32 protein-coding genes (1 of these 32 running past the window's edge) are annotated in these 42,651 nt (G+C 59.8%); 19 read left to right on the top strand and 13 right to left on the bottom strand.

Annotation, left to right across the window (positions count from 1 at the left end):
- The 3 genes from B5F89_RS06485 to B5F89_RS06495 form a co-directional block, all read right to left on the bottom strand.
- On the bottom strand, positions 1-541 hold the 5' portion of the coding sequence (locus B5F89_RS06485) for an elongation factor G (RefSeq protein ID WP_087430972.1). The gene continues 1,529 nt to the left of window position 1, outside the view; the window shows 541 of its 2,070 coding nt (coding positions 1-541); it begins with the start codon at positions 539-541; its stop codon lies off the left edge, out of view.
- A gap of 1,417 nt (positions 542-1,958) precedes the next feature.
- A complete protein-coding gene (locus B5F89_RS06490) occupies positions 1,959-3,563 on the bottom strand; it encodes a PTS transporter subunit EIIC (protein ID WP_087430973.1) in 1,605 nt (534 codons plus the stop codon).
- Between the two features lie 33 nt (positions 3,564-3,596).
- Positions 3,597-4,934 carry a 6-phospho-alpha-glucosidase gene (locus B5F89_RS06495; RefSeq protein ID WP_087430974.1) on the bottom strand — a complete coding sequence of 446 codons (1,338 nt, stop codon included), beginning with the start codon at positions 4,932-4,934 and terminating at the stop codon, positions 3,597-3,599.
- Between the two features lie 377 nt (positions 4,935-5,311).
- Between B5F89_RS06495 and B5F89_RS06500 the strand changes: the two genes are divergently transcribed.
- Both B5F89_RS06500 and B5F89_RS06505 read left to right on the top strand, forming a co-directional pair.
- Positions 5,312-6,100 (top strand): MurR/RpiR family transcriptional regulator, encoded by a 789-nt coding sequence (locus B5F89_RS06500; RefSeq protein ID WP_087430975.1) that lies wholly within the window; start codon positions 5,312-5,314, stop codon positions 6,098-6,100.
- A 630-nt stretch (positions 6,101-6,730) separates the two neighbouring features.
- The gene (locus B5F89_RS06505) at positions 6,731-8,629 is read left to right on the top strand and encodes a DUF4012 domain-containing protein (RefSeq protein WP_158098436.1); all 1,899 of its coding nucleotides are present in this window, start codon (positions 6,731-6,733) and stop codon (positions 8,627-8,629) included.
- Positions 8,630-8,759: 130 nt separating this feature from the next.
- Here B5F89_RS06505 and B5F89_RS06510 read toward each other — a convergent pair whose 3' ends face one another.
- Together B5F89_RS06510 and B5F89_RS06515 are read right to left on the bottom strand one after the other, a co-directional pair.
- A complete protein-coding gene (locus B5F89_RS06510; protein WP_087430977.1) occupies positions 8,760-9,479 on the bottom strand; it encodes a glycosyltransferase family 2 protein in 720 nt (239 codons plus the stop codon).
- Positions 9,480-9,487: 8 nt separating this feature from the next.
- The gene (locus B5F89_RS06515) at positions 9,488-11,236 is read right to left on the bottom strand and encodes a hypothetical protein (protein ID WP_087430978.1); all 1,749 of its coding nucleotides are present in this window, start codon (positions 11,234-11,236) and stop codon (positions 9,488-9,490) included.
- A 269-nt stretch (positions 11,237-11,505) separates the two neighbouring features.
- Here B5F89_RS06515 and B5F89_RS06520 point away from each other — a divergent pair, with 269 nt between their 5' ends.
- Positions 11,506-12,021 (top strand): bifunctional nuclease family protein, encoded by a 516-nt coding sequence (locus B5F89_RS06520; RefSeq protein ID WP_087430979.1) that lies wholly within the window; start codon positions 11,506-11,508, stop codon positions 12,019-12,021.
- A 390-nt stretch (positions 12,022-12,411) separates the two neighbouring features.
- On the opposite strand, the gene gyrA is transcribed toward B5F89_RS06520, so the two are convergent.
- The 7 genes from gyrA to B5F89_RS06555 form a co-directional block, all read right to left on the bottom strand.
- The gene (gyrA, locus tag B5F89_RS06525; RefSeq protein WP_087431007.1) at positions 12,412-15,159 is read right to left on the bottom strand and encodes a DNA gyrase subunit A; all 2,748 of its coding nucleotides are present in this window, start codon (positions 15,157-15,159) and stop codon (positions 12,412-12,414) included.
- 21 nt (positions 15,160-15,180) lie between these two features.
- On the bottom strand, positions 15,181-17,211 hold the full coding sequence (gene gyrB / locus B5F89_RS06530) for a DNA topoisomerase (ATP-hydrolyzing) subunit B (RefSeq protein WP_087430980.1): 2,031 nt from the start codon (positions 17,209-17,211) through the stop codon (positions 15,181-15,183).
- Positions 17,212-17,341: 130 nt separating this feature from the next.
- Complete coding sequence (locus tag B5F89_RS06535; protein WP_087430981.1) at positions 17,342-17,959, bottom strand: DciA family protein; 618 nt, start codon at positions 17,957-17,959, stop codon at positions 17,342-17,344.
- A 320-nt stretch (positions 17,960-18,279) separates the two neighbouring features.
- Positions 18,280-19,491, bottom strand: coding sequence for a DNA replication and repair protein RecF (recF, locus tag B5F89_RS06540; protein ID WP_087430982.1), 1,212 nt, complete (start codon positions 19,489-19,491; stop codon positions 18,280-18,282).
- Between the two features lie 24 nt (positions 19,492-19,515).
- The gene (dnaN, locus tag B5F89_RS06545) at positions 19,516-20,619 is read right to left on the bottom strand and encodes a DNA polymerase III subunit beta (RefSeq protein WP_087430983.1); all 1,104 of its coding nucleotides are present in this window, start codon (positions 20,617-20,619) and stop codon (positions 19,516-19,518) included.
- Between the two features lie 264 nt (positions 20,620-20,883).
- A complete protein-coding gene (locus B5F89_RS06550) occupies positions 20,884-22,644 on the bottom strand; it encodes a DnaA/Hda family protein (RefSeq protein WP_087430984.1) in 1,761 nt (586 codons plus the stop codon).
- Between the two features lie 19 nt (positions 22,645-22,663).
- On the bottom strand, positions 22,664-23,908 hold the full coding sequence (locus B5F89_RS06555; RefSeq protein ID WP_087430985.1) for an ATP-binding protein: 1,245 nt from the start codon (positions 23,906-23,908) through the stop codon (positions 22,664-22,666).
- Positions 23,909-24,263: 355 nt separating this feature from the next.
- Between B5F89_RS06555 and rpmH the strand changes: the two genes are divergently transcribed.
- The 8 genes from rpmH (at position 24,264) to B5F89_RS06595 (ending at position 29,183) form a co-directional block, all read left to right on the top strand.
- Positions 24,264-24,398 (top strand): 50S ribosomal protein L34, encoded by a 135-nt coding sequence (rpmH, locus tag B5F89_RS06560; RefSeq protein ID WP_019127408.1) that lies wholly within the window; start codon positions 24,264-24,266, stop codon positions 24,396-24,398.
- Positions 24,399-24,416: 18 nt separating this feature from the next.
- Positions 24,417-24,752 (top strand): ribonuclease P protein component, encoded by a 336-nt coding sequence (rnpA, locus tag B5F89_RS06565; protein WP_087430986.1) that lies wholly within the window; start codon positions 24,417-24,419, stop codon positions 24,750-24,752.
- Entirely contained in the window at positions 24,745-24,972 is a 228-nt protein-coding gene (yidD, locus tag B5F89_RS06570; protein ID WP_087430987.1) for a membrane protein insertion efficiency factor YidD, read from the top strand. The genes rnpA and yidD overlap by 8 nt, the downstream gene beginning before the upstream one ends.
- Before the next feature lie 27 nt (positions 24,973-24,999).
- Positions 25,000-25,770 carry a YidC/Oxa1 family membrane protein insertase gene (locus tag B5F89_RS06575; protein ID WP_087430988.1) on the top strand — a complete coding sequence of 257 codons (771 nt, stop codon included), beginning with the start codon at positions 25,000-25,002 and terminating at the stop codon, positions 25,768-25,770.
- A gap of 88 nt (positions 25,771-25,858) precedes the next feature.
- Positions 25,859-26,458, top strand: coding sequence for a R3H domain-containing nucleic acid-binding protein (locus B5F89_RS06580; protein WP_239286701.1), 600 nt, complete (start codon positions 25,859-25,861; stop codon positions 26,456-26,458).
- Between the two features lie 98 nt (positions 26,459-26,556).
- On the top strand, positions 26,557-27,330 hold the full coding sequence (rsmG, locus tag B5F89_RS06585; protein ID WP_087430989.1) for a 16S rRNA (guanine(527)-N(7))-methyltransferase RsmG: 774 nt from the start codon (positions 26,557-26,559) through the stop codon (positions 27,328-27,330).
- A 187-nt stretch (positions 27,331-27,517) separates the two neighbouring features.
- Positions 27,518-28,318, top strand: a complete 801-nt coding sequence (locus B5F89_RS06590; RefSeq protein WP_343206323.1) for an AAA family ATPase — start codon at positions 27,518-27,520, stop codon at positions 28,316-28,318.
- Positions 28,311-29,183, top strand: a complete 873-nt coding sequence (locus B5F89_RS06595) for a ParB/RepB/Spo0J family partition protein (RefSeq protein WP_204230614.1) — start codon at positions 28,311-28,313, stop codon at positions 29,181-29,183. The genes B5F89_RS06590 and B5F89_RS06595 overlap by 8 nt, the downstream gene beginning before the upstream one ends.
- 447 nt (positions 29,184-29,630) lie before the next feature.
- On the opposite strand, the gene rlmN is transcribed toward B5F89_RS06595, so the two are convergent.
- Positions 29,631-30,677, bottom strand: a complete 1,047-nt coding sequence (gene rlmN / locus B5F89_RS06605; RefSeq protein ID WP_087430992.1) for a 23S rRNA (adenine(2503)-C(2))-methyltransferase RlmN — start codon at positions 30,675-30,677, stop codon at positions 29,631-29,633.
- A gap of 153 nt (positions 30,678-30,830) precedes the next feature.
- Between rlmN and B5F89_RS06610 the strand changes: the two genes are divergently transcribed.
- The 8 genes from B5F89_RS06610 to purD all read left to right on the top strand — a co-directional run bounded on the left by B5F89_RS06610 (position 30,831) and on the right by purD (position 42,336).
- Positions 30,831-31,862 carry a D-alanine--D-alanine ligase gene (locus tag B5F89_RS06610; protein WP_239286702.1) on the top strand — a complete coding sequence of 344 codons (1,032 nt, stop codon included), beginning with the start codon at positions 30,831-30,833 and terminating at the stop codon, positions 31,860-31,862.
- Complete coding sequence (locus tag B5F89_RS06615; protein ID WP_087430993.1) at positions 31,859-34,771, top strand: helicase C-terminal domain-containing protein; 2,913 nt, start codon at positions 31,859-31,861, stop codon at positions 34,769-34,771. The genes B5F89_RS06610 and B5F89_RS06615 overlap by 4 nt, the downstream gene beginning before the upstream one ends.
- A 125-nt stretch (positions 34,772-34,896) precedes the next feature.
- Positions 34,897-35,700, top strand: coding sequence for a hypothetical protein (locus B5F89_RS06620; protein ID WP_087430994.1), 804 nt, complete (start codon positions 34,897-34,899; stop codon positions 35,698-35,700).
- On the top strand, positions 35,687-36,307 hold the full coding sequence (locus tag B5F89_RS10130) for a helix-turn-helix transcriptional regulator (protein WP_204230616.1): 621 nt from the start codon (positions 35,687-35,689) through the stop codon (positions 36,305-36,307). Before B5F89_RS06620 ends, B5F89_RS10130 begins: the two co-directional genes overlap by 14 nt.
- A 533-nt stretch (positions 36,308-36,840) precedes the next feature.
- Positions 36,841-38,238, top strand: coding sequence for a replicative DNA helicase (gene dnaB, locus B5F89_RS06630; RefSeq protein ID WP_087430995.1), 1,398 nt, complete (start codon positions 36,841-36,843; stop codon positions 38,236-38,238).
- Between the two features lie 226 nt (positions 38,239-38,464).
- On the top strand, positions 38,465-39,757 hold the full coding sequence (locus tag B5F89_RS06635; RefSeq protein WP_087430996.1) for an adenylosuccinate synthase: 1,293 nt from the start codon (positions 38,465-38,467) through the stop codon (positions 39,755-39,757).
- 227 nt (positions 39,758-39,984) lie between these two features.
- Entirely contained in the window at positions 39,985-40,896 is a 912-nt protein-coding gene (locus B5F89_RS06640; protein WP_087430997.1) for a DegV family protein, read from the top strand.
- A gap of 144 nt (positions 40,897-41,040) precedes the next feature.
- Complete coding sequence (gene purD, locus B5F89_RS06645; protein ID WP_204230618.1) at positions 41,041-42,336, top strand: phosphoribosylamine--glycine ligase; 1,296 nt, start codon at positions 41,041-41,043, stop codon at positions 42,334-42,336.
- Positions 42,337-42,651 lie beyond the last annotated feature (315 nt).

Raw genomic sequence — 42,651 nt, forward strand, 5'->3', positions numbered from 1 at the left:
TCATGCGGACAATGTCGATAACGCCCTCAAAGTCCTCGCCCGTACCCCACGGCAGCGTAACGGCGCCCAGGCGCATGCCAAAGCGCTCGCGCAGAGTCGCCATGGTGGCGTCGTAGTCAGCGTTCTCTTTGTCAATGCGGTTGATAAAGACGGCGCGGGCCAGACGCAGGTCCTCGGCCGCATACCAAAGCTTGACCGTTGTGGGCTGCGGGCCCTCGGCGGCGTCGACCACAAAGAGCGCCGTCTCAGAAACGGCCATGGCCGCATACGCGTCGCCAATGAAATCGGGATAGCAGGGGGCGTCGAGGACGTTTAAGCGCGCGCCCTTCCAATCGATGGGGGCGATGGAGGTCGAGATGGAAACCCCGCGCTTAACCTCCTCGGAATCATAATCGAGCGTGGGCTTGGTGCCCGCGTGGCCGCCCAAGCGGGCGGTTTTGCCTGAAAGGTGCAGCATCGCTTCTGCCAGGGAGGTCTTTCCTACTCCTCCCTGGCCAACCAAGACGACGTTCCTCACTTTGGCGGTCTCGGGCGCACCCATGGCAACCTCCTTAGGTTGGGCGCACGGCGCGATTGCCAAAGGTGGGAGCGCTTCTGGGATGCGGTCCGGTTATCGGGTCCGCGCGCCGTGCGCGCACGAACACATACGTTACCGTTGACCCTACCCCGCACAGGCGCCCCTCATGCCCGCGTTTCGCCGAGCGCGGCAGGTGCACCCGGTGAGCGGGGCGGCTCACACCCCTCCCGCCTTGCATGGCCTTCATTTGTGGCAAAGAGACGATTATCGCTAGAATGCACAACAACAGAGGCGGGGGTAGCCACCGCAAGGTCGACGTAAAGCCCCCGTCCGCCTTCCCAGCCCCTACTCCCATCAACAACTTCATCAGCATAGAGAACGAGCAATAGACCGATGCTGGCTGCGTCATATTCAATGCAAGTCACACTTCCAGTCTATTCTGCGCTCACATCACCAAGGAAGGCCCGCTCTTTGGGGTCACAATCTGTGACCCCAAAGACATCGCCAGCAAAGCCACAGAGAGAAGCTGGCTGCAAGATCAACTCCAAGCGCCCCAATCTAGTTTAAGCACGCCGTTGCAATGCCAAAATCAAGAGGACTGGTCATTGAAGCGCTTAGAATAATGATTTACGCGCTGAAAATGAGCCGCTTAGCGCCCGCTCAGCGCTGACAGCGCCGCTCAGCCAATCTTTTCCTGCGGAAATGCCGGTGACCGTGAGCTCGCGACCGCCAAACATCCCCACTTCTAGGGGGTCGTTTATTATTCTACCGGGGTCTTTGACCACACGGCGTCAACTGACTCACAGACATGTGCGCCCATCAAATCAATCAACACTGCGCATCCAGCACGCAAGAGAATAGGGGCGCTTACGCCAGAAACTAGCTTCGATACCGCATTCCCTAGACGCTAGGCCCGATATGAGGGGATCAACCAAAGCCCAAGCTAGGTAGGGAGACATTCCGCTGGAAACAGATTCGACGCCCAATCTCTATCGCAGGTAAAACCCCAAATTGCATATTTTCCCCGCGAAAAAGACTACCTTGTTGCAACTTTTCCCCGCGAATCTAATGGCCCTGTTGCAACTTTTTCCCATGAACACGAGGCACGGCGTGCTTCTTACCCCCAAAGATATCTTGGGGATAAGGTGGGATATCTTTCTGAAGAACTGCCCTACCCTTTCGATCGCTAATCAGAGTGTCGCCTACGTCAAATCATAAAACGCACGACCCGCGAATTTCCGCTTCCGGCCAACCAAAGAAAAGAACGAGTTTTTGAGATGCCAGGATTAAACCTCAAGGAATGGCGAGGTGCCTCCCCGGCGTATGCAGGGGAGGCACCTCGCGATGGCCCGCTAGCCAATTGGGAGGCAAGGGGAGATGCGGGCCGTACCGACCAGGTCAATCCAAGGCGCGGGATCGACCCAACCGCGTTCAACAAGAGCTACTTTGCAGTAGCAGCGACTGCAAGGTCGGCGGCGCGGACGGCGTCCTTCAGGGCGTGGGCGGCGTTCTCTACCTGCGTGCCGTACACCACCTGAACGTTCTCCTCGTTGATTTTGATGACGCCAAGTGAGCCTGTCTCTTTAAGCGCGGCTTCGTCGACCACGGCCGTATCCTTAAGCACGAGGCGCAGGCGGCTAATGCAGTTGTCGATATCGACGATGTTGTCGCGGCCACCCACGGCCTCCATGATGGCAAGGCCCATCTCGCTCACGTCGACCGAACCCGTCTCATAACTCGCGTCTGTATCGCGACCAGGGGTCTTGAGGTTCTGCTTGGTGATCACGAACTTGAAGACGTTGTAGTACACGATGGCGTAAACAATACCCACGGCAACGTTGAGATACCAGCGAGTCTCGGGACCACGCAGAATGCCAAAGAGCGTAAGATCGATGAGGCCGCCACCGGCGTTACCAATGCAGACGCCAAGCAGCGTGTTGATAAGGAACGACAGACCAGCCATGCAGGCGTGGAAGAGCCAAAGCACCGGCGAGATGAAGATGAACGAGAACTCGATGGGTTCGGTGATGCCTGTCACAAAGCTGGTGAGGCCGGCGGCGAGCAGAATGCCCTTAACCTTTGCCTTGTTCTCGGGCAGAGCGCAGCGATACATGGCGTAGCAAGCAGCGGGCAGACCGAAGACCATGAACGGATGCGTGCCCTGCGTGAGGAAGCGCGTTGCCATACGCATGATGTCCATATTGGGGTCGGTCTGCATGAGAAGCGCGTTGAAGATATTGAGCGCGCCGGAGACCTGCTCCCCATCAACCATTGCGGTGCCGCCGATGGGCGTGAAGCGGATGAGCTGATTCAGGATGTGATGCAGGCCCGTGGGGATAAGCAGACGCTCGAGGAACCCGTAGATGAAGGTACCAAACGCACCAGCAGCCTGGATGAGGTCACCGAACGCGTTGATGAGCATGCTGAAGATGGGCCAGACAAAGTACATCACGATGGCGACAAACGGAATGGTCACCGTAATCATGATGGGCACAAACCGCGTACCGCTGAAGAAGCTGAACGCCGCCGGTAGCTGTGTGCGGTGGAAGCGGTTGTGGATGAATGCCGTCCACAGGCCGCAGACGATACCGCCAAAGATGCTCATGCGATAGGTAAAGATGCCAAAGACGGTATCGTAGGCAGCGTTTTGCTGCGTTGCCTCGGTGAGGCTCAGACCCGTCTTTTGCAGAGCCTCGATCGACGTGGTCTCCGCCGTAATGCCGTTCAGCCCCAGGAAGAAGTTGATCGTGGTGTGGAACAGCACGAACGCGATGACCGAGGCAAAAGTGGCGATTTCCTTGTCCTCGCGCGTCATACCCATGGCAAGCGACATGCAGAACAGCACCGGCAGCAAGCTAAAGAGCGCACTTGCCAGCGCATTCACGCAGCGCACGAGCGCGTCGATAAACGGCACGCCCGCAAGCGCGTCGCCAAAGATCATCTGATTGGTGAGCAGCGACGCCAGGCCGAGCATCAGGCCCGCGGCAACGATTATCGACAACGGGGCCATTAATGACTTACCGAGCTTCTGAATAAATGTTCGCATGAAAACTCCCCCTCTACAGAGTTACCGCGCGCGTTAGTTCAGTTCGGGCCAATAATCCTTGTTCGCCTCAATGAGGTCGTCGAGCACAGCCTTGGCAACATCGGCGTCCTTCATGGTTTTTGACAGGATGAACGCCTGCCAGAGCTTCTGGTAGGAGCGCTCAAAGAACGCCTCGACCACGAGCTTCTCCACGGCGAGCTGCTGCTCGATGAGACCCTTCTGGAACCACGGAATCGGGCCAATACGCAGGGGCTCGGGTCCGTTGGAACCAACGATGCAGGGAATCTCAACCATCGCGGTTTCGGGCAGGTTGGGGATAGAGCCCTGGTTCTCCACGATGAGCAGCATGCGCTCGTGCGTATTGAAGGCAATGGCGCAGGCGAGGTCAACAATGAACGAGGCATGAACGCCGATCTTGAGCGTGGTACCCTCGGATGTACCACACGCGGCGATGCGCTCGCACTCAGAGAAGACCTCTTTCTCGCGAATGTCCTTCACCATGTCCACGCGCGTATAGGTGGGATCGGTATCTGCAACCACATGGTCGGGATACAGGTAGTACTTGAAGTACGTGGTGGGAAGAACACTCGGATCCGTGGCGTAGAGCTCGCGCGCAAAGCGATAGGTGTGACGCCAGTCCTCATCGTTCATGCGAGGTTCGCAACCGAGCGGCTCGAGGTTGTAGCCGTTTTCTGCCACGTACGCCTTGAGCTTGGGCATGAGGTCGCTGCCGTCCTGGTCGCGCACATCGCTCCACCAGCCAAAGTGGTTGAGGCCGTAATAACGCACAACTAGGTCCTTGCGCGAGTCAAAGCCGCAGATTTTTGCCATGCGCTCCATGATGTCGATGGGCATGTCGCAGATGTTGAGCACCTTGGAGTGCGGGCGCGCCGCACGCACGGCCTCCGCTACGATTGCCGCCGGGTTCGAGTAGTTGAGCATCCAGCAGTTGGGCGACCACTTCTCCATATAGTCGATAAGCTGGATAACATCGGGGATCGAGCGCAGACCGTAGGCGATGCCACCGACGCCGCAGGTCTCCTGACCGACTAGGCCGTACTTGAGCGGAATCTTCTCGTCACGATCGCGCATCTCGTACTTACCGCTGCGGATGTGAGCCATGCAGAAATCCACATCGGTAAACGCCGTCTCGGGGTCGGTCGTGGCCAAGAACGCAATATGCGGCGCATGCTCGCGCACGATGATCTCGCAGGCATCTGCCACAATCTTCTGACGATCAGGGTCGTTGTCGTAAAGCTTTATCTGACGGATGGGAAAACGGTGCAGGTTATCGAGCAGCATAAGGATAATCTCAGGCGTATACGTGCTGCCGCCACCTGCAATCACAATGGACGACTCATGAAGGTCCATGCTATTCCTCCTCTCACGCTCCTAGAGCGCAACCGAGCTTCCAGATATGCAGGAACGCGCGGCGCGCCGCCATATCTGGCTCAACTGAGGGATGTGGGCCCAACCCTTATCTCGATAATACGAATCGGCATTACAGGGGCGGTACTGCAAAGGAATACCAGTAATGATATGAGCAAGCGGTGAATCTATTTCAGATGCTGAAATTCTTTTCTCACAATCATGCCACTCCAGCGCCGCCGCAACCTTCCCGGCGCATAATGAGTATTCACACCGGAAGCGTGGTTAAACGTTCCGCGCGTTGTTTGTGCGCATGGCAACAAACAACGCTGTGGGCAGCAGATCTTGTAATGCAGGCTGGACGATAGGAGGCTAGGCGCATGGGAAGTTCATTCGACCGCATCGTCAACCAGAGCTATCGCAACCTCACGGATATCGATATCCAGATCCTGCAGCAGATATCTGACGAGATGGACCTCGTCCCCAACATGTCCATCGGCGAGCTGGCAGACCGCTGCAACGTTTCCACCGCAACCATCGTGCGCATGACGCGGCACCTGGGTTTCGACGGATACAGCGACTTCAAGTATTTCCTGCGCCATGAAAGCGAGCGCGGCCGCAAACAGCGAACAAACTCGCTCGCCGTAACCACAGCCGCGCAGACGGTTGCCGAGGACCTTGCCCAAACCATACGTTTGTTTGAGCGCACCAATCAGCTCGACGAGCTGTACGCGCGCATGGCATCGGCGCGTAAGATTTACGCCTTTGGCACTGGTTACGGGCAGCGCCTCATGCTCGAGGACTTTTGCCGCTGCATGCAAATGATCGGCCGCGACGTAGTGATGATTCCCGCAACGGGCGAGCTCCGGCTTGTAAAGCAGTTTCTGACCCGGGATGACCTACTCATCATCGCCTCGCTCTCGGGTTGCATCGACCGCTACCGAGACGTCTTCCAGACCATCAACGTCTGCGGCACACCCATTGTCTCCATCACAAATCTCGGTAACAACGAGCTCGCAAGCTACACCGCCTATAGCCTCTACTTCCAGAACGGCAACATCTTCGACGACATCAACATGTCCTCAAGTTCGTTTGTCTCTATGCACCTCGTTTTGCACCTGTTGTTTGAGGGGTTCAAAGCGTGGCTGGAGCGCAACGGCGGCGCGTAATACCTCCCAGGGTAAAACATCACCTAGTTAAGTTTGAACTGAGCATTCTCATAGATAGTCGGGTGACAGCGTTCTACGGGCTTAAGCTACACTTTTTTAGCAATTTGAAGAGTCGTTGGGTTTTTCCCACGAGCACGCTGATTGTCCGTCTTCACACATCGAATCTCATACCTTAAGGGACACCATTGTCTGAACTCGTTCGATATCCATCTTAAATCCGGGACCGTGTCTGCAAGCTCTCAACGAACTACACCAGTAACCGCACTCCCGCGAGCCTCCTATGCAGTCAGTATTCTTTTACCATGTAGAACGCGCGAACGCGTGGCTCCTACCCTATCATGGAACTGTATGTTCAACGTATGGGAGGTTGTCATGCCCTACGATTCCGATCAATCGCGTGCGGGGAACCATTTTTCCGCAGACGGACAGACCAGAAACGTCGCATCTCCCCGCTCGAGCGCGGGGCCCAGCGAGACCGCTGAGTTCACGAGTGCATATTTCCAGTCGTCTAACCACCCGGGCGCTTCGTCACAACCGCGTGAATCCAACACTGCCACGCCGTCGGCATCGCGCGCAACGAGCCCTTCGGACACGTTTGTGCACGCTGTGGAAAGCGGGCGCTCAGTGGATATGGGCGCGACCACTGACCCTGGTTACGCACAAAGCAACTACAGCAGCCCCCAAGGTGGTGCCCTGCCTTACGGGCCGGCTCGGGGCGGTGGCAGCGACCCTCGCAACAGTTATCATTACCAGCGCAAGAAGCGCGGTAAGATTATTGCCGGTGTAATTGCCGCCATCGTGGTACTCGTTGTGATTGTGGGGGGCATCTGCGGGTTCACCATGTTCCGCGACTATAAGAACATCACTGCCAAAGTCCCCACCCTCATGGAGCAGGCAAGCGGTCTCAAAGACTCCGTAATGGCAGGCGACGGTGAAACGGTGCGCACTACAGCCGCAACTATCGCTTCTGAGGTCAGCGGCATGAACGACACTTTAAGCGGACTTCCTTGGCAGATAGCGTCGCTCGTGCCCGTTGTGGGGCAGGACGTTCAGTCCGCGCGCACGTTGGTCTCCGAGGCAGATCGCCTCTGCCAATACGCCCTCATCCCCGCCTGTGACAGCTTGGCAGATGTGAAACTCAGCAATCTTATGACTGACGGTGCTGTTAACGTTGACCTTCTGCAGTCACTCGTATCCACACTGCAAAACATATCGCCCGTCATCCAGCAGAGCGCTGAGACCATTGAGGCGCTTCCTGAGGCACGTATCGGTAAGGTGAGCGAGCTCGTCACCAAGGTGCAGGACGGTGTGCGTACGGCAAACTCTGCCGTTACCGCACTGAACGAAGTTGCCCCCTACCTGCCCCAGATGCTTGGTGCAGACGGTAATGTCCGTCATTACCTTATCGTCGCACAGAACAACGTAGAATTGCGTTCCACAGGCGGATTCCCTGGCTCCGCTGGTGTTATGACCGTGGTCGATGGCCGCATCGAACTCGGTGACTTCACCGGCATCGGCACCTCGGCAGACAAGGGTCTTGAGTGGTACGACCAAGTCGGCTTTGGCGTTACCGATGAGGAAATCGCCATCTTTGGCGATCGCGTGGGCAAGATTCCCGCCGATACTCCCTATATCTTCGACTTCCCGCGAGCGTACTCTCTCTTTTCCGCCATGTACACCGACCAGAAGGGCGGCACCATCGATGGCGTTATCGCTATCGATCCGGTCTTCCTTCAGTACCTACTCAAGCTTACCGGCGGTATTACCATCAACGGCGTAGAGGTGAATGGTGATAATGCCGCACGTTTGCTCATGCACGATGCATACGCGATGTTTGACACCGATACGCAGGATACCTTCTTCTCAGCCGTCGCTTCTGCCGCCTTTAGCAACATCATGGGCAACCTCGGCAACCTCGATTTGCCAGCGTTTGTAGACGTGGTCACCCGCGGTATCGAAGAGGGGCGTCTCCAGATGTGGATGGTCAACGAGGACGAGGAAAACATCATCAAGCAGACCGGTGCTGGTGGCGAGGTTAAGACCGATCCTACCGCGCCACAGCTCGGTGTATACGCCGGCGATGACACCGCCTCTAAGATTAGCTGGTATCTCTCCACTAACACCACCATGGATGCCGGTACCAAAAATGCCGACGGCTCAACCACCTACCATGCGACTTCAACCTTCACTAACAACCTTTCGCTTGCTGAGGCAGAGGCGCAACCCACGTACGTTACCGGCTACAGCCCGCTCAAGCGTAACGTGTCAGATATGTTCATTCATATCTACCTTGTTGCTCCCTCCGGTGGCACCATCTCCAACGTGAGTTCCACGGGCGGAGACTTTAGTACTCAGAATTGGAGTGCCCTGAGCTGGAACGGCTTTGGTGTCTACACGGCAAGTCCGCTAATCAACGGCCAGGAAACGGTGACGGTCACCTACGATGTGACCACCTCGCCGGAGGCTACCGAGCCCATGGTCATCGACACGACCGCAACGGCTCAGGCTGTCGCTGGCTGGCAACAATAAAACAGTCGACAAGTACAGCCACTGAAACAGTGGAGGTTTAGGAGGCCTCGTCGTATTAATGCGACGAGGCCTCCGCTGTAGAACGCTACGCAGCGTTTCACAACGCCCCCATTAAGATCAAACTCTATCGCTATAGTGCGGCATCTATCGTCTTATTGATGCGCGTGAAATCACGTAGTGCATGGTAGCCAATCCCAGCGATTCGCCTGAGATTGATGGAATTGACTCCACCTTGACGCGGCTTGAAGGTGACCGGCAGATATGTCACCCTCTGATGTCGTTTGGCATATACTGCCGCGAGTACGACGTTGGTTAGATTAAAACCATCGGGTACAAACGCTAGGTTTTCACGCAATGTGGGGGCGCTCATAAGACGATAGGGCGTATTCGCATCGGTCACCGTCACATGAAAAAGCAGCTTTACCACAACTTTAAGGGTCTTGGTGACGATTACACGCGAAAAACCGTCCTGACGGCCACGACGCCAACCGATTACCATATCAAAGTCTTCTCTACGATCCCAGAACGCCCAGAACTCCTTAGGGTTCGTCTGACCATCGGAATCGGTCTGAAACACGTAGTCGGCACCTTGATCAAGAGCGTAACGGTAAGCTTCAATCAATGTCGCACCGTGTCCTGAGTTTTCTTTGGTCATGGGAATAAAGAGGGGGTGTGTCCGAGCAAATTCCTGCATCTGAACATACGTGTCGTCTTTACTGCCATCATCAAACACTACAAGACGACTCTCACCGCCGAGACGCGCAACTATGGGATACCACTGTTCCAGCGTGCAATGGATATTTGTGCCCTCATTGTAGGCGGGCATGACGATATACAGGGTGTCGGACATGAATCTAGCTACCCCCGGCTATGCGTGCGGCACAACCCTCGGTGAAGCAGTGCCGTATCGATCCTCTTGGTTATATATGCTATACCAACCGCGGCATACGGCACGAGCATGACATAGCCAGGCATGGTATATTGCGCTTTTGCCTCCCACACTACATAAAACAGAGCGAGCCCCGCGACATAAAGCATGGGAGCGAGGCGATCGATAGTAAAGGCTATGCCTTCATCGGCGCGATTGAGCGCACGCCAACCGCGCAACACCGCCACGAGCGCCGAGATAAGCACGAGCGACTGCCAACCATCCAAAAAGAAAACAATCGCTTGATGAACGGGGCCATAGTAAATAGATTTAAGCAACGGACTCATAGCGCGCTCCGACATAACGAGGTCAGAAGGAGATGTGCTCCAATTACTTGCTAGCAACGACTCAGACGTGGGGTCACACCACTCCGAGCAATACTTTGTCGCAAAAAAAACAAGTGCATCAAGAGGTTGCTCGACCATCCGAGAAATCTCCTCCGCAATGAGCTGACGAGCCACCTCATCATAACGTGCCGGATCGTAGGTCGTCTCATCGCCTTCATCCAGCGACCAGAGAAATCCCGTGTACCAACCATTTGAGTCGTGGTTGAAACCCATCGCAATATACGCTGAAGATGGCATAGCGCGCGACGTATCGATCCCCGTGCGCAGTTCTGCATATCCGTTAATCGTCGATACGCCAGCAACGCAACACACCATAAGTGCCACCAACGCACCGAGGGAAACGAATGAGCGAGCGAGGCAGCGCCAGTTCCTCAAACCGTAGCCGATCCAAACAACCACCATCGCCACAAGCACAAGTAGCATGCTTGACTTAAAGAGGTACGAGGCGGCGGCGCATAGTGCAGATCCCGCTATATAGCGAATGACGTACATTCGTGATTGCATTGTAAACGCCTGCCGCACGCATGATGCGGGCGCCATCTTGCCATTCCGACCTTCATCTTCTCTCAACCTTATCAGCGCTTTCGCCTGGAATAGCATTGCCCAAGCAGCAAACGCAAGAGAAATCATATTGGGGTAGGCAAACGTGCTGTAAAACACAAGCGGGAAAAAGCCGAACAGGAGGAACGCCGCAATATTTGCTACACGTCGACTCGTAAAGAGAGCACTTGTCAACATGACTATCGCATAGCCAAGCAGCCCAGCAGCGAGTGCATTGATGCATTCCATCACAACATACCTATGGCCTACGGTCACCTCCACGGCATGCACAAGTAAAATGTATGCTAGCTGATGGGGAAAGCGTTCCACATAACGCCCCGGCTCGTAAAATCGCGATCCCACTACTCCAAATTCGCTCGCTGCGTCAAAGATGGCCGATGAATCCCACTCCGGCCACACATCGGCTAAAGCAGCCCAGGCAACACCGAACATCGTGAGATAAACTGCAAGAGCAAACGCTATTTTACGTACGGGGATGCGCTTCAATATTCCTTGTCTGTCGAGCATGTATAGAACCGCAAATTGCAACAATATGACGGCAATTACGAGAGGTGTCGTAGTGAACGACAACATAAACGTTCCCGAATAATCCGGATAGGTGCTGGTGCATACCAGCGTAGCTATGCTAGTTACGCAAAGGAAGAGCATGCAGCACGCAAGCAGGATCTTCTCTGTGGCCCAGCACACGTCCACCCGCTTTATCTTGCTGTTAGTCGAGGCATTACCTTTACTGCAAGACAAATCAACTGCTCCGTCCGTTCGCTCCTGCATAGACCTCACCAATATCAGAGGACGACGCTCCAACGCCGCATTTCTTGCAATCTGACTCATATTCTAGCGCCGGGACACCAACCTCAATGTGCTCCGCGCGTCGTTGATAAAAAGCTCGTGGAAGAGCACATGTAAGAGGATGAATTGGGTATCATAGCGTATCGATTCACGCGTGTCAGCAGCTGCATCATCGGCAACTGCATACACACGGTCTCATCCGGGGCTCCCCGGCTATGCCATATAACCAAACGGTACATAGGAGGTGCCATATGATTCGCGTTGATATCGAGACCATCATCATGGCCTCTGGTCCGGTGCCGTCGCTTATCGTGCTCAGGGAGCGCTCCGGCAACGCCGGCGCGGGCGCGCCGCTGCGCTCGCTTTCCATTCAGACCGGCTCGTTTGAAGCCGCGTCCATCAGCTGCGGCATCGACAGCAGCCAGGGCGGGCGCCCCATTACGCACGACCTCTTTATCGATACGCTCGGCAAGCTCGACGCCAAGATTGAACGCGTTGAGGTCAACCACGTTGATGCGCCTGTTTTCTTCGCGCGGCTCGTGCTTGCTGCGCCCGATGCCGAGGGCAAGACCCGCGAGGTTGCCATCGACGCCCGCCCGAGCGACGCGCTCGCCCTTGCCGTGCGCGCGAACGCCCCCATCTACGTTGAGGACGACGTTATGAATCGCGCGGGCACCGTTTCGCTCCGCACGGACACCGAGACCGGCGAGGACGAGCTCAAGCAATTCGACCAGTTTGTGCAGACGCTCTCGCCCGACGACTTCTAGGGCGCCCGCCACTTTCGCAGGCGCTCGGTTGGTCAAATCACCTTACAAGAGGGCAGTTTTCCTTACTTAACTCGCTATGAAGTGGATCTTCGCAACTTGAAACAGCGCCTTGATTCCACCGTTCTCAGCGCTACCAGTACGTCAGATCTTCCAATTATCTATTTCTCAATGGAAACCAATGGCGCGGAGCATCACGAAATGCCCTCTCACAGGGTAATTTGGCCAACTCTTCTTGTATCAATGAGAAGAGCCAGTGTGAGGCGTCCGTTGAACAACAAACCGCCCGCGGCGCGCAGTGCGCTGCGGGCGGTTTCCCACATTGTTGACGGGCGACGATCCGACAGAGAGCAAGAAGCGCTCTAGCGGATCGTTCACCCACCAATAACGGTGCTATTCTTCGAGCAGGTCCTCGAGGGCGGCGTCACCGGAGCCGATGTCCACATGGTCATCGCTATCGGCACTAACGTCGGTCGCGGCGCCAAGGTCGAGCGCCTCCTGACCCTCCATCACGGAGGGAGCCTTGGGCTTCTTCTTGGCGCTCGTCATGCGCGCCACGGCGGTCACGCGATCGCCGTCGGCCACGCTCATCATCTTCACGCCCTGCGTGGCGCGACCGGTGCGGCTAATCTCGTCGGTCTTCACGCGGATCACGGTCGCGTTCTCGGTGATGATAAAGAGCTCGTGCTGCGGGCCCACCGTCTTCATGGCGGCGAGCTTGCCCTTGCGCGCGGTCATCTGGATGGTGTAGACACCCTGGCCGCCGCGGTTCTGCAGTGGGTAATCCTCAACCGGCGTGCGCTTGCCGTAGCCGTTCTCGGTAATCACAAAGAGGTCGCCGCGGCCGTTGGAAATCTCCATGCCAAGCACGGTGGCGTCGCCCTTCATGCGGATGCCAAGCACGCCCGAGGTGTCGCGGCCGGTCGCGCGGACCTGGTCCTCCATAAACATGATGGCCTTGCCCTCGGTGGTGGCCATGATCACACGGTCGCCCTCGCGCACGCGGCGAACGTCGAGCAGCGCGTCGCCGGCCTTGAGGTTGATGGCGATGATGCCGTCGCGGCGGCTGCGGTCGTACGCGCTCATGACGGTCTTCTTGACCATGCCCTGCTTAGTGGCAAAGAGCAGGTACTCGTTGTCGGGGAACTCGCGGCAGCTGATGACGCTCGCGATCTTCTCGCCGTCCTCAAAGGGCAGCAGGTTCACGATCGCAGTGCCGCGTGCCTGGCGCGTGCCCACGGGCAGCTCGTGCACCTTCAGGCGGTAGACCTTGCCCTTGTTGGAGAAGAAGAGCACGTACTCGTGGGTGCTCGCGATGAACATCTCGCTAATGACGTCGTCCTCTTTGAGGTTCACGCCACTGACGCCCTTGCCGCCGCGCTTCTGCGCGCGGTAGGCCGCCACGGGAATACGCTTCACGTAGCCGGTATGGGTGATGGTCACGACCATGTCCTCGTCGGCAATGAGGTCCTCCACGTCGAGGTCCTTCTCCGCCTGAGAAATCTCGGTGCGCCGCTTGTCGCCGTACTTCTTGGAAATCTCGCGCATCTCGTCCTTGATGACGCCGAGGATCTTCTCTTCGTGGGCGAGCAGGTCCTCGTAGTAGGCGATGGCCTGACGGAGCCCGGCAAGCTCCTCCTCGATCTTGTTACGCTCGAGGCCGGTCAGGCGACGCAGGCGCATCTCGAGGATGGCGCTCGTCTGCTCGGGCGTAAAGCCAAAGCGCGCGATCAGGCGTTCGCTGGCCTCGGTATCGGTCTGCGAGGAGCGGATGATGCTGATGACCTCGTCGATATGGTCAAGCGCGAGCAGGTAGCCCTCGAGGATGTGCGCGCGGGCCTGGGCCTTCTTGAGGTCGTAGCGGGTGCGGCGGGTCACGACGTCGACCTGGTGGTCGATGTAGTGGCGCAGCATCTCCGGCAGGCTCAGGCACTTGGGCACGCCACCCACGAGCGCGAGGTTGTTCACGCCAAAGGTCGACTGCAGCGAGGTGAACTTGTAGAGGTTGTTGAGCACAACCTGCGGGATGACGCCCTTCTTGAGCTCGATAACGAGGCGGATGCCCTTCTGGGTGGACTCGTCGCGCATGTCGGAGATGCCCTCGATGCGTTTCTCGTTTACGAGCTGGGCGATTTTCTCCTGCAGCGTGCCCTTGTTGACCTGGTAGGGAATCTCGGTAAAGACCAGGCGGTTGCGGCCGGTCTTGGTAGACTCCACATGCGCCTTGGCGCGCACGGTGATGGAGCCGCGGCCGGTCTCGTAGGCCTGGCGGATGCCGTCGGTGCCCATGATGACGGCGCCGGTGGGAAAGTCCGGGCCGGGCATGACCTGCATGAGCTCGTCAACCGTTGCATCGGGGTTGTCGATCAGCAGGCACGTGGCCTCAACGGCCTCGGTAAGGTTGTGCGGCGGAATGTTGGTGGCCATACCGACCGCGATGCCCGAGGAGCCGTTTACCAGCAGGTTGGGGAAGCGCGCGGGCAGGACCTGCGGCTCGGCGAGCGACTCGTCGTAGTTGGGCTGCCAGTCAACGGTGTCCTTCTGCAGATCGCGCAGGAGCTCCATCGCGGGGCGGGCGAGGCGGCTCTCGGTGTAACGCATGGCCGCGGCGCCGTCGCCGTCGATGTTACCGAAGTTGCCGTGACCGTCGATGAGCGGGGTGCGCATGCTGAACCACTGAGCAAGGCGGACCATGGTGTCGTACACCGCGGCGTCACCGTGCGGGTGGTACTTACCAATAACCTCACCGACCGTCCACGCACTCTTCTTGTGCGGGCGGTTGGGATAGATGCCGCTCTCGTTCATTGCATAGAGGATGCGGCGGTGCACCGGCTTTAAGCCGTCGCGCACGTCCGGCAGGGCGCGCGCCGTGATGACCGACATCGAGTACTCGATGAAGCTCTGGCGCATCTCGTGCCCAAACTCAGAGATCTGCAGCTGGCCGCCGTTGATGTCCTCACCAGCGGATTCGCCGCGATCGACGGTACCAAAGCTCTCCTCAAGCTCGCCGTCGTCTTCCTCTTCGTCCTCGCCCTCGGCATCCTCAACGTAGACGTCGGTGCCCTCGTCGTCGGCCTCGGCACGCGCCAGCAGGCGCTTGAGGTCGTCGGAGAGGCCCTCGCCCTCGGGCTTGTTGTTCATATCGTCTGCCACGTGTGCTCCTTACGCGTCCAGGAAGCGCGCGTCGTGCGCGTGCTTCTCGATGTACTCGCGGCGATACTCCACCTGGTTGCCCATAAGCTCGCGCACCGCGCGGTCGGCGGCCATGGCGTCTTCGATGGTCACGCGCTGCAGGATGCGGGTCTTGGGGTCCATGGTAGTCGAGGCGAGCTGCTTGGGGTCCATCTCGCCCAGACCCTTGTAGCGCTGGACGGTGTAGCCGCGGCGCTTCTTGGTGACCTTGCCAGACGCGGCGGCATCGTCGTCGGCGCCCTCGTCGGGGTTGAGGCCGAGGCTCTTGATGGTGTCGCGCAGGATCTCCTCCTCCGGCTGGCGGCCGTTGGGGTAGACGTAGTGGATCTTGTTGCGCACCTTAATGCCAAAGATCGGCGGGCAGGCCACGTACACGTAGCCGGCGTCGATGAGCGGGCGCATGTACTTGTAGAAGAACGTGAGCAGAAGGATGCGGATGTGTGCACCGTCAACGTCTGCATCGGTCATGATGATGATCTTGTGGTAGCGCGCCTTGGTGATGTCAAAGTCGCCGCCGTCACCTGCGCTCGTGGTCACGCCGCAGCCGATGGCGGTGATGAGCGACTGGATGGTGTCGGAGCTAAAGGCGCGATGGTCGCCCACGCGCTCGACGTTCAAGATCTTGCCGCGCAGGGGCAGAATCGCCTGGATATCGCGGCGGCGACCGTCCTTGGCCGAGCCGCCTGCGGAGTCACCCTCTACGATAAAGAGCTCGGTCATCTCGGCGTCACGCACCGAGCAGTCGGCGAGCTTGCCGGGCAGGCTCGCGGTCTCGAGCAAGCTCTTGCGGCGGGTTGCCTCGCGCGCCTTGCGGGCGGCGTTGCGGGCCTTGCTCGCCTGCTGGGCCTTCTTTACGATCTCGCGGCCAGCTTTGGGATGCTCCTCCAGGTAGTCGGTGAGGCCCTCGGTCACAACCTTGAGCGTGAGAGTACGCATGAACGAGCTGCCGAGCTTAGCCTTGGTCTGACCCTCAAACTGCGGGTCGGCAAGCTTAACGGAGATGACCGCGGCAAGGCCCTCGCGCACATCGTCGCCCGTGAGGTTGGCGTCCTTCTCTTTCAGGATGTTCTGCTTGCGCGCGTAGTCGTTAATGACGCGGGTAAGCGCGGTGCGGAAGCCCTCAAGGTGCATGCCGCCCTCGGGGGTGTAAATGTCGTTCGCAAAGCTCATGACGTTCTCGGAGTATGAGGTGTTCCACTGGAGTGCCACCTCGACCTCGCCCGCGCGCTCCACCGGCGCGCCGTCCTCGCTCTTGCCAAACAGGTAGATGGGGCGCTTGAGACCGTCGGGGATTTCTTTGCCCTCGTTCAGGAATTTGACGAAGTCGACGATGCCGCCCTCGTAGCAGAACTCGTCCACACGCGGGGTGAGCTCGCGCTCGTCGCGCAGGATGATCTTGAGGTTGCGGTTCAAGAAGGCCGTCTCCTGCAGGCGGTTGCGCAGGGTCTCGTAGTCGTAGACGGTCGTCTCAAAGATCTCATCATCCGGCCAGAAGGTCGTGGTGGTACCCGTGGCCTTGGAGTCGCCGATCTGCTTCATCTTCTGCGTGGTCTTGCCGCGGCTGAACTCCATCTCATAGATGTGGCCGTCGCGCTTGACCTGCACGTTCATCTTTTTGGAGAGCGCATTTACCACCGACACGCCCACGCCGTGCAGGCCGCCGGAGACCTTGTAGGCGTTGTTGTCGAACTTACCACCCGCATGAAGCACGGTCATGACCACCTCGAGGGTGGGGATCTTCTTCTGCGGGTGCTTGGCCACCGGGATGCCGCGGCCGTTGTCGACCACGGTGATGGAGTTGTCCGGATGGACGGTGACCTCGATCTTGGAGCAGAAGCCGGCCATGGCCTCGTCGACGGAGTTGTCGACGATCTCCCACACAAGGTGGTGCAGGCCACTTGAGCTGGTGGAACCGATGTACATGCCGGGGCGCTTGCGAACTGCCTCGAGACCCTCGAGGATCTTAATGTCGCTCGCGCCGTAATCGTTCGATTTAGCCACGTTTTCTCCTATCGGATACCCCGCCGGGTATCACTTCGAACCGATACGCGTTCAAGCTTATCTATGATACCTGATTAAAGTGGCTCTCTAAAGGCGTTTCAAAAGGCTCTACAAGGCCACCAGATTGCCGTCACGCGCCGTTTTGAGCGTCGCCGGTCTTTTTCCACTCAAGACTCGCCTTCATGGCGTTTTTTAGCGCCGCTGCGAGCTTTTGGTCAGAAATTGGTGAGACGGCGGCGTCCAATTGTGCATATTCCTCGGCCGAGAGCTCTGCGTGCGGGCGCTCTGCGGGGCGAGCAGCGGCGCCGGCAGGACCGGCAGGCGCGTAGGCGCCGTGCGGAGCGCGTTGCCGAGAGCCTGACGGCGCGGCGTTTGTCGCATTGGGCGAGGAGCCGCTCGCACCGTCTTTGGCGAGATGGCTCTTTACATGGCCCGGCTTGGTAGTGCGGAACTTGAAGCCCGCGAGGGAGACGCCCTGGCGCTCCATACGCGTGCGGATGATCTCGCGGAGCATCGACATCTCCTGCGTCCAGGACGCGGCGTCGAGGTAGACAAGGAGCTCGTTGGTATCGGGCAGGTAGCGCAGGCCCGTCACGTGCGCGCCCTCGCGCGTGCCGCCGCAGACGGCGTTCCATGCGCGGTAGACCTCGCGCGAGCGCTCGGCACGTGCCATCTGCTCGCGGCGCTCGGGCGTAGCGGCACCGAGGATGCGCCGACGCTCGGCATCCAGATACTCGTTGAGGTCCATGCGCACCTCCTCAGGCGACACACAGGTAATCTTCCGTCGCAACCCGTGGCATCATCGCGGCGCGCCGCCGGCGCACGCATCCTTCACTCAGCGCGTGCAAACGGAACGGCTTATGTGCAAACTGCACACTCCGCGTGCAATCAGCACGTCCCATGTGCATCCGTCACGCTTCATGTGCATCTGGAACGGAAAAACCTTGATATGCGTGCCAGATGCACACAGGCCGTTCCGTTTGCACACAAAGCGTGCAGTTTGCACACAGAGTGTGACGGATGCACACAAGTCGTACGCTGTCCGCGCGGGGCGAGGATGGCGACCTGTCACACCGTGCCGATGGTTACGACCTTTGCACGGTCAAGTATAGCGTCCGAGAAGTAGCCGAGGTTCGTGGTGGTGATGACCGTCTGAACCTCGTCCTCGATACCGCGCACAAAGGCTTCGCGGCGCTCAGCGTCGAGCTCGCTCATCACGTCGTCGAGCAGAAGCAGAGGCGGCCGACCAAGGATGTCGCGCGTGACCGCGACCTCGGCGACCTTCCATGCGAGCACAAGAGAGCGCTGCTGCCCCTGCGAGGCGAAGGCGCGAGCGTCGCGCCCGTCGATAGAGAAGCGAATCTCGTCGCGGTGCGGGCCCACGAGCGTGATACCCCGGCGGAGCTCGTCGTTAAAGACCGCATCGAGCGCGGCAAGCATGCGCTCGCGCCACCAAGCGACTTGGGTCGTGCGGTCAACACCAGCGCGATTCGCGGCGGTGCCATCGGCGGAGCGATCATCCGCAGCCACGTCCTCACCTGCGGCGACCAGCCCCCCGGCATCCGCTGCGACTGCATCGCCAGCGGTAGCGCCAAGCACGGCGTCCACACTCGCCTCATACGTGATGTCGGCCCGCTCGCCGGGCGCAATCTGGGCGTACGCCTCAACAAACCGCACGCGAATACGGTCGAGCAGCGCCAAGCGGTGCGTGAGCAGCGACGCGCCCGCCTGTGCAAGCGAGTCGTTCCACGCGGCGAGCATCTCGCGCGTGCACCAGCGCTCCTTCAGAAGAGCGTTTCTCTGCTCCACCAGGCGCTCGTAGGTACCCAGAAGCTGCGCGTACCGCTCGTTCAGTTGCACGCCAAAGCCGTCTAGCGCGGCGCGGCGCACGCTCGCCGAACGCTTGATCATGTCGAGGTCATCGGGGCAGAAAAGCACGCTCGGCACCACGCCGCGCACGCCGGCGGCGCGGCACTTCTTGCCGTTGCGTGAGAAGCTGCGTTTGCCGTCGCGCACCGTGCAGCCCAGGTCGACCACGCGCCCGTCGCCCTCCAGGCGAAGCGCAATCGAGCAGCCCTCCTCCCCTTCCTCCACCAGCTCGGCGGGCGAGGGCTTGCGAAAGCTCGCACCCGAGGTGGCGAGCTGGAGCGCCTCGACCAGATTGGTCTTGCCTTGAGCGTTTCTGCCCACAAGGACCGTCACGCCCGGGTCAAGCTCGAGCGTGTAGTCATCGTAATTGCGAAAGTTGCGCACGTGGAGCGTGCGCGCGAGGATGGCCACAGGTCCGCCGCCGCCCACGCCGCGCTAGATGCGCACCGGCATCACGAGGTAGAGGTAGTTAATCTTGTCGTAGCTCTTAAAGACGCCGGGCGCCTGGTAGCTCTTGAGCTCGAGCGTGATCTCCTTCTCGCGGTTGAGCACGTTCAGGCAGCCAAAGATGTAGTGGTAGTTGAAGGCAATGGTGCCGCTCTCGCCCTCGGCCTCCACGTCGATGGTCTCCTGCGCGAGGTCCTGGTCGCCCGAGATGGAGGAGAGCGAAAGCGCGCCCGCCTCGGTATCGATCTCGATCTTGACGGCCGGGTTGTTGCTCGCAATGACGGCCACGCGCTTGAGTGCCGCGGTGAACGCCGCGACGTCGATCTTTACGCTCGTGACGCACGAGGTGGGGATGAGCTGCTTGTAGTTGGGGTAGGTTCCCTCAAGACGGCGCGAGACGTAGCAGGTGTTGCCCGCCTCAAACACCACCTGGGTGTCGGTCGCGCCGACCAGGATCTGCGGCTCGTCGCGCATGATGGAAAGCGCGTCGTTCATGGCCTCGGCCGGAATGTTGATCTCAAAGCTGCCCTCAAGGGTCGAGGTCTCCACCTGCGTATCGCACACGGCCAGACGGAACGAGTCGGTCGCCACCAGGCGCAGGGTGTTGTTCTCGACCGTCATGTGCACGCCGCCCAGGATGGGGCGCGCCTTGTCGGTCGAGGTGACGCGCCACACGCGGGCGGTCATCTCGGTCAGGATGTTCATGGGCAGCTCGACGCTCGCCTCGATGGCGTACGCCGGAAACTCCGGGAAGTCCGCCGGGTCGAGCGTGTTCAGGCGCACGTGCGACTTCTGGCAGGTGATGGCAATCTGGCGGTCGACGGTCTCAAAGGCGACCGCGGCGTCCGGCAGGGTCTTGATGAGGTTCGCGAGCATCTTGCAGGGGATGACGGTCGCACCCGGCTCTTCAACATGCGCGGCAATGCGATGGCGAATCGAGGTGGTGTAGTTGGAGGTCTGAAACTCCAGCACGCCGTCTGCTGCGCGCACGAGCACGCCGGCCAGAATGGGGAGCGTGGAGGATGTAGCGACGCCCTTCTGCACGGTGGCGATTGCGTCGGCGAGTGAGGTCTGGCTTACGGTGAACTTCATGGCGCGCCTTTCTTTTATATATAAGTTCTAGTAACCAATGATAGTAATAAGTCGGTTGATGTTGGGGATTACGCGGCTTTTCCCAGTACGATGCCCAAAAGTTTTTCGACCGACCCCTGTTGAGAACCGTGCCTGTTTTCCACCAAACCAAAGGGTGCTTGATTTATCCACTGTACGCCCTTGGTTTTCCACCGTTTATCTCCCATCTTTCCCGAGGTTTTCCCCTACCGAGGTCTCCACTCTGACCATAATCCAACCGCGCGCTTACGAGCGGAGGATAATCTTGTTGCGCAGCTGCTGGAGGTCGTCCACAAAGGCGCGGTCCTCCTTCATGCGTTTCTCGATTACCTTGACCGAGTGCAGCACCGTGGTGTGATCGCGCCCGCCAAAGGCGGCTCCCACCATAGAGGTTGTCATCTCGCACATGTCGAGTGCAAGGTAGACGGCCACGTGGCGGGCGTTCTTGATGGCGGCCTGGCGCCTGGGTCCAATGAGGTCGTTGTGGCTCACGCGGTAGAAGTCCTCAACCACTTTCTGAACCGTCTCGACGCTGATCTTCTTGTGTGCCGCGTCAAAGTACTCGTTGGCAATGCGGTCGATGTCGTCGCCCGTGAGGGTGCGCCCCTCCTGCTCGCGCTCAAAGCTCTCGCCCGCGCAGCGCTCGCAAAAGCTCTCGAGCTCGCGGATGTTGGTGCCCGAGACACTCGCCATGTGCTTGAGGTCTTCCTCGGTGAGGTGGCCGCCGCCCGTGCGGATGGACGAGAGGAGCGACGTGTCCCCGCCCGCCGGCGGCAAGGAGTCCGCCGCGGGTAGCACGGTGTTCTCGTAGTAGTGCTTCAAGATCATGAACTTCATCTCAAAGCCGGGCTCCGAGACAAGGCAGAGCATGCCCGCGTTAAAGCGGCTGGTAAGGCGCTCGTCCATGCCGAGGTTCTTAGGTGCGCGGTCAGACGCAATCGCGACTTTCTTGTTGTCGCGGATGAACTCGTCCATCAGGCTGAAGAAGTTGTCGATGGACGCGGTCTTGCCGATGATGTTCTGGATATCGTCGATGATGAGGACGTCCGCGTCATGATAATCGCGCAGGATCGCGCGGTGGGCGTCCTTTTGAAGCGCTACCTCGTTGATGAAGTCGTCGATGTAGGCCTGGCTGTTGGCGTACTTGACCTTGAGGTGCGGGCAGTTCTCGTTCAGGTAGTTCTTGATGGCGAGCAAAAGGTGCGTCTTACCAAGGCCCGACTTGCCGTAGATAAAAAGCGAGCTGTAACTGCCCGGGTCCTCCGCGGTCACGGCAAAGCGCACGGCCGAGTTGTAGGCGTGCTTGTTCTCGTCGCCGTACACAAAGTTCTCAAACGTGAATTTGGAGTTGATGGGTACCGCTGGGTACGTGTCGTTGCTGGCAGCAGGTGAGGCGGATGCCGAGGTAACCGCTCCGCCCGTGGCGCCGGACGCCGCGTTCCCGTTGCTGCGAGACGCTCCGCCGCCCTGCCCCATGGTGCTCATGAGGCGCTTGAAGTCGTCGGAGCTGATGGTGTTGGTGACGGTTACGTGCGTCTCCGCGTCGCTGGTTGCGCCGTCGGCGCTCGGGATGTGAATCGCGGGGGCGGGCATGGTCGGTGCCGTTACCGCCGGTGCGGGAGCTGCCGGTACGGGGGCTGCCGCTGTCGGCGCGGTCACCACCGGTGCTGCCGCTACCGGCGCCGTCGTGCCCACGTTCGTTGCTGCGGCCTGCGTGCCCCCCGCCGCGGAGGTTTCCCGTGAAACGCCCTCGGCCGCCGGCAGCGCCGTCGTAACGACGAGCTCGACGGGTGCAAAGGCAATCTCTTCCAGATAGCGCTCGATCACCGCGCGCTGCTTCATGAGCGCGGCGCCCGCAAACCGCGAGGGCGCCTCGATGGTGAGCGTGGTGTCGGTAAGTGTGACGCCCCGCGATTGGCGCAGCATCTGCACAAGGCGGGTGTCGACACCGTCGCGCTCGCAGAACGAGATGGTGTCATCCAGAATCATCTGGGCTTCGTTTTCCATGGTCACCCCACCTCAGTCGTCAGTGCGTCCGCGCCCAGCTTGCGCCCAGCTCGGTCAGGTAATACTTCTGCCCTTGCTTGACGGCAAAACCGCGCTTGCTCAGTGTAGCAAGCTCGCGCGACCACGTGGGACCCGACTGACCAAAGGCGGCAGTGAGCTCCGAGGGGCCGGCGTGCCCGTGTTCCAGCAGGTAGGCGAGGGCGTCGCGCCCGCGCTCGCTCACAATGAGGTCCGCCGCGGGTGCGGGCGTGGCCTCTGTGCCGTACGGCGAAGGTGCAGGGTAACCAGCGTATCCCCCTGTTGTGGAAAACTCGTGTCCCGCCTGTGGAAAACCGGCAGACGGTACCGGATAGGCGCCGACCGGCGGCCATCCCGCTGCCTGCGGGTAGCCGGGGTATGCGGGGTAGGTTGGCCATGCAGCGCCGGGGTATCCCTGCGACGCCTGTGCTGCGCCCGCTGCCGGGTACGCCTGCGCTTGAGCGAGCGCCGGGTACGTTCCCGCTGGTGCGCCCGGGTACGCTCCCGCCGCACCCGCTGCTGCACCCGGGTACACTCCGTCCGCCGCGCCCGGGTACGCCCCCGCGGCATTGGCCGGGGCCCCTGCGTAGGGTGCCTGCGCCTGCGGGTCCTGCACTTGCTGATCGGCGGGCCTCACGGCAGCGCCGCGCCCACCGGTACGCTTTATCTCGTCCACGCGCGCAGGGTCGGTCGATACGGTGACAACGGTGCCGCCGCCCAGGTTGTTCTCAATCGAGACTGCGCCGCCCGCCGCCTCGAGGTACTGCTGGACCATCGGCAAACCAGAACCGGTGCCGCGGATGTAGCGCTTCATGGTGCGGTCGGCGGAGGTCACGCCGAACTCAAAGGCCCGCTCCTTGTCGTCGATGCCGGGACCCTGGTCGGCAAAGCGGATCGTGTTGCCGCCGTCGAGGATGGAGATGATGGGCTCCACAAAGTGGGCGTGGATGAAGTTCTCCACAAGCTCGCGAATAACCATAAGAGAGAGCGTGCCGCCCTGTTCCTTCATGCAGCGGTAGACCGTGTTGGTGATTTCCTCCAGGTAGGTGCGCACGGGCGCCGGGTCGATCACAATGACGCGCGGTGTTGAGAACATGTCGTCGTAGATCGAGATGCGCGTGGCAAAACCCGCCATCTCAGAGGGCGCGCCGCCCTCGCTGTCGGCACCGTCGGCCACGCCGGTTATGTGCTCGTTGTCAGGCGCCGGGTCGCCCGAGTCAACGAAGGGGTAGAAGTCGTCTGCCATGGTCTCTCAATCCTCGCGATAGCTCTGCATAGATAGTAGCTCACACTGCACACTTTCAGAGGTTTCCACAGCTTTTCAAAACTTGTTGAAAAGTGAAGAAAACAACTGAAAAGTTTTGCACACACCTTGCACAACATGTGGAAAACTCGGAAATCAAGCTGAAAGATTGAGAAAAGTTACCGACACGCCCCGTAAGCTCGCAAAATGCGCTGTGATGAGTTGTCGATAACCTGCGGAGATTTGTTGACAGCGGATGGATGTATTCCCTACAATCTGAAAGCTCACGTGCATAAACCGCATGACGTGCACCAACCGCAAGTACGCATGCTAGAAACGCAGCAGGAGGATTGTAACCATGAAGCGTACCTACCAGCCTAACAAGCGCAAGCGCGCCAAGACCCACGGCTTCCGCGCCCGTATGGCCACCAAGGGCGGCCGTGCCGTTCTCGCCCGTCGTCGCGCCAAGGGTCGCAAGCGCCTCACCGTCTAACTCGCTCTTTGCTTCCGTATGAAGACCATCAAGTCTCGTTCGGATTTCGAGCGCGTTTATTCTGAGGGAAGGCGCTACAACCATCCCCTGATGCGCATGGTGATAGTTGATTCTGCTAGCGAAGGCGGCCCGGGTAGGGTCGCCTTCGCTGCTCCTAAGCGACTGGGCAACGCCGTGTTTCGCAACCGCTCTAAGCGGGTGATGCGCGAGACGGCGCGTGCGGTGGGGCTGCCCGCCGCCGGTAAGGAGGCTATCCTCTTTGCCACCCGTGGTACGGCTACCGCCACACCCGCAGCGCTCGTACAGGCCCTGCAGTCGCTCTGCAACCGGGCAGGAGTCTCCCTCAATGGGTAAGACCTCTTGGTTGCGACGGTGTGCGATAGCGCCCATCCGGTTTTACCAGCGGTTTATCTCCCCGCTGCTGCCGGATGCGTGCATCTACATACCGACGTGCTCCCAATACGCCGTTGAGGCGATTGAGAAGCACGGTGTTATATACGGCATGTTCCTGGCCGCGCGCCGCATCCTGCGGTGCAATCCGCTTCACGCGGGCGGCTATGACCCCGTCCCATAACGGGTCGGGACACGGAGGAAAAACGTTATGTGGGATTGGATCGTCAACATTCTCTTCGAGATCCTGCGCCTCATCCAGAGCTTTGCTATTGACTGGGGCCTCTCGATCGTCATCCTGGTGCTGATCGTGCGTCTTCTTCTGACGCCGCTTATGATCAAGTCCACCAAGTCGACGGCGCGCATGCAGGTCCTTCAACCCAAGCTGCAGGAGATCCAGGAGCGCTACGCCGATGATCCCCAGCGCATGAACGAGGAGATGCAGAGGTTCTACTCCGAGAACAAGTTCAGCCCGCTTGGCGGCTGCCTGCCCCTCCTTATCCAGATGCCCATCCTGTTTGCGCTGTTCACGCTGCTTTCTAACCTGCCCAATTACTTCGAGGGCAGCTCGTTCTCCTTCTTCAACATCCTGCCTGACCTCACCGCAACCCCTGCGGGCACTATGGCCGAGGGCATTACCGCCGCTCTTCCGTACCTCATCTCGCTTGTGCTCTTTGCGGTGCTGACGCTCATCCCGCAGCTCTACATGTCCCGCAACCAGACGGGCGCCCAGGCGTCCACCATGCGCACCACCTCGGTTGTCATGGCCATCATGATGCTCTTCATCGGTTGGGGCCTTCCCGCCGGTGTTCTTCTGTACTACGACGTCTCTACTGCCTGGCAGGTTATCCAGCAGATCTTCATCACGCAGCGCGTTATGGAGAAGGCCAAGGCTGACGAGGAGGAGCGCCTCGCCAACGCGCCCATCGAGGTCGACGTGGTCCGTCGTGAGCGCAAGGCGCGCCCGCATAAGAAGCACTAACGCGGTATAGTTGTTGACGGCTGCTTCGGCAGCCGTCTCTGTATGATTCTGCTTTTAAGTTAGGTACCTAACTAATAGTGAGGTGCATATGTCTGAGGTAATTGAAGAGATGGACGCCACTCTATCTGAGCTCACTCAGGGTACTGAGGCTGTTCAGGCTGAGGTTGTTGCTGGCCCGTATGCTCAGATCGCTGCTAAGTACAAGGCTGGCGAGGAGCTCTCTGATGAGGAGACGGATACCATCGTGGACGTCGCCATCACCATCCTCCGCGAGGTCCTTGGCTTCTTTGGCGCCGCCGACTCCCCCATTGACGAGTACGAGGGCGATGACGGTGAGGTCATTCTCGACGTGACAGCCCCCAACCTGGCTGTTCTCATTGGTCGCCATGGTCGTACGCTGGATTCCTTCCAGACCATGTTCTCTCTCTTGGTGAGCCGCAAGCTTGGCTTCCGTTTCCCCATTGTGGTTGATATCGAGGGCTACAAGAGCCGCCGTCATGACAAGATTACTGAGATGGCTGAGCGTGCTGCTGCCCGGGCTATCCGTTCGCATGGCTCGGTTTCCCTTCAGCCTATGAACGCTTATGAGCGTCGTCTGGTTCACCTTGCACTTCGTGAGAATGTCAATGTTGAGACGCATTCCGAGGGTGTCGATCCCGAGCGTCGCGTTGTGATTTCAGCTGTCTAGTCGGCAGTCCTATCCGCTATGCTTAAGGGGTGCTTCGGCACCCCTTCTTTTTTGCCAAGACTTCTTGTCCCATTGGTTTCTGTCAGAGATGAGTGGTTATGTCTGAGCAGCTTTCTCGTTCTGCTGAGTCTCAAGTGTCAACTGAGTCTTTTGATCGTGACGCTTTGTTCATTGAGTTGAAGTCTCTTACTGAGGATTTCGGTCTTACTGTTTCTGATGAGAATCTTGATAGATGCCTGAAGCATCTGTATCTTGTCCTTCAGGCAAACAAGACTTTGAATCTTACACGCATCCTCGATTTACATGACGCGCTCGTCCTTCATATTCTTGATTCGCTTACCTTTCTTCCCTATTTAGAAGAATCTCCAAGTGGTGCTGTTCTTGATATGGGTACAGGTGGTGGATTCCCTGGTATCCCTCTGGCACTTGCTACCGAACGCTGTTTTACTCTTCTTGATTCTGTAGGTAAGAAGGTTAAAGCTGTCAGTTCATTTATAGATGAGCTTGGGCTGTCTCAACGTTGTGTTGCTACTCAGGAACGTGTTGAAGCCTTTGGTGCAATCCATTCGTGTAGTTTTGCTGTCGTCACCGCTCGCGCAATGGCTTCTCTTCCCGTTCTTGTTGAGTATGCTGCACCTATATTGATGCGAGACGGTCATCTGATTGTAAGTAAGGGCAATCCTGAAGACGATGAGATGGCTAGTGGTGATGCGGCTGCGAAGATTTGTGGCCTATCGCGAATCACAACCTCAGAGTTTGAACTTCCATATGATTTGGGTCACAGAACTTTCTTGGTATATAAGAAGACATCTAAACCTTCAATTAAGCTTCCCAGAGCTGTTGGAACTGCTCGAAAGACTCCTCTTACTTAGATTTCATTCAATATGCTTTGAATTAGCCCTATGTTTCACGTGAAACATAGGGCTAATTCATTTTCTATCTTGTCAGCATGTTTCACGTGAAACATAATGAGAGGACAGAGAAGTTTCAGTGAATGTGTTTCACGTGAAACATGCTCCACAATGCATCAATCGTTCATTAACCGTAAAAGGAGGCATGGTGGGCTTTAGAGACGTTAAGCGCTCGAAAAGTGCAAAGCAAACGCGAATTATCGCGATAATCAATCAAAAAGGTGGCGTAGGAAAGTCAACTACAGCGGTAAATCTTGCTGCAGCACTGGGTGAGCAGAATAAAAAGGTCCTTCTTGTAGACTTTGACCCGCAAGGAAACAGTACAAGCGGCCTCGGAATCGAAAAAGAGGATCTCGAACAGTGTGTATATGACGCATTGCTGAACGATGTTCCGGTAGAAGAGCTCATTCATGACACTGAAACTAAGAAGGTCTTTGTTGTTCCGGCAACAATTCAGCTTGCTGGAGCTGAAATTGAGCTCGTTTCCGCAATGGCTCGTGAAACCAGACTGAAAGAACTGCTTGCACCGGTAAAAGATGAGTTTGATTTCATCTTTATCGACTGCCCGCCGTCGCTTGGTCTGCTCACTATCAACGCTCTGGCGGCAGCAGACAGTGTTTTGATTCCCATTCAATGCGAATACTACGCACTTGAAGGTGTTACAAAACTTCTCGAGTCGATGAGAATGGTGAAAACGCGAATTAATAAGGATCTTGATACGTATGGCGTGCTCATGACAATGTATGACTCGCGCACGTCACTGTCTAACCAGGTAGTGGATGAAGTCAGAAGCTACTTCGGAGATAAGACGTTTAAGACATTGATTCCCCGAACGGTGAAGCTTTCGGAGGCTCCTTCGTTTGGTATGCCCGTAATTAACTACGCACCAAACAACAAGGGTGCAAAAGCGTATCGTGAGCTTGCAAAAGAGGTGATTCGTCGTGCCTAGTCCTAAGAAAAAGGCTCTAGGGCGTGGTCTCAATGCCCTGGTTGGTGAAGCACAGTATGAAACGGGAAATTCAGCTGCTGAAACTAAACTGAAAATCAGTGAGATTGTGCCCAATCCGAATCAGCCTCGTACTCATTTCAATGAGACCGAGCTTAACGAGCTGAGTGAGTCAATTCGCGAGCATGGGGTACTTCAGCCCCTCCTGGTTCGTAAACACGGTGCCAAATACGAGATCATCGCAGGAGAGCGTCGTTATCAGGCATCAAAACTTGCAGACCTCACTGAGGTTCCCGTCATCATCAAAGATGTCAACGATGAGGAAATGCTGGCTCTTGCGCTGATTGAGAATCTCCAGCGTTCAGACTTGAATCCGTTGGAAGAGGCTAAGGGTTACCGCCAGCTCATTGATGCAAGTGGTATGACGCAGGATGCCCTCTCCAAGGCAGTTTCCAAGTCACGTTCGGCTATTACCAACTCACTACGCCTGCTTGATCTTCCCGAGCCTGTCCAGCAGATGATCTTTGATGGCAAGCTTACCGCGGGCCATGCTCGAGCAATTCTCGCCGTGCCGTATGAGGATGCACGTATCAAACTCGCAGAGCGCGTAGTTGCTGAAGGTTTGTCGGTACGTGCGACAGAACATCTTGCTCCACTGTTTTCTGTCGGAGATCAGCCAAAAGCTCCAAGGCCGGTCACACCGCAGTCTTATAGGAAGGCGGCTCGAGTTCTTCGCCAGGTGTTTAACACCAATGTTCGTGTGAAGAGTACGCGGGGTAAGAACAAGATTGAGATTGAGTTTAAGGACGAGGATGAACTCGCATCGATTCTTTCTCAGATTGTTGATGGTGGTGAGCAAAGTGAATAAGGCTCTTACAGCTGCGGCAGTTGGATTAGGTGCCATTGCTATCGGTTGTGCAGTAGGGTACAAGCTTGCGACCGATGAGGAACTAAGGTCCTACATAGTTCGCAACATGCAAGATGCATTCAACATCTCTAAGCGCAAAGTTTCCGGAATGACGGAAGATGTTGCAATGCGCACTGCCAGGATGACGAGGAACCCGAAGATCAATCAAGACTGGGTTGAAAATCAGTGGGGTGCTATCGGATACTAGAAGATTGATTACAGTTAGGTACCTAATTAAAGTAGAGCTTTTAGTATTAATTGCATAAAGCTGGTTTCACGTGAAGCGGTGGCAATTTATACGAGAAAAGAGGGCGGGTTGCAACAATGCAACCCGCCCTCAGGTTATATCAGATGAAATACAACCGCTTAAGAGTCAGGAGCAAAACTAGGAATACGCAGCTAGAGGCGTTAGCGCGCGTTTACGATGCGCTGCTTGAGCTGGCCGCAAGCGGCGTCGATGTCGGAGCCGCGGGAGTTGCGGACCGTGGCCTCGATGCCGCGTGAGGCGAGCATCTTCTGCAGCTTCTCGACCTTCTCGACGGGGGAGGGGCGGAAAGGGCTGTCGGGGATGTGGTTCAGCTGAATGAGGTTCACGTGGCAAAGTGTGCCCTCGCAGAAGTCGCAAAGGGTGAGCATCTCGGGGTTGGTGTCGTTCACGCCGTCGATCATCGCGTACTCGTACGTGGGGCGGCGACCAGTCTTCTCGACATAGTCCTGCAGCGCCTCGTGCAGACGCAGGAGCGTGTACTTCTTAACGCCAGGCATGAGCTGGTTGCGCGTGCCCTGAACGGCGGAGTGGAGCGAGATGGCGAGGGTGAACTGCTCGGGGAGCTTGGCAAACTCGCGAATGCCGGGGATAACGCCGCAGGTAGAGACCGTAAGGTGACGCGCGCCGATGTTGAGGCCGTCGGGACTGTTGAGCATGCGCAGAGCCTCGACCACGGCGTCGTAGTTGGCGAAGGGCTCGCCCTGGCCCATAAAGACCACGCTAGTGACGCGCTCGCCAAAATCACGCTGTACGTGTAGGACCTGGTCTACGATCTCCTGCGCGGTGAGGGAGCGCGTAAGGCCGGCAAGGCCGGTGGCGCAAAACGCGCAGCGCATACCGCAACCCGCCTGAGAGGAAACGCAGACGGCGAGCTTGCCGCGCGAGGGCATGCCGACGGTCTCCACCGCCACGCCATCGGAGAACTGCAGCAGGTACTTGCGCGAACCGTCGCGCGAGACCTGCTTGGTGACCTCAACCGGCGTGTTAAAGGAGAAGCGCCCGGCAAGCTGCGCGCGCAGGGCTTTGGGCAGGTTAGTCATCTCGTCAAACGAGGCCGCCTGCTTCTCGCCAAGCCACTCGATAAGCTGCTTAGCGCGAAACGCCGGCTGACCAAGTTCCTCGACAAGGGCACGAATCTCGTCCTGGGTGAGTGAGCGGATATCGCGCAAGGGCGTGGTGGGTTCCATTGCATGCCTTTCTGTAGCCGGCGTACGTGGCAGATGTGACAATTTGGGTGTTCGCACCGTCGCGCGGCCACGGTGCAACTTATAGAATAGGATAGCGTGAGTGAGAGTGAGCACCGAAAGCGATGCAAAAACATCGCGAAGGGAGCGGTCGATATGGCTGATAAGACGCGGGGCGATATGCGCATCGCCGTGCTGGCGGGCGGTATTTCTGACGAGCGCGAGATTTCGCGCAATTCGGGAAAGAACGTTTACGCGGCGCTCGTTGAGGCGGGTTTTGGCACGGTTGAGATGCTCGACCCGGCAGACGACAGCTTTATTGACCAGCTGCGCGGCGGCTCGTTTGACGTGGCCTTTATTGCCATGCACGGCAAGGGCGGAGAGGATGGCCAGATCCAGAGCGTGCTCGAGTACTGCCATATCCCCTACACGGGCTCCGGCGTGATCGCGAGCGCCTGCACGGCCGACAAGGCGGTCTCTAAGGCGCTGTATGAGCGCGCGGGCATCCCCGTGGCGCGCGATTGCGTGGTTGAGGCGGGCTCTGTGGTGGATCCGGCTGCCGTGGTGGCAGATTTGGGCGAGGAGCTCTTTGTTAAGCCCGCGGTGAACGGCTCGAGCTACGGCGTGTCTTTTGTGCACGGCGCAGACGAGCTTTTGCCTGCTATTGAGCGTGCTGCCGAGCATGGTGGCAAGGTGCTTGTAGAGCAGCGCCTGGTGGGTACCGAGATTACGGTGGGCGTCTACGACGCGCCCGACTGGCTGCGTGCCCTGCCCGTGGTGGAGATCCGCAAGCAGGAGAACGCTGAGTTCTACGACCTCAATGTCAAGTACATCGACCCCTCACAGGTGCACCGCATCCCGGCGCAGATTGCGCCTGAGGACTACGCCCGCGCCCAGGAGCTCGCCTGTCGCGCGCACGCGGCGCTCGGTTGCACCGGTTTCTCGCGCAGCGACTTTATCGTGACCGAGAACGGCCCGGTCATCCTCGAGACCAACACCATCCCCGGCATGACCGACACCTCGCTCTACCCGGACGAGGTGCGTCACGCCGGCATGGCCTTTAGTGACGTGTGCGCCCGCCTGGTGGAGCTTGCCCTCGACGGTGCCCCCGCCCATCACCTGGACGACGCAGAGGTACCCGCCGACCTTGCCGAGAGCATGTATCCGCAGCTCTGGGGGCAGAAGTGACGGTTTTTCCGAGCGGCGCCTCGCCGGACGAGGTGCTGCTGCCGGGGACGCCGGCGTTTGTTGCCGAGTCGTACGTGACGCTTGCCGAGCGGGCACGCACGCGCGACTTTGGCCTTTTGGGCGACGACGTCATTATCCTCGATACCGAGACGACGGGCCTCTCGTCGCAGGAAAACGAGCTGATTGAGATCTCGGCCGCACGCCTGGTTGGCGGCGCGGTTGCCGAGCGCTTTGACACGTTTGTGCACCCCACGGGCCCCATCCCGCCCGAGATTATGCAGCTCACGGGCATCACCAACGCAGATGTGGCGCACGCGCCTACCGCGCGTGAGGCGGTAGCGGCGCTTGCCGCGTTTGTGGGCGGCAGCCCCGTGGTGGCGCATAACGCGAGCTTTGACCGGGCGTTTATTGAGCGCGTGCCGGGCGGGGCCGAGGTGAGCGAGCTCTGGATTGACTCGCTTGCCCTCTCGCGCGTGGCACTGCCGCGTCTGGCCTCGCATAAGCTTGCAACTATGGCCGAGCTTTTTGGCTGCGCGAGCGTCTCCCACCGCGCGTGCGACGACGTTGATGCTTTAGCTGGCGTGTGGCCCATCCTTCTAACCGCACTCACCGACCTGCCCGAAGGCCTTGTGCGCGCGTTTGCGGACATGCACCCCGATGTTGCCTGGCCCTACCGCCCCATCTTCTCCTACCTCGCGCAGGAGGCCGTCTCAGACGCGCCGTTTTCACTTATGGAGGCGCGCGCCCGCGTGCTGGAGGCGGACCCGGCGCCCCAGCATGTCGATGTGGACGAGCTGCCGGCGCTCTCGGTCCCCACGCGTGAAGAGATTGAGCGTACCTTCGCCCCAGGCGGCCTCGTAGCGGCGATGTACCCCGAGTACGAGCCGCGCCCCGAGCAGGTTGCCATGGCGCTTGAGGTGCGCGACGCCCTCGCCTCTTCGTCCCATCGCGTGATCGAGGCGGGTACGGGCGTGGGTAAGTCCGTCGGTTACCTGGTCCCGCTTGCGCTCACAGCCAAGCGCAACAACATCACGGTGGGCGTGGCCACCAAATCGAACAACCTTGCCGACCAGCTCATGTTCCACGAGCTGCCGCGCCTCGCGCGCGAGCTTGACGATGGCCTTTCCTACACGGCCCTCAAGGGGTACGACCATTACCCCTGCCTGCGCAAACTCGAGCGCCTGCGCCGCAGCACCGCTGCCATCAAGACCAACCGCGACCCGGCGGACACGCTTACCGCCATTGCGGTCATCTACGCCTACGCGTGCCAGTCGCCCGAGGGCGACCTCGACGCGCTCGGCATCCGCTGGCGGAGCGTCGACCGCTCGAGCCTCACCACCGGTTCGCGCGAGTGCGCGCGTCGGCTCTGCCCGTTCTTCCCGGACAAGTGCCTGGTCCACGGCGCCCGCCGCCGCGCGGCCCGGGCAGACGTGGTAGTGACCAACCACTCGCTTCTGTTCCGCAACGTCCAGGCAGACGGCAAGATTCTGCCGCCAATCCGCATTTGGGCGGTGGACGAGGCCCATGGTATTGAGGCGGAGGCCCGCCGCCAGTGGGCGATCGAGGTCTCGGCCGAGGAGGTCCGCACGCTGTTTGAGCGGCTCGGTAACGACAAGGGCGGCGCCCTCGGCCGCGTGCTTGCCGATGTGGCCTCCTCGGACGCGTCAACGCTCTTTATGGGGCTGCTCGCCAAGGCAAATGCCTCGGCGGCGCGCGCGTCGCTCGTTACGTCCAACGTGTTTGACCGCGCCCGCGACCTCGCCCGCGCCTCGCGCGAGTACGGCTACGACAGCGCCAACGTGTGGGTGAGCCCCGAGCTGCGCTCCACCAACGAGTGGACGGAACTCGCGCTTGCGGGCCGTGTGGCGGCTGAGGCGCTTGACGAAGCAGACAAGAACCTCAAGGCAGCGGTCGAGGCGCTGGGCGCAGAGCGCCCCGAGTGGGTAGTCGACCTGGCCGACATCGAGCGGCGCCTGGCAGAGGCGCTCGCCGGGCTCAAGCTCATCCTCGACGGGGAGGACGAGCACTACGTCTATTCGGTCCGCGTGAACCAGCGCATGCGCGCAGGTGGCGAAGTCCTCTGTGCCGAACGCATCGACATCGGCGAGGTGTTTGCCGAACGCTGGTACCCCGAGATGCGGAGTCTTATCTTCACCTCGGCCACGCTCTCGGTCTCGGACGACTTTAGCCACTTCAACCGCGCGGTGGGGCTCGACGCGCTGGGGCCCGGCGCCTCGCGCGCGCTTCATCTGGACTCGAGCTACGACTTTGACCGCAACATGGCCGTGGTGGTGGCGGGCGACCTGCCCGACCCGCGCAATCGCGACGCCTACCTGCGCGCCCTCGAGCGCCTGCTGGTGGACGTCCACCGCGCCATGGGCGGGTCGGTGCTCACGCTCTTTACCAACCGCCGCGACATGGAGGAGCTCTACGAGCGTGTGGAGCCTACGCTCGCGCGCGAAGGGCTCGAGCTTGCCTGTCAGACGCGCCAAGCGTCCGCGCGGCAGCTCCGCGACCACTTCATCTCCGAGAAGGGCTCGTCGCTCTTTGCGCTCAAGGCGTTTTGGGAGGGGTTCGATGCAAGTGGCGAGACCCTGCGTTGCGTAGTGATCCCCAAGCTCCCCTTCGCCCGTCCCACCGATCCGCTCTCCTGCGAGCGTGATCTACGCGAGAAGGGCGCCTGGAGCCGCTACGTGCTGCCTGAGGCCGTGTTGGAGCTCAAACAGGCCGCGGGCCGCCTCATTCGCTCCTCGTCCGATACGGGCGTGCTCGTGCTGGCAGACTCGCGTCTGGTGAGCAAAGGCTACGGCAAGAAGTTCCTCAACTCGCTTCCCACGGGCGGCTACCAGCGTATCGAGGCCGCGCAGGTGGGGCGTTACCTGGAGCTCTGGCGCCGCAGCCACGAGTAGAAGCGGCATCGCAAAAGCCTCAATCACAAGAGCTTCGTCATAATCGCTACTCACCCCTTCCCCCGGCATGTTGCAGAATATATAGTTAGATATATATCTACGCAGTATGGAGGTGAGCTGCTGTAATGCGTGTATATGATGTAGTGCACACCTTGCAGGATTACCGAGACATCATATGGAGTGAGCGTGCCAGCAGCTCGGGCACCGCCGGCACGTATCTTAAGGCGCGTGTGGGCGAGGGCACGCGCGCTCGTTATCTCAAACTGTCCCGCTATTCCGGCGTCGAGATTGATGGGTCGGAGTGCGTGAACGAGATTGTGGCAAGTCGCCTCATGCGCCTTCTTGGTATTGAGCACCTTGAGTACCGTCTCATTCATGCCCTGGTCAATGTGGATGGCACGGAGTTTGAGACATGGCTCAACTCCTCAAAGAACTTCCGCCGCCGCGGTGAGCAGAAAATGGGGCTTGGCACCTACTTTGAGCTGCGTCGTCGCGAGGGCGAGGATTCCTATGCGTTTTGCGTCCGCCTTGGCTGGGAAGAGCGCATCGCACAGATGATGCTCGTTGACTACCTGATTGCCAACCGCGACCGCCATGCGTCGAATATTGAGGTGATCATTGCTCCGACAGGGGAGACACGCCTGGCGCCGGTGTTTGACAACGGTATGTCACTGTTGGCGCCGTATGGCGCTGACCATGAGCGGATTGCGGCATTTGATCCCTTGATGGATGTGGCCACCACCAACTTTGTAGGTGAGCGTTCGCTTGAGGAAAACGTTAGGGCACATCCGTGGCGCCCAGCGCGACCGCTTTGCGAGACTGACCGTGCATATCTGCTTGCGGGGCTTGAGGACGCCGCGCCGGCGGTGTTGCTCGACAAGATTTGGGAGATTATCTGGAAGAGATGGTGCTGGTATGAGGCGCTTTGAGGTCATAGATGGCGAGAAGCCAGGCGCCGCGCCGTGCGGTACCTTGTGCTTTGACGAGGCCACGCGGAAGTTCTCCTTTGAGGCAGTGGAGGGGGTTGGTCCGCGAGACGTTCCCGCGATGTTTGCTCTTGCACTGGAGCGGGGTGAGCGCCGGGTGCCCCAGCGCTTGGTTCAGGCGTGGGTCGAGGAGCGCATTGCTCCGGTGAGCAGGCAGAACATAGGTGAGATACTCCGCGCGCATGAGCTGGAGGAATACGACCCGGCGACGCTGCTGATGAGCAACCGGGGAAAAAGCACTCAAGACGGGTTCTTTCTTCGTGAGGTAGGCGACACATTTACCGGAGCGCGCAGGTTGGGGAGAGGCGTTCGTGCAGCGCGCCTACGCGCCGGGCTCACGCAAGAAGAGCTCGCCCGCCGCGCAGGGATGTCTCAGGAAGCACTGAGCCTGCTTGAGCGCGGAGGTGGAAACCCCACGATGAAGACGCTGGAGCGCATCGCGCGGGCTTTGGATTGCTCGCTCGAGATCACCTTTGGCGAGCCTTCTGCCGCGGGTGTGGCGATCGAGTACGATGGTCGCTCGGGCGAGCGGTCGGATGGTCGACCGTAGGCCTTCGAACGCCAGCACACAGTTTTGCGCACGGGTGTTCTCTTGACAGTTGAAACGTGCGAGAAATCCACAGGTGAAACGCGGTGGTTCTTCGTTTTGGACCACCGCGTGGTTGGAAAACACTCAGATGCGGTTACCTGCAGAGTGTTTACAAACCCATCCAACCACCTGCGGATTGTATAAAAACAGGGCTTTTACCTGCGGTTTCACAAAATGTACAAATTACGGGCGATAAAGATGCGGTAAAGAACCGGGTCATTTGACATACCCGCAGGTAGAGCGCTTGCCGGTGGAAAACTCGCCTCAACCGACGTGCAAAAATGTGGAAAACGTTGAAAAGCACCGTTTGCGCAGAGTTTCACCGACGAAGTTATCCCCCGCCTCGGTGGAAATAAAAAAGCGTCCCAAAAGCCCAGTTCTGAGGCTTGAAGAGGCCCCGAGTAGCGTAGTATGGGTGCTCCCAACGCCTAAGAGATGACCTCGCCCGGCGGCCTTTGCCGTGCCGCGCGGGGATGCGCTATGAGAGGAGACCCATGCCCGACGACTACGGATACGACGGCTACGAGCTCGCGCCCGCCGACCGCGGCGCGCGCCAGGGGCTCCCCAACAACGTTGAGGCAGAGGCGACAGTGCTCGCCGCCATGCTGCTCTCGACCGAGGTGGTGCCCGACGCCATCTCGCAGCTGCGCCCCGAGGACTTCTATCGTCCCGCTCACCGCACGCTCTTCCAGGCGCTCATCGAGATGAACGAGCGGAGCATCCCTATCGACTCCATCTCGGTCATCGACTACCTCACCTCCGTTGACAAGCTCTCCGCCGTGGGCGGGGAGGCCTACATCCTCGAGCTCGTGGGCAACACGCTCTCGCTCGTTAACTGGCAGCACCACGCCGGCATTGTGCGCCGCGACTCGATGCTCCGCGAGATCATCGGCGCCACCAACCAGATCAACGCGCTCGCCTACGACGCACCGCTCGACACCAAAGAGGTTGTCGAGCGCGCCGAGAGCATGCTGCTCTCGGTCACCGAGCGCGAGGTCTCGACCGCGTACCGCTCGCTCACCGAGTTCATGATCGAGGCGTACAACGAGGCGGCCGAGGTCTGCGCCGCAGGCGGCCAGGCGCACGGCGTGCCCACCGGCTTCCCGAGCCTCGACAGGCTGCTTCTGGGCTTCCGCGAGGGCCAGCTCATCATCGTGGGCGCACGCCCCGCTGTGGGTAAGACGTCGTTCGCCCTTAACCTCGCCTTGAATGCTGCTGCGGCCGGCTTCACGGTTGGTTTCTTCTCGCTCGAGATGAGTGGTAAGGAAATCGCCCAGCGCCTCATCTGCGCCCATGCGATGCTTTCCATCTCGGACTTCCGCACGGGCCGCATCACGGCCGAGCAGTGGGCGAGCATCAATGAGGCCACGCAGGAGCTCTCCAAGCTCGACATCTTGATTGACGACACACCGGGCACTACGGTGACCGAGATCCGCGCCAAAGCGCGGCGCATGCTGCACAACAAGGAGAGGGCCATTGTGCTTATCGACTACCTGCAGCTGGTGAGCCCGCCGCCGGGGCGCCGCGCAGAGAGCCGTACCGTTGAGGTGTCCGAGATGAGCCGTGGCCTCAAGATTATGGCCAAGGACCTCGAGATTCCCGTTATCGCCCTTTCGCAGCTCAGCCGTGCGGTGGAAAGTCGTACCGGTAAGCGCCCGCAGCTTTCCGACCTGCGTGAGTCCGGCTCGATCGAGCAGGACGCCGACATCGTCATGTTCCTTGATCGCGCCGCGGACGAGACGGAAGCCTCGCGCGACGACCGGCCGGATCTGGGCGTCACGCGCGTTATCGTTGCAAAGAACCGTTCGGGCCCCATTGGTGACGTTGACCTGGCGTTCGTGCCCGCCTCGACTAAGTTCTACGAACTCGACGCCGTGCACGACGAGGGGTAGCGCGACAGGCTCATAAACGACTTGAGCTATGCTCCGCCACCCTCCATCGGCCCCTTTCGTTGCAACGAACATGCAACGAAAACCGCTTGCCCCCGCCTGCCGGTTGAAACGGCGCGAATACCGTGCTCGCTGTGTGGCGAAGGTGGCCCGCGGCTATAATAGAGAGGTTGTTTAGTTTTTGTCCGGGCTACGGCTGCGTGGCACGGGCGCTAGGTGAGGAGACACCATGTCGTCGACCGTGTTAGTCGGAACCCAGTGGGGCGATGAGGGCAAGGGCAAGATCTGCGACCTTATCGCTGGCGATTTCGATTGCGTCGTACGTTATCAGGGCGGCAACAACGCCGGCCACACCATCGTTGTGGGCGACAAGAAGTACGGTCTCCACCAGGTGCCGTCGGGCATCATGTACCCCCAGTGCATCTCGGTCATCGGCAACGGCTGCGTCGTCAACCCGGCGGTGCTGCTCGAGGAGATCGACATGTTCGAGCACGACGGCATCTCCACCGCCAACCTCAAGGTCTCGGGCAACGCGCACGTTATCATGCCGTACCACATCGACCTCGACGGCGCCTTTGAGGAGCTTCTGGGCAGCCACAACATCGGCACCACCAAGCGCGGCATTGGCCCGTGCTACCAAGACAAGATGGCGCGCATTGGCATCCGCATGCAGGACCTGCTTGACGAGGGCGTCTTCCGCGAGAAGGTCTCCCGCGCGCTTGACCGCGTGAACCCGCAGCTCGAGCTCATCTTCCACCAGCCCACCTATACGGTCGACCAGATTTGCGAGACCTACCTGCCTATGGCCGAGCGCCTGCGCCCCTACATCACCGAGACGGGCCTGCTTTTGGGCGAGCTTATCGACGCGGGCAAGAAGATCCTCTTTGAGGGCGCCCAGGCGACGCTGCTTGACATCGACCACGGCACGTACCCGTACGTGACAAGCTCCAACTGCACCGCTGGCGGCGCGGTGACAGGCTCCGGCGTGGGCATGAAGAACATCGACCGCGTGCTGGGCATCATGAAGGCCTACATCACGCGCGTGGGCTCGGGCCCCATGCCAACCGAGCTTTCTTACGAGACGCCCGAGGGCCACACCCTGACCGAGCAGGGCTACGAGTACGGCGTGACCACCGGTCGCCGCCGCCGCTGCGGCTGGTTTGACGGCGTGATTGCCAACTACGCCGCCCGCGTGAACGGCCTTACGGACATTGCCCTCACCAAGCTCGACGTGCTTTCTGAGTTCGATACCATCAAGGTCTGCGTGGCCTACGAGTGCGACGGCGTGCGCTACACCACCGTCCCCGAGCACGAGAGCGCCTTTGCCGCCGCCAAGCCCGTCTACGAGGAGCTTCCCGGTTGGCGCGGCGTGGACATCTCGGGTTGCCGCAGCTTTGACGAGCTGCCCGAGGCGGCGCAGAACTACGTGCGCCGCATTGAGGAGATCGCACACACCAAGGTCTCGTTTGTGTCGGTCGGCCCCGACCGCGACCAGACGATCGAGTGCGGCTGGGAGCACTAAGGGCCCTAAGGGCGGGTGCGCAAACGGCACAGAAACGGACGCATGAGCGGCGCAAAATCGCCGGTGAACGGTCGTTTTTGCGCCGCAATGACGCTTCGCGACCAAAGACTAACAACTTGCCGAAAATCGTCAACGACGGTCGTTACGGCCCTGCGTTGAGGTACGCTTGATACCATGCGTGCGAGGCGCTTTGTGCCCGCATCCCTTATGACATGGAAGGACCCTCGATGAACCAGTTCGCCGTCGTTACCGATAGTGCCGCCGATATCCCGCAAGCTCTGGCCGAGAAACTCGGCATCCACGTGGTGCCCCTGCACGTGGTTATTGCGGGGACGGACTATCGCGACGGGGTGGACATCACCACACCCGAGCTGCTGCGTAAGATGGACGGTGCCGAGGCACTGCCCGTGACCTCGCAGCCCACGCCGGCGGATTTTCTCGAGGTTTACAAGGCGCTTTTTGAGCAGGGCTACACGCAGATTCTCTCCATCCACCTCGCCCGTGCGCTCTCCGCAACCATCGAGAGCGCCCGTGCCATCGCCGGCCAGGTGCCCGATGGCCTGCGCCTTGAGGTGGTCGACAGCTGCACCGCCACGGTCGCGCAGGGCGCCATGGCCATGGAGGCGGCCGTTATTGCTAACCGCGGCGGCTCGCTTGACGAGGCGCTCGAGCGCGTGCGCGCCATCCAGAAGAGCTACCACATCTACTTCTCGCCCGACACGCTGGAGAACCTGGTCAAGGGCGGTCGCGCCACCAAGGCGCAGGGCTTTGCGACCACGCTCCTCAACATCAAGCTCGTGATCGGGCTTTTGGAGGACGGTTCCATCGAGGTGGAGAAGAAGGCCAAGGGCGCCAAGGGGGCCATCTCCTTTATGGCCAAGGAGGTCGCCGCAGACGCCGCCGCGCACGGCGAGCTCATCTATTACGTGCTCCACACCGACCAGCGCGAGCGCGCCTACAAGATTGCCGAGCAGCTCAAAGAGGCAGGCGCCCCGGTGCGCGAGCTTACTGAGTCCACCATCGGTCCGGTTATTGCCACGCACGTGGGCAAGGGTGCCATCGGCATCTTTACCATGCCCGCGGTGCTGCACTCACCCGAGCTGGACGACATTGCGACCTACCTCACGCCCACGTTTTAGCGTGTAGTGCCCCATTGTGGGCGCAACCAAACCGCCCGGCTGGTAGAGTATAGAGTGGCAACAAAACACGCCGAGGCCGCGCCCCGTGCGGCGCGAGCCCTGTGACCGCGCTTTCAAAAAGCCGGGTCGGGAGGAGCTGGTCTTGTGGAGAACACCATCAACATCCTGCTTTTGGGCAGCGGCGGCCGCGAGCACGCGCTGGCGGTAAAGCTGGCCGAGAGCCCGCGTTGCGGCGAGCTCTTCATTGCGCCGGGCAACGGCGGCACGCTCGAGGTGGGCGAGAACGTCGCGCTTGACGAGAACGATCCGGCCGCGGTGGCCGAGTTTGCGCGCGAGACCAACTGCGGCCTGGTGGTCATTGGTCCCGAGGCACCGCTGGTAGTGGGCGTGGCCGACGCCGTGCGCGCCGCGGGCATCCCGTGCTTTGGCCCGGGTGAGGCAGGTGCGCAGATGGAGGGCTCCAAGAAGTTCTCCAAGGAGCTCATGGTCCGCGCGAACATTCCCACGGCCGCCTACGGCGACTTTACGGACGAGGAGTCCGCACTTGCCTACGTGCGCGAGCAGGGCGCTCCGCTGGTGGTAAAGGCCGACGGCCTTGCCGCAGGTAAGGGCGTTGTGGTGGCAACCGAGCTTGCCGAGGCCGAGGACGCCGTGCGCGCCTGCTTTAGCGGCGCCTTTGGCGACGCCGGCCAGACCGTGGTGGTGGAGGAGTGCCTCACCGGCCCGGAGTGCTCGCTTCTGGCGTTTACCGACGGCAAGACCGTCCGCCCCATGGCCACCTCGCAGGATCACAAGCGCGCCCTCGAGGGCGATCGCGGCCCCAACACCGGTGGCATGGGCGTCTACAGCCCGGTGCCCATTGTGACCGAGGCTGAGCATGCCGAGATGGAGCGCATTATGGAGGCCACCGTGGCCGAGCTTGCGGCCGAGGGTATCGACTACCGCGGCTGCCTCTACGGCGGCTTTATGCTCACGCCCGAGGGCCCCAAGGTGCTCGAGTTCAACGCGCGCTTTGGCGACCCCGAGACGCAGGTGATTCTGCCGCGTCTGGAGAACGACCTTGTTGAGGTCATGCTCGCGTGCGCCAACCAGACGCTCGACCAGATCGAGCTCAGCTGGCGCCCGGAGTGGGCGGTGAGCGTGGTCCTCACGAGCGCTGGCTACCCCGGCAGCTACGAGAAGGGCAAGGTCATCACCGGTGTTGAGGACGCCGCAGCCATGGAGGGCGTGACCGTCTACCACGCGGGCACCGCCGTGAACGAGGCGGGCGAGCTCGTGACCGCGGGCGGCCGCGTGCTCGACGTCACCGCGCTCGGCGAGACCTTTGAGTCAGCGCGCGACCTGGCCTACGCTGCCTGCGAGAAGATTAACTTCGAGGGCAAGACCCTCCGCCGCGATATTGGCCTGCGCGCCCTCAAGGGTCGCGAGGCCTGGGACTAGCCCGGGCGCTGACCTGCGCCGCCGCTAAGCGCATGAGTCGCAGCAAATAGCCTTGCACTGCGAAGGGGTGCCGTGAGAACAACCGCGGCACCCCTTTGCCATTGCAAATGCAGGTGTTCTCAAGGGCTACCATCTGGTTCTCCGGTGCAAGATACCGCCTCTGCCCTAAGCGTAGATTGTGCAAAACGGGCAAATTGCCCAAAATAGGGACCGCGGACAAAAAGTTGGACCGCGCGGCGGTCCGGACGGGAGGTCCGCATGCACAGCAGGGAGGACGTGGAGCTGGCGCTGATGGCGCTCGAGGAGGGCTGGACC

Source organism: Collinsella sp. An307 (assembly GCF_002161805.1).
Classification (GTDB): Bacteria; Actinomycetota; Coriobacteriia; order Coriobacteriales; family Coriobacteriaceae; genus Coprousia.

Coding starts and splice junctions, on each gene's coding strand:
- B5F89_RS06510 (WP_087430977.1), bottom strand. CDS start 9,479: ATGTCCGACACCCTGTATATCGTCATGCCCGCCTACAATGAGGGCACA.
- B5F89_RS06505 (WP_158098436.1), top strand. CDS start 6,731: ATGGGCGCGACCACTGACCCTGGTTACGCACAAAGCAACTACAGCAGC.
- rpmH (WP_019127408.1), top strand. CDS start 24,264: ATGAAGCGTACCTACCAGCCTAACAAGCGCAAGCGCGCCAAGACCCAC.
- B5F89_RS06520 (WP_087430979.1), top strand. CDS start 11,506: ATGATTCGCGTTGATATCGAGACCATCATCATGGCCTCTGGTCCGGTG.
- dnaN (WP_087430983.1), bottom strand. CDS start 20,619: ATGAAGTTCACCGTAAGCCAGACCTCACTCGCCGACGCAATCGCCACC.
- B5F89_RS06515 (WP_087430978.1), bottom strand. CDS start 11,236: ATGCAGGAGCGAACGGACGGAGCAGTTGATTTGTCTTGCAGTAAAGGT.
- B5F89_RS06580 (WP_239286701.1), top strand. CDS start 25,859: ATGTCTGAGGTAATTGAAGAGATGGACGCCACTCTATCTGAGCTCACT.
- B5F89_RS06535 (WP_087430981.1), bottom strand. CDS start 17,959: ATGGACCTCAACGAGTATCTGGATGCCGAGCGTCGGCGCATCCTCGGT.
- B5F89_RS06550 (WP_087430984.1), bottom strand. CDS start 22,644: ATGGAAAACGAAGCCCAGATGATTCTGGATGACACCATCTCGTTCTGC.
- gyrA (WP_087431007.1), bottom strand. CDS start 15,159: ATGAACAACAAGCCCGAGGGCGAGGGCCTCTCCGACGACCTCAAGCGC.
- rnpA (WP_087430986.1), top strand. CDS start 24,417: ATGAAGACCATCAAGTCTCGTTCGGATTTCGAGCGCGTTTATTCTGAG.
- dnaB (WP_087430995.1), top strand. CDS start 36,841: ATGCCCGACGACTACGGATACGACGGCTACGAGCTCGCGCCCGCCGAC.
- B5F89_RS06575 (WP_087430988.1), top strand. CDS start 25,000: ATGTGGGATTGGATCGTCAACATTCTCTTCGAGATCCTGCGCCTCATC.
- B5F89_RS06620 (WP_087430994.1), top strand. CDS start 34,897: ATGCGTGTATATGATGTAGTGCACACCTTGCAGGATTACCGAGACATC.
- B5F89_RS06555 (WP_087430985.1), bottom strand. CDS start 23,908: ATGGCAGACGACTTCTACCCCTTCGTTGACTCGGGCGACCCGGCGCCT.
- B5F89_RS06635 (WP_087430996.1), top strand. CDS start 38,465: ATGTCGTCGACCGTGTTAGTCGGAACCCAGTGGGGCGATGAGGGCAAG.
- B5F89_RS10130 (WP_204230616.1), top strand. CDS start 35,687: ATGAGGCGCTTTGAGGTCATAGATGGCGAGAAGCCAGGCGCCGCGCCG.
- rlmN (WP_087430992.1), bottom strand. CDS start 30,677: ATGGAACCCACCACGCCCTTGCGCGATATCCGCTCACTCACCCAGGAC.
- B5F89_RS06610 (WP_239286702.1), top strand. CDS start 30,831: ATGGCTGATAAGACGCGGGGCGATATGCGCATCGCCGTGCTGGCGGGC.
- B5F89_RS06490 (WP_087430973.1), bottom strand. CDS start 3,563: ATGCGAACATTTATTCAGAAGCTCGGTAAGTCATTAATGGCCCCGTTG.
- B5F89_RS06500 (WP_087430975.1), top strand. CDS start 5,312: ATGGGAAGTTCATTCGACCGCATCGTCAACCAGAGCTATCGCAACCTC.
- rsmG (WP_087430989.1), top strand. CDS start 26,557: ATGTCTGAGCAGCTTTCTCGTTCTGCTGAGTCTCAAGTGTCAACTGAG.
- yidD (WP_087430987.1), top strand. CDS start 24,745: ATGGGTAAGACCTCTTGGTTGCGACGGTGTGCGATAGCGCCCATCCGG.
- B5F89_RS06495 (WP_087430974.1), bottom strand. CDS start 4,934: ATGGACCTTCATGAGTCGTCCATTGTGATTGCAGGTGGCGGCAGCACG.
- B5F89_RS06640 (WP_087430997.1), top strand. CDS start 39,985: ATGAACCAGTTCGCCGTCGTTACCGATAGTGCCGCCGATATCCCGCAA.